This window comes from Actinomadura sp. NPDC023710 (genome assembly GCF_040639875.1).
GTDB lineage: Bacteria > Actinomycetota > Actinomycetes > Streptosporangiales > Streptosporangiaceae > Spirillospora > Spirillospora citrea.
This window is the reverse complement of the sequence record NZ_JBFAGB010000009.1, coordinates 1-57,671: the sequence shown is the minus strand read 5'-3', so window position 1 is coordinate 57,671 and position 57,671 is coordinate 1. Positions and strand designations below refer to the sequence as shown.

42 protein-coding genes (1 of these 42 running past the window's edge) are annotated in these 57,671 nt (G+C 71.2%); 25 read left to right on the top strand and 17 right to left on the bottom strand.

Annotated elements, in window-relative coordinates:
* Together AB0H37_RS12725 and AB0H37_RS12720 are read left to right on the top strand one after the other, a co-directional pair.
* Positions 1-251 carry the 3' portion of an ABC transporter ATP-binding protein gene (locus tag AB0H37_RS12725; RefSeq protein WP_179832812.1) on the top strand. It extends 514 nt beyond the left edge of the window, so 251 of the gene's 765 nt are visible here — the last part of the coding sequence; its start codon lies off the left edge, out of view; its stop codon occupies positions 249-251.
* 2 nt (positions 252-253) lie between these two features.
* On the top strand, positions 254-1,219 hold the full coding sequence (locus tag AB0H37_RS12720; protein ID WP_360612508.1) for an ABC transporter ATP-binding protein: 966 nt from the start codon (positions 254-256) through the stop codon (positions 1,217-1,219).
* A 190-nt stretch (positions 1,220-1,409) separates the two neighbouring features.
* Here the strand turns inward: AB0H37_RS12720 and AB0H37_RS12715 are convergent, their stop codons facing one another.
* On the bottom strand, positions 1,410-2,711 hold the full coding sequence (locus AB0H37_RS12715; RefSeq protein ID WP_179832810.1) for a hypothetical protein: 1,302 nt from the start codon (positions 2,709-2,711) through the stop codon (positions 1,410-1,412).
* A 635-nt stretch (positions 2,712-3,346) separates the two neighbouring features.
* Between AB0H37_RS12715 and AB0H37_RS12710 the strand changes: the two genes are divergently transcribed.
* Positions 3,347-5,125, top strand: coding sequence for a glycoside hydrolase family 15 protein (locus AB0H37_RS12710; protein WP_329094729.1), 1,779 nt, complete (start codon positions 3,347-3,349; stop codon positions 5,123-5,125).
* 706 nt (positions 5,126-5,831) lie between these two features.
* Here the strand turns inward: AB0H37_RS12710 and AB0H37_RS12705 are convergent.
* Positions 5,832-7,481: a hypothetical protein gene (locus AB0H37_RS12705; RefSeq protein ID WP_360612506.1), complete on the bottom strand. Its 1,650-nt coding sequence runs from the start codon at positions 7,479-7,481 to the stop codon at positions 5,832-5,834.
* Positions 7,482-8,760: 1,279 nt separating this feature from the next.
* Here AB0H37_RS12705 and AB0H37_RS12700 point away from each other — a divergent pair.
* The 6 genes from AB0H37_RS12700 (at position 8,761) to AB0H37_RS12675 (ending at position 16,576) form a co-directional block, all read left to right on the top strand.
* Positions 8,761-9,582, top strand: a complete 822-nt coding sequence (locus AB0H37_RS12700) for a trehalose-phosphatase (protein ID WP_360612504.1) — start codon at positions 8,761-8,763, stop codon at positions 9,580-9,582.
* Positions 9,583-9,768: 186 nt separating this feature from the next.
* A complete protein-coding gene (locus AB0H37_RS12695; RefSeq protein WP_360612503.1) occupies positions 9,769-11,202 on the top strand; it encodes a CAP domain-containing protein in 1,434 nt (477 codons plus the stop codon).
* 163 nt (positions 11,203-11,365) lie between these two features.
* Positions 11,366-12,706, top strand: a complete 1,341-nt coding sequence (locus AB0H37_RS12690) for a hypothetical protein (protein ID WP_360612501.1) — start codon at positions 11,366-11,368, stop codon at positions 12,704-12,706.
* A 198-nt stretch (positions 12,707-12,904) separates the two neighbouring features.
* Entirely contained in the window at positions 12,905-13,579 is a 675-nt protein-coding gene (locus tag AB0H37_RS12685; protein WP_360612499.1) for a hypothetical protein, read from the top strand.
* Positions 13,580-13,864: 285 nt separating this feature from the next.
* On the top strand, positions 13,865-14,932 hold the full coding sequence (locus AB0H37_RS12680; RefSeq protein ID WP_360612497.1) for a hypothetical protein: 1,068 nt from the start codon (positions 13,865-13,867) through the stop codon (positions 14,930-14,932).
* Between the two features lie 264 nt (positions 14,933-15,196).
* Positions 15,197-16,576 carry a hypothetical protein gene (locus AB0H37_RS12675; RefSeq protein WP_360612495.1) on the top strand — a complete coding sequence of 460 codons (1,380 nt, stop codon included), beginning with the start codon at positions 15,197-15,199 and terminating at the stop codon, positions 16,574-16,576.
* Positions 16,577-16,821: 245 nt separating this feature from the next.
* On the opposite strand, the gene AB0H37_RS12670 is transcribed toward AB0H37_RS12675, so the two are convergent.
* On the bottom strand, positions 16,822-17,349 hold the full coding sequence (locus AB0H37_RS12670) for a DUF4262 domain-containing protein (protein ID WP_360612494.1): 528 nt from the start codon (positions 17,347-17,349) through the stop codon (positions 16,822-16,824).
* Between the two features lie 181 nt (positions 17,350-17,530).
* Here AB0H37_RS12670 and AB0H37_RS12665 point away from each other — a divergent pair, with 181 nt between their 5' ends.
* Positions 17,531-18,859, top strand: a complete 1,329-nt coding sequence (locus AB0H37_RS12665; RefSeq protein WP_360612492.1) for a J domain-containing protein — start codon at positions 17,531-17,533, stop codon at positions 18,857-18,859.
* Between the two features lie 12 nt (positions 18,860-18,871).
* Here AB0H37_RS12665 and AB0H37_RS12660 read toward each other — a convergent pair whose 3' ends face one another.
* Positions 18,872-19,816: a S16 family serine protease gene (locus AB0H37_RS12660; protein ID WP_360612490.1), complete on the bottom strand. Its 945-nt coding sequence runs from the start codon at positions 19,814-19,816 to the stop codon at positions 18,872-18,874.
* A 62-nt stretch (positions 19,817-19,878) separates the two neighbouring features.
* Between AB0H37_RS12660 and AB0H37_RS12655 the strand changes: the two genes are divergently transcribed.
* Positions 19,879-20,589: a response regulator transcription factor gene (locus tag AB0H37_RS12655; protein ID WP_179832796.1), complete on the top strand. Its 711-nt coding sequence runs from the start codon at positions 19,879-19,881 to the stop codon at positions 20,587-20,589.
* Here AB0H37_RS12655 and AB0H37_RS12650 read toward each other — a convergent pair.
* Both AB0H37_RS12650 and AB0H37_RS12645 read right to left on the bottom strand, forming a co-directional pair.
* Positions 20,546-21,301 (bottom strand): hypothetical protein, encoded by a 756-nt coding sequence (locus AB0H37_RS12650; RefSeq protein WP_179832795.1) that lies wholly within the window; start codon positions 21,299-21,301, stop codon positions 20,546-20,548. The genes AB0H37_RS12655 and AB0H37_RS12650 overlap by 44 nt on opposite strands.
* Positions 21,302-21,313: 12 nt before the next feature.
* Positions 21,314-22,096 carry a hypothetical protein gene (locus tag AB0H37_RS12645; protein WP_329094751.1) on the bottom strand — a complete coding sequence of 261 codons (783 nt, stop codon included), beginning with the start codon at positions 22,094-22,096 and terminating at the stop codon, positions 21,314-21,316.
* Between the two features lie 461 nt (positions 22,097-22,557).
* Here AB0H37_RS12645 and AB0H37_RS12640 point away from each other — a divergent pair, with 461 nt between their 5' ends.
* Both AB0H37_RS12640 and AB0H37_RS12635 read left to right on the top strand, forming a co-directional pair.
* Positions 22,558-23,487, top strand: a complete 930-nt coding sequence (locus AB0H37_RS12640) for a sigma-70 family RNA polymerase sigma factor (protein ID WP_179832793.1) — start codon at positions 22,558-22,560, stop codon at positions 23,485-23,487.
* Positions 23,484-24,659, top strand: a complete 1,176-nt coding sequence (locus AB0H37_RS12635) for a hypothetical protein (RefSeq protein WP_360612487.1) — start codon at positions 23,484-23,486, stop codon at positions 24,657-24,659. The genes AB0H37_RS12640 and AB0H37_RS12635 overlap by 4 nt, the downstream gene beginning before the upstream one ends.
* Before the next feature lie 50 nt (positions 24,660-24,709).
* Here AB0H37_RS12635 and AB0H37_RS12630 read toward each other — a convergent pair whose 3' ends face one another.
* From AB0H37_RS12630 to AB0H37_RS12605, 6 genes are all read right to left on the bottom strand, one after another.
* Positions 24,710-25,423, bottom strand: a complete 714-nt coding sequence (locus AB0H37_RS12630) for a nuclease-related domain-containing protein (RefSeq protein WP_360612486.1) — start codon at positions 25,421-25,423, stop codon at positions 24,710-24,712.
* A gap of 35 nt (positions 25,424-25,458) precedes the next feature.
* A complete protein-coding gene (locus AB0H37_RS12625; RefSeq protein WP_360612484.1) occupies positions 25,459-26,193 on the bottom strand; it encodes a hypothetical protein in 735 nt (244 codons plus the stop codon).
* Positions 26,190-28,148, bottom strand: a complete 1,959-nt coding sequence (locus AB0H37_RS12620) for a helicase HerA-like domain-containing protein (RefSeq protein ID WP_360612482.1) — start codon at positions 28,146-28,148, stop codon at positions 26,190-26,192. The genes AB0H37_RS12625 and AB0H37_RS12620 overlap by 4 nt, the downstream gene beginning before the upstream one ends.
* Positions 28,149-28,176: 28 nt before the next feature.
* Complete coding sequence (locus AB0H37_RS12615) at positions 28,177-28,503, bottom strand: hypothetical protein (protein WP_179832788.1); 327 nt, start codon at positions 28,501-28,503, stop codon at positions 28,177-28,179.
* Positions 28,504-28,533: 30 nt separating this feature from the next.
* Positions 28,534-29,763, bottom strand: a complete 1,230-nt coding sequence (locus AB0H37_RS12610; protein ID WP_329094760.1) for a hypothetical protein — start codon at positions 29,761-29,763, stop codon at positions 28,534-28,536.
* A gap of 74 nt (positions 29,764-29,837) precedes the next feature.
* Positions 29,838-30,425 (bottom strand): hypothetical protein, encoded by a 588-nt coding sequence (locus AB0H37_RS12605; RefSeq protein ID WP_179832786.1) that lies wholly within the window; start codon positions 30,423-30,425, stop codon positions 29,838-29,840.
* Between the two features lie 101 nt (positions 30,426-30,526).
* Here AB0H37_RS12605 and AB0H37_RS12600 point away from each other — a divergent pair, with 101 nt between their 5' ends.
* From AB0H37_RS12600 to AB0H37_RS12590, 3 genes are all read left to right on the top strand, one after another.
* The gene (locus AB0H37_RS12600) at positions 30,527-31,177 is read left to right on the top strand and encodes a hypothetical protein (protein ID WP_360612480.1); all 651 of its coding nucleotides are present in this window, start codon (positions 30,527-30,529) and stop codon (positions 31,175-31,177) included.
* A 140-nt stretch (positions 31,178-31,317) separates the two neighbouring features.
* Positions 31,318-35,109: a hypothetical protein gene (locus AB0H37_RS12595; protein ID WP_360612478.1), complete on the top strand. Its 3,792-nt coding sequence runs from the start codon at positions 31,318-31,320 to the stop codon at positions 35,107-35,109.
* Between the two features lie 271 nt (positions 35,110-35,380).
* A complete protein-coding gene (locus AB0H37_RS12590) occupies positions 35,381-35,953 on the top strand; it encodes a hypothetical protein (RefSeq protein WP_360612476.1) in 573 nt (190 codons plus the stop codon).
* 337 nt (positions 35,954-36,290) lie between these two features.
* On the opposite strand, the gene AB0H37_RS12585 is transcribed toward AB0H37_RS12590, so the two are convergent.
* Positions 36,291-40,331, bottom strand: coding sequence for a hypothetical protein (locus AB0H37_RS12585; RefSeq protein ID WP_329094769.1), 4,041 nt, complete (start codon positions 40,329-40,331; stop codon positions 36,291-36,293).
* Positions 40,316-42,964: an ATP-binding protein gene (locus tag AB0H37_RS12580; RefSeq protein WP_360612474.1), complete on the bottom strand. Its 2,649-nt coding sequence runs from the start codon at positions 42,962-42,964 to the stop codon at positions 40,316-40,318. The genes AB0H37_RS12585 and AB0H37_RS12580 overlap by 16 nt, the downstream gene beginning before the upstream one ends.
* Positions 42,965-43,114: 150 nt before the next feature.
* Here AB0H37_RS12580 and AB0H37_RS12575 point away from each other — a divergent pair, with 150 nt between their 5' ends.
* Positions 43,115-44,830 carry an AAA family ATPase gene (locus AB0H37_RS12575; RefSeq protein ID WP_179832780.1) on the top strand — a complete coding sequence of 572 codons (1,716 nt, stop codon included), beginning with the start codon at positions 43,115-43,117 and terminating at the stop codon, positions 44,828-44,830.
* 42 nt (positions 44,831-44,872) lie between these two features.
* Positions 44,873-46,375, top strand: coding sequence for a hypothetical protein (locus AB0H37_RS12570; RefSeq protein WP_360612472.1), 1,503 nt, complete (start codon positions 44,873-44,875; stop codon positions 46,373-46,375).
* Positions 46,376-46,495: 120 nt separating this feature from the next.
* On the opposite strand, the gene AB0H37_RS12565 is transcribed toward AB0H37_RS12570, so the two are convergent.
* Both AB0H37_RS12565 and AB0H37_RS12560 read right to left on the bottom strand, forming a co-directional pair.
* Complete coding sequence (locus AB0H37_RS12565) at positions 46,496-47,005, bottom strand: hypothetical protein (RefSeq protein ID WP_179832778.1); 510 nt, start codon at positions 47,003-47,005, stop codon at positions 46,496-46,498.
* A 43-nt stretch (positions 47,006-47,048) separates the two neighbouring features.
* The gene (locus tag AB0H37_RS12560) at positions 47,049-48,056 is read right to left on the bottom strand and encodes a hypothetical protein (protein WP_179832777.1); all 1,008 of its coding nucleotides are present in this window, start codon (positions 48,054-48,056) and stop codon (positions 47,049-47,051) included.
* A 270-nt stretch (positions 48,057-48,326) separates the two neighbouring features.
* Between AB0H37_RS12560 and AB0H37_RS12555 the strand changes: the two genes are divergently transcribed.
* From AB0H37_RS12555 to AB0H37_RS12530, 6 genes are all read left to right on the top strand, one after another.
* Positions 48,327-49,478, top strand: coding sequence for a hypothetical protein (locus AB0H37_RS12555; protein WP_360612470.1), 1,152 nt, complete (start codon positions 48,327-48,329; stop codon positions 49,476-49,478).
* A 403-nt stretch (positions 49,479-49,881) separates the two neighbouring features.
* Positions 49,882-50,166, top strand: a complete 285-nt coding sequence (locus AB0H37_RS12550; RefSeq protein ID WP_329094776.1) for a DUF4282 domain-containing protein — start codon at positions 49,882-49,884, stop codon at positions 50,164-50,166.
* An 11-nt stretch (positions 50,167-50,177) separates the two neighbouring features.
* Positions 50,178-52,511: a serine/threonine-protein kinase gene (locus tag AB0H37_RS12545; RefSeq protein WP_360612468.1), complete on the top strand. Its 2,334-nt coding sequence runs from the start codon at positions 50,178-50,180 to the stop codon at positions 52,509-52,511.
* On the top strand, positions 52,508-53,632 hold the full coding sequence (locus tag AB0H37_RS12540; RefSeq protein ID WP_360612467.1) for a response regulator receiver protein: 1,125 nt from the start codon (positions 52,508-52,510) through the stop codon (positions 53,630-53,632). Before AB0H37_RS12545 ends, AB0H37_RS12540 begins: the two co-directional genes overlap by 4 nt.
* A gap of 38 nt (positions 53,633-53,670) precedes the next feature.
* Entirely contained in the window at positions 53,671-55,581 is a 1,911-nt protein-coding gene (locus AB0H37_RS12535) for an AAA family ATPase (RefSeq protein WP_360612465.1), read from the top strand.
* Positions 55,578-56,327, top strand: coding sequence for a 4Fe-4S single cluster domain-containing protein (locus AB0H37_RS12530; protein WP_360612464.1), 750 nt, complete (start codon positions 55,578-55,580; stop codon positions 56,325-56,327). Before AB0H37_RS12535 ends, AB0H37_RS12530 begins: the two co-directional genes overlap by 4 nt.
* On the opposite strand, the gene AB0H37_RS12525 is transcribed toward AB0H37_RS12530, so the two are convergent.
* Positions 56,231-57,178, bottom strand: a complete 948-nt coding sequence (locus AB0H37_RS12525; RefSeq protein WP_360612462.1) for a hypothetical protein — start codon at positions 57,176-57,178, stop codon at positions 56,231-56,233. The two genes, AB0H37_RS12530 and AB0H37_RS12525, sit on opposite strands and share 97 nt — an antisense overlap.
* A gap of 51 nt (positions 57,179-57,229) precedes the next feature.
* Between AB0H37_RS12525 and AB0H37_RS12520 the strand changes: the two genes are divergently transcribed.
* On the top strand, positions 57,230-57,622 hold the full coding sequence (locus AB0H37_RS12520) for an FHA domain-containing protein (protein WP_179832769.1): 393 nt from the start codon (positions 57,230-57,232) through the stop codon (positions 57,620-57,622).
* The last annotated feature ends 49 nt before the right edge of the window (positions 57,623-57,671 follow it).

The window sequence follows — 57,671 nt, the reverse complement described above, 5'->3', positions numbered from 1 at the left end:
CCACCAGCGCGCTGGACGTCACCGTGCAGGCCGCCGTCCTGGACCTGCTGGCCCGGTTGCGCGACGAGCACGGCATCGCGCTGGTCTTCGTCTCGCACGACCTGGCCGTCGTGTCCGGCATCGCCGACCACGTCGTCGTCATGCGGCAGGGCAGTGTGGTCGAGGCGGGACCGGCCTCCGACGTCCTGCACAGCCCCTCCGCCGCCTACACCCGGGAACTGCTCGACGCGGTCCCCGCGATCGGGGAGTGACCATGCTCAGCGCGGACAACCTCACCGTCAGCTATGACCGGACCCCGGTGGTCCGCGGCGTCTCCCTCACGGTGCCGGAGAACTCCGGCGGGGTCGCCGTCATCGGGGAGAGCGGATCGGGCAAGACCACCATCGCACGGGCGCTGCTCGGCCTGGTCAAACCCGAGCAGGGCCGGGTGCTGTTCCGCGACCGCGACATCGCCCGGCTCGACCGGGCGGGGCGGGCGGCTTACCGGTCGCAGGTCCAGCCGGTGTTCCAGGACGGCAGCGAGGCCCTCGACCCCCGGATGCGCATCGGCGCCTCGATCTCCGAGGCGCTGCGGATCCGGAGGCGCCGCGCCGGCGGCGAGCCCGCGGGGAAGGACGGGGACCTCCCGTCGGTGACGGAGCTGCTCACCGACGTCGGCCTCGATCCTGCCCTCGCCGGGCGCCGCCCGCACCAGCTGTCCGGCGGGCAGCGGCAGCGCGTGGTCATCGCCCGGGCGCTGGCGGTCGACCCGCGGCTGCTCGTCCTGGACGAGCCGACCAGCGCCCTGGACGTCACCGTGCAGGCCCACGTGCTGGACCTGCTGGCGGGGCTGCGGGACGAGCACGGGCTGAGCTACCTGCTGATCACCCACAACCTGGCCATCGTCGACCGGCTCTGCGACACGGTGCACGTCCTGTTCGCCGGGCGGATCGTGGAGTCCGGCCCGATCGGCACCGTGCTCGGCGCCCCGGCCCACCCGTACACCGTCGCGCTGCGCGACGCCGTCCCCCGGCTCGGCGCGGCGCACCGGACCGCCGGCGCCTCGGACGCGCTGGCCGCCGCCGAGGGCTGCCCGTTCCGGCACCGCTGCCCGATCGCGGTCGACCGGTGCGCCACCGAGGATCCGCGGCTGCTGCCGCTCGCCGACGAGCACAGCGTCGCCTGCCACCAGGCCGTCCCGGCCAAGACCGACGACACCCGGTCCGGCGCCGGGCTCTGAGAAAAGGGGACGGCGGGAGGATGCATCCTCCCGCCGTCATCTGGATACGTGGCGCTGGCCGGCGTCACGCTGTTGTCGATTCCACCGTTCGGGTGCGCGGGTTGGCCGGCCCGGCCCCGAACTGTGTTCAGATGCGCGGAGACGGTGGTCTCCGCACCCCTGCTCCGCCTCTGGGCGGTGTACGTCGCCGCTAGGACGACGTGGTCGGGGCCTTCTCCTGAGCGAGACGGACCCCCTCCTCGGCCGTCCTGACCGCGGCTTCGGCGGCGTTCTTCTGCGCCGCGGCGGTTTCCGCCTGGGCCGCGGCCTTCTCCGCCTCGGTCCGGGTCTTCACCGCCGTGGCCTCCGCCTTCCTCGCGTCGGCGCGAGCCTTCGCGAGCCTGGCCTCGGCGACCTTGCGTTCCGCCAGGGCGACGGCCTTCTCGCAGTCCCCGTACTCCTGGGTCAGCCGTTCGAGCGTCTCCAGGATCTTGCCGCGCTCGTCCAGAGCGTGCTGCAGGACGGCCTCGGGTGTGGCCGACGACAGCTCGATGAGCGGCGCGTGGCTCCGGTCCCGGAGGCTGAAGCTCATCTGGGCGACCGCTGCCGCGGCCACCGTGATGACGATGACCCCGGCCCACTGGATCGGGATCAGCCGCGTGTCCAGGAAGGCCAGCCCGACGAGCGTGGCGATCAGCGGACTCGCGGTGAGGAACACCGCGTACACGGCGTCGCCCGCGAGCTCCCTCGCCGGCATCTGGATGATGCGGGGCAGGGTGTTGTTCAGCAGCCCCACCAGCAACGCCCACAGGACGATCGGCCAGCTCAGGAAGGCGAACCCCCCGGTGAGCATGACGATGCCGCCGGCGATCACGCCGACGGACAGCGTCGACCAGGCGATCACCTTCTCGGTGTAGAACCGGCCCGCGCCCTGGATGAGGCGGTCGGTGACGGGAAGGTACAGGGTCCGCAGGACGCCCGCGCCGAGGGCGCAGGTCACGCCGAGCAGGTAGCCGCTTCCCGCAGCCGGCCCGTCCCGCTGGACGAGCAGGACCACACCGACGGCGGCGGCCGCCGCGAAGAGCGTGAGGAGGGCGGCTCGCCCCCTGCTCCCGCTCCTGAACCCCGCGATGACGGGGATGAGAAGCGGGACGGTGTAGTAGATCCCTCCGGTGACGCTGAAGGGGATGAAGGACAGGGCCGCGAACAGCAGCGCCTTGTCCATGCCGATCACCCCGAACGTCATCAGGGACCAGATCCGCCTGGACCGCGCCGGCATCCCGGCGGCCGGCCTGTCGTCCCCGCCCCTCCAGAAGACGAGGCGGAGCAGGAGCAGGAGACCGCCGAAGGTCGCCTCCAGCGCCGTCGCCTGCTGCACCTGCAGACCGTTCGCACCGATCAGCCGGTTGTCCAGGAGGGCCTTGCCGGACGCGGAACTGAGCCGGTCCGCGCCTCCGAGCGCCACCCCAAGCCAGGGGTACCGCCTGCGTTCAGAATTCTTGTTTGTCGTCATTTCCGGAACTCCTCGTGCGAGGTGCACACAAAGGGAACCGGTCGTGACCCGGCTCCCTTTGTCGCACCGATGAATGGGTACGACTCCGTGGAGCCGGGTCGTGCTCAACGATCTTCGTGCATGCCGACTCAGCTGCGGAGACCTGCGGGTGGCCGCCCGGTGAACAGGCTCTTACGAAACGCCCGTGTCGCCATTTCTGGATCTAGGCTGCGGGGGTGCATGCCCTCCCTTGAAAGCGGCGGCGTCGTGAACCGCCGGCGAGGGCGCACGGAAACGGCGGGACGGCTTCCGGAAGAACTCCCCGGAGGCTCCCGCCGTTTTCATCGTCACGTCCCGTGACCGAACCATCGCGCCCGGAGGGGGGACAACTCCCGTTCAGACGGTGTCCGGCGACAGACCGCACAGAGGCCGCCGAGAGGGCCATCCGCACCTGACACCACGATCAGGTGACACTTTCGTATTGGCTATTGACTGCACGGCAGATTGCCCACTCACACATTCAGCCCCTCCCGCAAGTCACCGCGCTTGCGTTTCCCGAATATTTCGGCACTGTTAAAGGTGTCCGGCAACGCCGGACCCGTCCGCGGCTCTAGGAGCCGCGGGTGGAACGTTCAAAGCACAAGGAGGAAGGACTCATGTTCAAGAGTCCGCAACACACTCGAAGCGGGTTCCCCCGCATCGAGGCCCTCGGATACGTGTCCGACGGCGAAACCTGCCTTCTCGCGGAGGGCGGCGACATCCACTGGATGTGCCTGCGCGAGATGGACGGCCCCTCGGTGTTCTCGGGTCTCCTCGGAGGCAAGGGGCACTTCTTCGTGGGCATCAACGACGGGGCCAGGCCGGCCGAAGAGCAGAACGTCCCCAGGTCCCTCGGGATCGAGACGACGTGGAGGACCCCGGAAGGGGGCTGCCTCGTCGTCACGGACGTCCTCGCGATGGTGCCGGGCGCCGGTGCCCGTCAGACCCTGGTGCGCCTCGTCCGGTGCACGCAGGGGAAGGTCCAGGTCACTGCCGACCTCGAAATGGTCTTCGACTACGGGCGCGAGCCCGCCGAGTGGAAGCAGTCCGTCGCGCGGTCGCGCGACGGTCTCGAGGTCCGGCTGGCCACCGACCTGCTGCGCCGCCGTTCGTTCGACGGCGACCGGCTCAAGGAGCGCCGTACCCTCCACGCGGGGGAGGGCGCCTTCATCTCCCTCGCCTGGGGTGACTACGCGCCTCCGCAGAACTACCTGGAGGCCAAGCTCCTGGTGAAGGAGACCGCCGAGTACTGGCGGGCCTGGCTGGACAGCGGCGAGATCCCCGAGGAGCACGAGTTCGGGAACCACCTCGTCCGCAGCGCACTGGTCCTCCGGGGCCTGTGCAACCCGAGCGGTGCGATCGCGGCCGCCGCCACGACCTCCCTCCCGGAGGACCCGGGAGGGGTGAGGAACTGGGACTACCGGTTCTTCTGGGGTCGTGACGGTGCCATGACCGCGATGGCGCTGTTCCGGCTCGGCTTCCGCGAGCCGGCGGACCGCCTCGTGAGGTTCCTCGCGGGCCTCCCCGAGGCGGACGTGCAGATCATGTACGGACTCCGCGGGCAGACCCGCCTGGTGGAGGAGACCCTCTCGCACCTGACCGGGTACGAGGGCGCTGCTCCGGTGCACATCGGCAACGGTGCGTACAACCAGGTCCAGAACGACATCTGGGGTCAGCTCCTGGAGCTGATCTGGCAGACGCAGCAGGACCGGCTGACCGCTCGAACCTGGCAGCTGGTCGTCCGCCTCGTCCAGGGTGCCATCAAGGCCTCCGGGGAGCCGGACCGCGGGATCTGGGAGGTCCGGGGCGTGCCCCGGCGCTTCACCAGCTCCGAGCTGTACCTGTGGGTCGCGCTGGACCGAGGCAGCAAGATCGCCAAGGCCCGGGGCGCCGACGAGCAGGCCCGCGACTGGGCCAAGGCCGCGCAGGAGATCTACAAGGAGATCCTGGCGGGAGTCGGCAGCGACGGTATCTTCACCGCCGCCCCCGGCGACCCGGAGCTCGACGCCTCGTGCCTCCTGATCCCTCTGCTCGGCTTCCTGCCGGGCAACGACTGGCGCGTGCGGGCGACCGTGCGCGCCATCGCGAGGAAGCTGGAGTTCAAGGGTCTGCTCCTGCGGTACGACGCCAAGAAGTTCGGCGATGGCCTGCCGGGCGAGGAGATGGCGTTCGTCATCACCGCGTTCTGGCTGGTCCGGACGTACGTCGCCATCGGCGACCACGAGTCCGCCGAGGCGCTGTACCGCAAGGTGACCGGTTACATCGGTCGCCTCGGCCTCCTGGCCGAGGAGATCGACCCCGACACGGGGAGGCACTGGGGGAACACGCCCCAGGCGTTCTCGCACCTCGGGCTGGTCGACGCCGCCCTGGACCTGATCGAGGCCGAAAGGTCGTGATCGGGCCCAAGCGGCCGTAACTCGGGATGGCGGCCGGTAACGGCCGTTCCCACCCCACGAGGGTGGCCGGCAACGGCCACCCTCACCCGGCCCGTGTCCTCTGGACGCGGGCCGGTCTCTCTTTTCGCCCCCTCACTTCCCGCCACCCCTCTCATGCCGGATGCATGGCCCGGTTCCGGAAAAGAAAACGGCCGGTCTGGCAAGGACCGGCCGTAAAGGTGATGGCCGTCCGGGGTTGCCCCCGGACGACCATCGAGAAGCGGAGAGGAGTGGCGCTCCCTTCCGCTCGGTGCTGAGGTCGGAGGCGGCCAGCCTCCGACCCTCGCATGAGGTTCCGTGCCGCACTCGGCTCGGACACTTACGGGTTCGTCGGATTCGACGGAGGGTTGGCCGACCCTCGTCTCATCCGACTGCACCGAAGTGCCCGCCAAGGCGGACGCCACAGTTTCGCCAGATGCGAAGGGAGGGTTGGCCGACCCTCACCTCGCACCCGACTACGCCGTGACGCCTGCCGAGGCCGACGCTGCGGTTCACCGAGATGCAGAGGAGGGTTTGGCCGGACCCTCGCTCCACACTCGGTTGAACCGCGGCATCTGCCGAGGCCGACACCACGTTTCGCCGAACGCGAAGGGAGGGTTGGCCGGCCCTCACCTCGCATCCGCCTACACGCGGTGCCGGTTAAGGCCGGAACTTTTGAACGACAGCTCTACTCGGCGCTCTGAGCGCCGGTCGAGCTCCCGTAGGACACCCGCTCGATGCGGTAGTTCCCGTCGGGGTCGGCCTGCACGGCCTCGCCGTCCCGGAACTGGAACTCGCGGCCGCCAGACGTGACGGTGCCGCGAGCCACCCGGTCGCCCCTGAAGCGCCCGTCCTTGTCGACGGTCGCTCCGTGGACGCCCTTGCCCTCGATCACGAGGCCGTCGCCGGTCTCGACGGTGAGCCCGCCGGCGAAGCCGAGACGGATCTCCCCGTCCGGCGTGCCGACCAGCCCGGTGGCCTCGATGTACGTGACCGACTTGGCGCCGTTGGCAGCGGAGGGCTGTGCCTCCGCCTTCAGGGCGTCGAGTTCGGCCTGGAGCCGCTCACGCTCGGCGGTCTCCTCGCGCAGCTTGGTTTCCACCTCGCCGTGCAGGCGGACCGCCGTGTCGCGCTCGGCGTTCGCCATGCGAACCTGGCCGAAGGCCTGGTCGCGCTTGGCGATCGCGTCGCCGCGCTCGGCGTTCGCCTGCTCGACCTCGCCCCACGCGAGCCTCAGCTCGGTGTTCTTCTGGCTGCGCTCGGCCTCCCACTTGGCACGGGTCGAGGCGTCGAGCCCCGCCCCGAGAGCGGCGAGGACGACCACTCCGATGCCGACCCACTGAGCGGAGTCGAGCGTCGGGGGGTTGACCCAGCCGAAGGAGGCCAGCATGAGCGCCGCGAGGGCACCCCACACGGGGGCCGTCGAGGTGAGCATCGCCTGACCGCCCTCGTCCAGCCGGTTGCGCGCCCAGTTCATCCCCAGGACGGGGAGGACCATGACCGTCGCCGGGATCGCCAGGTACAGGATCCACAGCGGCAGCGGCGCACCCTCGAACTTGTCGAAGGTGGGCAGTGCGCCCTCCCAGCTGGCGTAGGCCAGGATCAGGAAGAACGTGATGCCGTTGGCCAGCGTCATGCCGATGTCCCGGTAGCGCTGGCTCAGCTGCTTGTTCGTCTCGGCGTCGAAGGCCTTGGTGCCGAAGGCCGTCAGTGCCTTCTGCACCATGAACATGTGCAGACCGACGACCGCCGCCCACACGAGGCCGCCGAGTTCGATCTGCCCGTCGCTGCTGAACAGAGCGACGGCGAACACGACGCCACCGAGCAGAACGACCCTCATGACGAGCTGGTTCCAGTGGCGCTTGACCACGTAGACCGTGACACCCGCCAGGAGCGTGCCCAGCGTCATGATGGCGGTACGGGGTCCGGTGCCGATGCTGCGATCGGCCTCGGCGATCCCGATGTTGATGCCCAGGCTGGTGAGCCCGATCACGACGACGAAGCCCCATCGCAGGATCGCCGAGTCGACGGTGAAACCGCCGCCCAGCGACTGGAAGACCCTCGTCCTCTCCTCTCCGCGGGCTCCCATGCTGAACATGGAGAGCTTGTAGGAGCGGTACTTCCAGGCCGTGATGGCGCCCAGGGCGGGCGCTCCGACCAGGACGATGAGGGCGGCGCTCGCCAGCGGCACGGTGGCCGACGTGGTGAGGGCGCCCCCCACTCCCTGGGAGAACATGCTGCCGAGCAACACGAGGCTCGGGATCAGCACGGCGATCGCCCCCCACCAGCGGGAGGCACCGCGGTTGTTTCCAACCGCAGCAGTGTTGGTGATGGACACGAAGGTCCCTCCTTTTTGCGTCCCACCCGGCCCTAGACCGGAGTGGTTGTTGTGTCTCGCCTGCCCCTGAGGGGTCGAGGCGAGCCGACTGTCGAGTCGGCACCGTTAACCGTCCTGAAACACGGCGCGATGGCAACTCGGAAGTTCATCGCGAAACCGGCACAAGGCGGGTGGGCCCGGAGTACCGGGCAGGGGTGCGCCGGCACGCTCACCCGCCGGATCCGCTTCGACTTCGCCCGTCCGGGCGAGCGGGTTCCCAGGTGACCTGTCCGACCGGGCGGCCCGGCGACTGCGCGACACAAGAGTGCGCAGTCCATTGCGACGGTGCGTGAAGTCAGACCACTCTCCGACTTCTCAATCCGGCCATGGCCGGCCAAAAAAAAGTGCCGGTCGCCTCTGGGCAGAGGCGACCGGCGATTTAAGAAAAAAAACAAAAATAAAAAATTTGCGAGCCGACGAGGTCGACCGGCACATGCTCGACAGGGTCAGCTCTGCTTCACCGCCCCGCACGTACCGCAGAGCCACATGCTCCCGCCCTGGTTACCGGGCTTGAACATCTGGCCGCCGCACACCTTGCCGTTGACGACGTTGGTGCAGGTCATAGGGAATACACCCCTTTTGTTTTTGTGCGCGCCCGCGAAATCGGTGCCCGCGGACGATCACGCCCCTTGGTCGTGACACACAGAACCGTCCCTCCTCCTCACCATTCGCAACCACGTGTGAGGTTGATCACAGGAGAGATGGGATGATTGAAAAATACGCCGTATCACTTTGGAAAAGGCGTCACCCGTGTCGCCTGCTTTCGGCAACTCCTGATCACAGAGAGTGAGGAGCAGGCGGTCGTGGCCGTCGCGGAGAGACCCACGGCCCGCGGCGGCGACAGAGGCAGCACGCATTGGCCGCTACTGCGGCTGTCGGAGGACAAGCGTCAGCGGACAAAGCGATCGCTGTCGAAAGGTCGGTGTCGCACTCAGGCTCAGCGCCAGGTCGAACCCGCAGCAGGGCCGCGTCCCACCTGGTGATGCCGCGAGCGCCGGCCAGCGGTCCCGGCGGTCGGCCTGACCACCGCCCGTGGGCGCTTCGGCCCGGCCACGGTCCGTGGAGCCTGCTTCCGCCCGGCCGCTCGGCGGTACGGAGAGGCCCGGATCCCTCACTTGCGTCTCTCACCTGGTCAGGGACGGTCTCAGGCAAGAGGGTCCTGGCTTGACCGGGAACCCTCTCACAGGAGTGGCGAGCAGGACGAGGTCGCCACGCACCAAACAAAAGGAGCGAACAGCTCATGCACGCAGATAACAACCACGTGCTCACCTTCATCTCGGAGGCGGGCAAGAAGGCCTGGGAGGCCTTCGCGGAGAACCCCGAGCGGGCCGTCATCATGCTGGACGGGGACGGGACGATGTGGGACGTCGTCAAGTTCCCGACCATGCCGACCGTCGACGGCCGGTACCGCCCGGTGCTCGACAGGCTCGTCGCCCAGACCGGCGCCACGGGCATGCTCACCGGACGATCGGTCGGGCAGGTCCGGAGCTTCGGTCTCCTCGGTGAGGGGCTGCACGTGCTCGGCCAGTTCGGGTGCGAGTGGTACCACCACGGCCGGCTCACCCAGCCGGTCGATCGCCCGGCCACGCTGTCCGTGGTCGACGCGAAGCTGTCCGAAGTGCTGGCGGCGGCCGGTCTGGCCGACGCGAGCATCGAGGGCGTGAAGTCGCACTTCCGCGCCGTCCACTACGAGGCCGGCACGGACCCCGACACGGTCGCCGGGCTGGTCGCCGGCCTCACGCACCTGGCCGACGAAACCGGCCTGGTGTGCCTGCCCGGTCACAACGTGATCGAGCTCGGCCCGAAGGTCAACAAGAGGGACGCCCTCGCCTGGTTCGTCGCCGCCCTCCCGTGGGAGCCCTCCGTGGTCCTCTACGCGGGCGACAGCGAGCCGGACCTGGCGGCCTTCGACGTCCTCGACGCGCTGAGGGCCAAGGGCGTCCCCACCCTCAAGGTGGGCACGTCCGACAACGCCGCTGTGAAGGCGCGGTCCGACCTGCTCGTGGACGGCCCCCTGGGCACGCTCACGATGCTGATGAGGCTGTTCAACCTCACTCGGTGACAAGCGCGCCGTAGTCGCTGACTGCGGCGCGACCACCCCACCCGTGGCCCCTGGAGCGATCCAGGGGCCACACCTCGTGCGGGCCGTCGAGGCGCCCTCCCGGTTCCCTTGCCGTCGCGAGGCGCCCTCGTACGGTCCTTGACGAGCGCTTGTGTTCGGTCGGCGCGGTGAGGACGGGGGTAGGCGATGCGCGAGCTGGTTGCCGGTGGGAACCTTCCGCTGCCCGGCGGGGCCGTCTCGATCGAGGTGCCGGGGCCGTTCGACCTGTCCGCGTTGATCACCGGCGACGACCGGAAGGTGAGCGGCGACCAGGACTTCGTCTTCTACAACCAGCCCTCCGCTCCCGGGGCCCGGCTGGGGGCCGGAGCCGTCATGGTGGATCCGCCGCGGCTGCGGGCCGGCGCCAGCCGCGTCACGGTGGTCATCAGCGCGGCCGATGCCGGGACCCCGCTGAGCCGCCTGCCCGCCCCCGTGCTGCGGGCCGTCGGGAGCAACGGCGCGGTGGTGGCCCGGTTCAGCCCGCCGCGTCCGGCGACGGAGACCGTCCTGCTGCTCGTGGAGATCTACCGGCGCGGAGACCAGTGGAAGCTGCGCGCCATCGGCCAGGGGTACGCCGACGGCCTGGCCGGGCTCGCCCGCGACTTCGGCGTCGACGTCACCGACGACGGCTCCCAGGCCCCTCCCCCTCCCCCGGCCATGCCGCCCCTGCCTCCGGCCATGCCGCCCCTGCCTCCGGCCATGCCGCCCCTGCCTCCGGCCGCGCCGCCTCCGCCTCCGGCCGCGCCGCCTCCCCCGCCCGCCGTGTCCCGTCCGGCCCGGCCGCCGGTCTCCGTCCGGCATCTGAAGTCCTTCGCCCGCGAGGTCGGCTCCCGGCGGGCCCGGAACGGGCTGCCGCCCGTCAACCTGGACGGCCGGCTCACCGCGGCCGCGCAGGCGCACGCCGCCGTCATGGCCGCGCAGCGCCGGCTGGACGCCGACGGACCGGACGGCATGTCGGTCTTCGACCACGTCACCCTGCACGGTTACGTGTACCTGACCATCGACGAGCAGTTCGTGTCCGGCCCGCGCTCGCTGGAGGAGTTCACCCGGTACCACCTGGACGGCGGGCAGCCGGTGGACGCCCTGCGCAACGGGGAGCTCTGCGACGTCGGCATCGGCCACGCCGCCGGGAGGGGCCGCGACCGCGACCTCTACTGGACGGTCCTGTGGGCGACGCCGTTCTCCCCCGCCGGCCGGTCGCGCTTCGCCGACGAGGTCGTCTCGCTCACCAACGCCCACCGCGCCGCCCACGGCCTCCGGCCGCTCGCCGACGATGCGACCCTGACCGTCGCCGCCCAGGCGTACAGCGAGGACATGGTCGCCCGCCGCTTCTACTCCCACACCTCCCCCGAGGGAACGCAGCCCTGGGACCGCGCCCGCGCCGCAGGTTCCACGCATCTCGGCATCGGCGAGAACATCGCCTGCGGCCAGCGCTCCCCCGCCGAGGTCGTCCAGGGCTGGATGGACAGCCCCGGACACCGCGCCAACATCCTCAAGCCCGACTTCACCCACATTGGGGTCGGCTTCCAGGGAGGCGGCAAGGCGGGCACCTACTGGACGCAACTCTTCGGCTCCGTGTAAGCGGGACGCGCATCGCGTTCCCGCCCGGTGACGGTCTTACGGCCTGACGGCGTTGCCAGACGCCGCGAGCGCGACACGGTCACCCTTGCCCGGTCCTCGGACCGGGCCGTCCGCACGAAGCGTGCGGGCGGGCGACAACAATCGAAAGAGGGAGGGATGACGTATGTCATTCCCGATCAGGCGGCTCCTCGCGGAGTCCAACGGCCAGCGGGTACCGGAGGTCCCGCAGGTCCTCAAGCCGGTCGAATTGTCGGCGGGCGAAAGCCTCGCCGGCCTGCGGCGCGAGGTCGGCGGACCACGCCGGCCGCTGCGGGGCGCCTCGCGTGAGGCGTGCCGCCGGCTGGAGGCCGTCGTGGACGGGCTCGACCTGCACGGCATGTTCGCCAAGCAGGAGGCCGTCGTCGACACCACCGCCGGTCCCGACGATCTCGCCTACGCGGGGTACCGCAACGGCGAGGAGACGGACCACTGGTGGGTCGGAGGCGACCTGGAACACGCGTTCGGGGGCGCCGCACCCAAGGTCATCACGCTCCTCGTGGGCGCCGGCACCCTGCGTGGCAGGCGCCGTCCGGTCGCACGGACGGAGAAGCGCAAGTTCCCGCTGGAGCTGCTGACGTCCGAACGGTTCCTGCGGTCGATGAACGAGCCCATCACGTCCATCGGCTTCGGGTCCAACGGACACCAGCTCGGGACGCGGGAGTCGTTCTGGCTCCTCGCCGGCAGTGTGGCGAAGCTGGTTCGCGCCCTGCCCGGAGACGGGCCCAAGGTGCGAGTCGTGTTCCGCGTTCCCGCCGAGGAGTACTGGCTTCCGTTGCTCCCCGCGCTGCAGGAGGAGATCGCCTCCCCCGAGCTGTGCGGCAGGTGGTTCGCGAAGACGAGGCGAGACCGCGACCTCTTCGTGCGGGGGTTCACCGGAACCCTCGACAAGATGCTGGGCGAGTACCGGAACCGTGTGACGGTTCTCGCCTGCGACGCACTTGACCACCTCGGGGACCGGCTCGTAGGAGCCGTCGCCCGGGGTGAGCAGCCGATGGTGTCCGACCTCCACGGCGAGCTGCGCGAAACGGACGAGCTCTGGAAGTTCGTCCTGTCTCCGCACCACCAGGAGGCGGTCCGCCGCGAGCTCGTCGCCGAGCGGCGGTTCGCGCCGGAAGATCCTCCCCGTCTGGACGGCCTCACCGGGCTCGTCAACGCGACCGACGTCGTCGACCTGCTGAAGTACGGCAGCGGCGGCCCGGCCATCGTGGTCGACGAGGCGAACGCCGCGCGGCGCATGCTCGGCCTGGCCGAGCGCTTCGCGCAGCGCCACCCGGACGGGCCGGCCCGGATGGCGGGGATCGGTCCGCTGGGCAAGATCCTCGGCGGGTCGTGGGGACCGGGTGGTCCCTTCGCCCAGTTCCGGGGAGACTCCGGCCACCTGGTCGTCCTCGACCCCGTCGACTCCTCCAGGGGCCAGCGGGTGCCGACCGGCGACCTGTTCAGTGAGCTCTACTTCGTGCGGTGACCGCACCGGAGTGAGCCCGATCCCGGTGCCCCGGTGGGGGCGGCTTCGCGCCGTCCCCGCCGGGGCACTTTTGCGTGCGGCCACGCGGATCGCCTCGGCACCGCGGTTGCCGTTCCTTGTCCGCTTGGCACGGTCGTCACTGCCTACCGAGTCCTCGGGACCGGCAGATCCCGCCAAAAACGAAACAGGGAGACGAACGTGTCTACAACCCGATCCAGCAGGACTCCCAACGTTCGAGTCCTGTTCACCGCACTCGCGTGGCTCATCGTCATCGCGACCGTGTTCAGCGTCTCGGCGGCGCTGTCCAAGGGAAGCACGAACAACTTCACCGGAATGTTCACGGCCGCGATCGACGTCACCGCCGTGTTCTTCCTGATGGCACTGCGCTGCCCGTGGCTCCGCAAGCAGGCGGGTGCCCGGCGGGCCGGCGTCCCCGAACTCGCCGCGAGCTGGACGATGTACCGCAAGGAGATCCTCCGGATCGCGATCTACGCCGTCCTCGGCAACCTGATGCTGCTCTTCGCGATCGACCTGAGCCTGTACCTGATCGTGGCCAGGTCGGCGGAGAACCAGGGCTGGGACGCGCTGGGCGGCCTCTTCCTCTTCGGAACGGCCGCCGGCCTCTACGCCCTGGCCACCAAGGCGTTCAGGTCCATGCAGGACAAGACGAAGGCCGGCGCCCCCTACCACCCCGTACTGGGCATGGTGCTCGGGAGCCTGCTCACCGTCGTCATCAGCCTGCTGGCCCTGTTCCTCATGTCCCTGTTCACGGCCCTGGCCTGGCAGGTCGTCGTCCCCTGCCTCGTCGCGGGGGTCACCCTGTTCGTCGCCGCGCTGATCACCCTCGACGTGATCTCCACGGCGAAGAGCTGACCGAACGCGCTGCGAGGCGCACCCAACGAACCCAGGCGGGGAGGAGCCATCCTCCCCGCCATCTTCGTTTCTCCGGTCATCGGCGGCGGTTGCCGCCGATGACCGGCACCGCACGGTCTTCACTGCGTGGCTCAGCCACGCCGTTCCGAAAAGGCTCGGGACGTGTCACCGGTTCTCACGACCGGGTGCGCGTCCCGACCTTCCAGGTCAGGACGCGCATCGGGTTCACGGAACCACGAACGCGCCCCGGCTCGGTCCGGGACGCACACAAAGGAGAGATGGCCTATGGCCAGTTTCATCGGCCGCCTCGGCAAAGTGCCGGGAGTCGGGCTCGTGATCACGTTGGTCGTGTTCTACGCCCTCATCGGCGGAGACGCGGTCAACGGCCTCGTCATCGACGAGGCATCGCCCCTGGTGGCGGCCGTCATGGCGGCCTTCTTCGGCACCATCCCCCTGGTCCTGCTGGCGGAGCGCGCCGCGCTCCTCCGCCGGGGCAGGCGGGCGCTGCTGTGGGAGCTCAACGCGGGCAAGCTGATCAACCGCATGGCGTTCAGCAACACCTTCGTGATCCCGCTCACGCTGCTGTCCCTGCAGCGGCTGGAGGCACTCGGGACCGTCATCGCGCTCATGTGGCTCGGTCCGCTGGCGGTGGCGATCTGGAAGATGGTGACCGACCGTCCCCGCAGGCTGTCGAGTCTGCTGTGGCTGCCCCTGGCAACGCCTGGGATGCTTCTCCTGACCCGTCCGTGGGAGGGCAAGGCCGACGTCCTGGGTGTGCTGTTCGCACTCGGAGCCGCGGCGTGCTACGGCAACTTCCTCCTGACCTACGGCGGTCTCGGGAAGGCTCTCGGCGACCGCGTCAACGTGGCGATCGCCGAGTCCATGATGCGGTCGACGGCCGCGCTGGCCGCGCTGTCGGCGATCGTGATCGCCACGCTCGCCGCCTTCGGCCGGACGGTCCCGGGCATCACGCCCGGCCCCGACTGGCTGACCTGGCGGGTGGTCCTCCTCACCGCCCTGTCCGGTCTGCTGACGGGGTTCGTCGCCCAGGTCGGGCAGAACCTGATCTTCGGGCACGGCCTCATCAAGGAGGCCACGTTCGCGGTCCTGACCGCCGTCGAGCCGACGGTGGCCCTGACCCTGGACTGGGCGGTGCTGGGGCACATGCCGACCAGCCTGGACCTGATCGGCGCCGTCCTCGTCACCCTGGCGGGCGGCGGCTGCTACTACCAGCTCGAGGTCGGCGGCGAGAAGCTGACCCGGCTGGCAACCAGGTTGAGGCGTCGCGCGGCCGCCGTGATCGCGGCGGCACTGCGCCGTGATCGCGGCGGGAAGGGCGACCTCTCCGCCTGACGCGATCGGCGGCCGTCTGACGGCCGCCGACCCACCCCGGAGGCGGGAACGGAGCACTGCTCCGTTCCCGCCTCTTCCTGTCTGCGCTGGTCAGCCAATCCGCTTGTTACTTCGGTTACACCGGCGTCATATCAGATTCCACTTGCCGATCCGTGTTCGATCGACACAGTCAACTATGCGTGGCTCAACCACGTGAGTGGCTTCCGAGCCACGCCGTCCGGACTAGGTCCGGGCGCAGCACAACCCAAAAAGGAGGTGTGCCATATGGCACGCCCGGAAACCGGCGGTCTCATCCGCTGGGCAACCGAGTCGGACCCGGAAGGGCCCGACTCATCCCGCATCACCCCTGTCCGTCTCCTGGGGGAGGAGCCCGTCCGGATCACGCCGGACTGGTTGTGGACTCCCACGCCGATCAAGGGTGCCTTCGAGGGCCTGAACTTCGGCAAGGGCAGGACGGCGAACAAGGCGCGCCGAAAGGTCGAGGACCTCGCGAGGGGTCTCCGACTGTCGGCGGCTCCGGACGCCGTCGCAGACGAGAGCGCCATCTACGAGCTCCGGCTCGGAGGCGACGGCTCGCGGTACGTGCAGGGTGCCTACGCCGGCTTCAAGCTCGGCAGGGCCTTCGAGCACGTGCTCATCTCAGGTGAACCGGGCACGGTTCTGGCCGACAAGCCGGACACCGTGTCCATCGTCCTGGGTGGCTGCAACGGCTCCAACCGGGCCACGATCTCGACCAACCTCGAGGGCCGGCGGACTTCGTTCCAGCTCGGCTCGCACGGCGCGGAAGGGAACGCGGACGAGTTCATCAACTCGGCCGGATTCGTCCGGTGGCTCTCCTTCTACGAGGAGAACCTCGCGCGCCTGGCGGCGACGTTCGCCGGGAACGCGATGGTCCACTCCCCGGAGAGCGTCCGGTACTCGGTCGTGATCGATGTGCCGTGGAGGGCCTACTGGCTGTACATGCTCTCGGCAGTGCAGCAGGGGCAGACCTCCGCCCGCGCCTACAACCGGTGGCGCGAGGAAGTCACCCGGCGATGCCGTCTCGGAAGTGACCGTACCCTGGACATCCTTCGGGAGGTCCTCGGCGAACGGTTCGACCGGACGGACATCATCGACCAGGACGAACTCGCACCGCTCGGCGGGATCCTGGAGGACATGGAGCCGGGGCGTGCCCCGGACCTCCAGTTCCTCGTGGACACGATGCGGAACTCGGGGGACCCGCTCTGGAACATGATCCTGGACCCGGACCTCCGGGAAAAGGTGAAGTTCCTGAACAGGCCCCTCAGCCGGGAAGTCCTCACGGTCCAGGAGCTGTGTGGTGCCTCCTACGTGGTGGCGGTGCTCCGGCGGATGCTCGCCGGGGCCGTCATGTCGGTCAACGACTACGTCGAACAGACCATCGAGCACTTCGTGCGGGAGTGGACCAAGGTCCTCACCGAGCACGCGAAGGTCACGTTCGGCGGCACGTCGTTCGCCGTCTACCCCTTCTCGCATTTCGTTCCCCTCGAAGAGGGGGGCGTCCTGTACCGCAGGGACCCGGGACGTGTCGTGACGGTCAACGACCGCAACGGCATCTCGGGTTTCGACCACGGAGAGTGGGTCGACCCGGTGGTCGACCTGCTTCCGGGGAGCTACCTGTGGTAGCCGCCTAGCGGCCACCGAAGGGATCCACCGTCTCCGGTGGAGCGGCCACGGCCGTTCCACCGGTGACACCCACGCTTCCTCCTGCCGGGGGGAGTGAGCACACCGGTGCCCCGGTGGGGACGGCTCACGCCGTTCCTACCGGGGCATCTCTCTGTTCCGGACCGGCTGCCGGATTCCAGCAGAAAAGGCGCCCCACGTCGTCGACGTGAGGCGCCTTCTTGCTCGGCGCCCGGGGTCCTGCCGGTCTATGGCAGGGCCGTCCAGACGCATTCCGGATGATCCGGCCGTGGAATGGCCAGGTTGGGCTGGCGTTCGACGAGTTCCTCGTCGAAGCCTTCGTCGCCGGGGAAGCCCTCGGCGGCTTCGGCCCAGATGAGCTGGCGGTACTCGGGCAGCCGGCCGCAGTAGAACGTACGGGCGGTGCGCAGCGGCGGCCAGCCGTACCAGCTCTCGTGGACCCTGACGGTCTTGATCTTCAGGGACGTCAGCTCGGTGTCGACCTCGCCCAGTTTCGGCAGGTCGTATTCCATCGCGATGACGGCCCCCCGGAGTGCATCGCGGCCTTCCCGACGAGGGAGACCGCAGATCACGAATTCCGGAGAGGTGAAGTTGTGCCATTGGCCCACCGTGCAGAACCAGGCTTGCGGTTCGTTTCCGACGATCGTCCAGCAGCGCGAGAGCACCTGCCTGACGACGTCGTCGACTTCCGGATCGCCCGTCCGTTTCTCCCGGTGGATCAGACAGGCGCATGATGTCCGAACGAGATCGGTCATCGGTACCGCCCCCTTCTTGTTTGTAGTGACTCACTGGAAACCGTCCGGACGGCGCCGTCCCCGACCACGCGAGCCCGTCTGCGGGAGGCCGTCGGCCGGACGGCCCACAAGGCGGCGGGATGAACGAGCCGCGGGGCGCGAACCACGGACGGTCGGGATGGAGACCGATGAATGGGATGCCATGAGGAATGACGAGCCGGACTACTACGAGCTCCTCGGCGTGGAGCGGACCGCGGAACCGGAGGAGATCACCCGGGCGTACCGCAAGGCGATGCGCGCGGTGCATCCCGACGCCAGCGGCACCTCCGGGCTGTTCCGGCTGGTCAAGACGGCCTACGACACGTTGAAGGACCCGGCGTCCCGGGCCGCGTACGACGCTCGCGGTCGGACGGCCCCGCCCGAGCCTCCTCGCTCCTCCCGGCCGGAGCCCGAACCGGCCCCCGAGCCCGGCCCGACGCCGCGGACGGAGAGCGGGAGAGACCAGAGCGCGGGAGCGGGCCGCTCCTCCGGCACGCGACCACCCGGTCCCTCCTTCACGAAACCGCAGGCGGCCGCACCCGCATCCGCCCCGCGCGTCCGCCCCCGGTTCGGCTCCCACTGGATCCGGGTGGCGGCCGTCGGCGTCTGGACGGTGGTGTTCCTGGCCGCGGTGTACGTGCTGTGGCCCGCCGGGCTCCCGGTCGGGTTCCTCCTCCTGCTGGTCCTCCCGCTGGTCGCGATGCCGCTCGTCGCCCTGGAGCCCACGCTGCGGTCCCTGTCCTGGCTCTGGGCGGTGTGCGCGCTGATGTTCGTCGGCGGCGCCGCGCTCGCCGCGACGGAGGCCGACGGCGGCGGCTTCTGGACCCTCTGCGCCGCACTGGCGGGGCTCGCGGCCGGGGCCGCGGGTCTGGCCGCGGCGCCGCACCTCGTCCGGAAGGGCCGCCTGCTGGACCGGCTGATCGCCCCCGACTCTCTCGACTACCAGATCTTCAACGTGCCCGGGGCGGGGCTCGACGGCAACCTCGCGCGCCAGGTGGTGGCGCGGGAGAGCGCCACCGAGATGGAGAGGCTCGTGCGGCTCGACGGGGTCCGGATCGTGCACGCGCTCACGGCGCCGGAGCCGTCGGGGCAGGGCCTGCACTATGTCGAGCACGTCGTGCTGCGGGGCGACCGGCTCGCCGTCGTCATGGCCCGCCGCTGGCCCGCCGGGACCTACGCCTGGACGGGCAAGGGCGCGATCACGACCGTCGGACGTCCGTTCCCCGGCGGCGACACCGGCATCGGCGCCGCGGTGAAGGAGATCCGCAAGGTGGTGCCGCGCGGCGTGCGGGTCCGCGGGTTCGTCGCCGTGCTTCCGGACGATCCCGTGCGGTCGCCCCGGGCGAAGTTCCCGGAGCCCGAGTACGGCGACCTGCTCGCCGGTGACCTGGAACAGGTCCGCGAGCGGATCGCGGACTGGCTCGGCGAGGGCGACCCGGTCGTGGACCGGCGCGTGCTCGCCGCGCTGCTGCCCCATCTCCGCCGCCCCTGAGCGGGCCGGGCGTCAGCAGAGCGGAGCACGGCCTCCGTCCGCGCAGAGCCGGTCGACGGCCTCCGTCACCGTGCGGACCGGCACGATCCGCAGGCCGGTGCCCTCGGCCGCCTCGACCGCGGCGGACCGCTGCCAGACCGGCACGAAGAACACGTCCATGCGCGCCTTCACCGCCGCGCGCACCTTCTCGGGGACATCGCCGACGCCCGTCACGGCCCCGCCGAGTCCGATCGCGCCGGTCCCGGCGACGCGGTGCCCGCCGGTCAGGTCGCCCGGGGTGAGCGCGTCGAGGCGGGCCAGCGCCAGGATGAGCCCGGCCGAGGGCCCCTCGACGGGACCGAGCGGGTAGGCGGTGAGCGCGACGGTGGGGCCGGCCTCCGTCCCGGCGAGCCGGCCGACGGGCATCCGCCGGACCTCGGCGCTCCCCCACGCGTCGGCGGACGTGCGCGGGACGACGAGCACGTGCACGGTCGCGCGCCCGGCGGTCGCCGTCTCCAGGTCGGCGGGTGCACGCAGCGGGATCAGGCGGTCGGCCGTGCCCGCCGCGAGGAGGACGTCGCCGGGGCGCAGGCCGCCGTCCCGGGCCGGTCCGCCGACCGCGCCGACCTGGAGGCCGGCGGCGCTCACGGGCGCCCGGCGGGCGGCCAGCTGGGCGGCGACCAGCGCGGCGTGCGTCTGCGCGGTGCTCATCGCGTCGCCGCCCGGCGCCGGATCGCCGCCGCCGTGCCCGCGCCCGGCGTCCCGGATCACGTGTTCCCCGGTGAACTCGGCCTTTCCCCACTGGAGCCAGTTGCTGCGCTGGACGCGGGACGTCATGACCGACCAGGACCCGCCCTCCGGGCGGCCGACCTCGATCGCCGGGCCGGGACCGACGCGGTTGTACGGTGAGCCGCTCATCCCGAAGACGGCCAGGACGACGACGGCCGCGACCACGCCGTACAGCACACGGCGCCCCACCGGCACCCCAGCCTGCTCGCTGCCGCTCCGGATGGTCCTCGCACCCCCGATATCATGGCGCCATGGCGCGGATCCTGGTCGTAGATGATGATGCGCGTCTCGTCAAGCTCGTGTCCGGTCTGCTGCGCAAGCGCCACTACCAGGTGGAGTCGGTGGCCAACGGCGAACTGGCCCGGCTGGCGCTGCGCCGCGGGGACATCGACCTCGCACTGCTCGACATCAACCTCCCCGACATCGACGGGCTGTCCCTGATCGACCAGCTGCGCGACCAGGGGAACACCACGCCGATCATTCTGCTGACCGCCCGCTCCGAGCCGCACGAGCAGGCGCTCGGGCTGCGGCTGGGCGCGGACGACTACGTCGTCAAGCCCTTCCACCCGGAGGTGCTGATCGCCCGGATCCAGGCACTGCTGCGGCGCAGCGCGGGAAGCATCGCCCGGCACGCCGGCGAGACCCGCGGTGACCTGCTCGACATCCCGCCGGTCCGGGTCGACTTCACCGCCCGGCAGGTGTTCAGGGAGGGAGCGGAGGTGCGGCTGGCCCCCATGGAGTACGCCGTCCTGGAGTTCCTGGCGGTGAACCGCGGCCGGGCGGTCTCGAAGGAAGAGATCATGCTGCACGTGTGGGGCACCGACCGGGGGGTCTCCCGGACGCTGGCCGAGCACGTGTCCCGGCTGCGCCGCAAGCTCGGCGACGGCGTGATCGTGACCCGGACGGGCTTTGGGTACCTCATTCCGGCGGCTCCGGAGGATTCCGCAGCCACAGCTCGGTGACCAGGACGTTCTGCGCTTCGAGCCGGCACCACATCTGGTCGCCGTCGGACTGCATGGTGGCCCGCCACCGGGCCAGCCCCAGGTGATCGCCGACCCCGCTGGTCACGCGGGCCGGCCACGGCAGCCCGATCCGGGTCCGCATCGGTTCCAGATCCGAGCGGGTCAGGTGCCGGGCGACCGAACGCACGGTGTGGACGGTGAAGTCGTCCTGCTCCCGCGCCGAGACCTGCTGGTGGGCGAGCACGCCCAGCAGGGCGGAGTGGGTCCGGACGGTGTCGGCCACGATCCGGTCCGCCTTCTCGCCGGGCGACCGCGTCTCCTCCAGGTCGGTGAGCAGCCGGGCGAGCCCGTCGATCGCCGATCCGAGCAGTTTCGCGTCCTCGTCCCGGTTCCCGATGGCCGTCTCCCCGAGCAGCCCCGCGGTGACCGAGGCGATGGTGAGCTCGCCCGCCATCCGGTGCGCGAACCCCCGGGTGAACCTGTCGTGCCACAGTTCCGGCGGCGTCTCCGCGTCGTTACCGATGATCACCGCGGACGCGGCCGTCAGCGGGATCGCGGTGAGCGCGCCGCTGGTGAAGACCGATCGCCAGGTCAGCGCCTGGCCGGCCGCGACGAGCGTCTCCCGGTCCAGGGTTCCGCCGCCCGGACCGCTCAGATCCTCTACGCCGCAGGGCGGGACCCCCGCCGGGGCGTGCACGACCACCGGAACCACGGTGGCTCTCCCTCAGGCCTTCTCCGCGGCGGCCTTGTCGGCCACGAGCTGGTCGAGCGCCTCGCGCAGGTCGGTGCCGGTCTTGACGACGCGGACGTAGTGCCCGGTCAGCCGCCCGGCGAGCTGGGCGTTCAGGCCGCCCTCACCGATACCGCCGGAGAGCTGGTGCTCCTCGACGGCCACGATCGCGTTCCCGCGCTCGGCGAGCGCGTCGGTGACCTGCACCGGGTTCATGGCGTTGACCAGGAAGGCGGCCGGGTCCTTGGCGTACTCGATGATCTCCAGGCGCTCCCGGCCGTAGCCGTGGTTCAGCAGGCTCTGGGCGCCCTTCAGCCGGCTCGCGCCGCGGCCGATGCAGGCTCCCCGCGCGTCGACGCCCGTGACGGTGGGCGCCACGGCGATCTTCGTCTTCGTCCCGGCGACGCGGGCGATGGCCTTGATGACGACCTTGCCGTTGAGCAGTTCGTCGACGAACCCCGCCAGCAGGCGTTCGACCAGTTCGGGCGCCGTGACCGAGAGCATGAGCCGCTCGGAGCCCGGGTCCGGGCCGGCGGCCACGCCGACGACCAGCGCGATGACCTTGCTTCCCGGCGCCAGTTCGGGCGGGGCGGCCCCCTCCGGGAGGTCGAACGCGTCGGCGCGCGGCAGAAGGGCGTCGCGGGCCTCTCCGGTCGCGACGTCATAGACGGCGCAGCGGAAACCGTCCGGCCCGCTCGACTTGATGTGGGCGGTCACCGTCGTCCCGACGAGCGGGGACTCCAGACCGAGATCGCTGAGGATCGTTTGCACCGTCACTCTTCCTTTCGTTGGCAGACGAGGCCCGTGGCATCGCCTGTTCCTACCGCAGCCTAAGCGCGCACCCCCTGACCTCTAGAGTCCGTCGGTTCCGCGATCCGCAACCCGACGCGGCGAACTGGTTCTGCGTTCCCTCATCCGACACACCGCGTCTACACCAAACAGCCATCAGCGTGGCAACAGCAGATCCATAGAAGGTCAATTTTTCGTCAACGAACTTGTCGCGGCGTTCCCTTCCCGGACAGTTGCGCCGCTCCCCGCGAAGCGCTCAACTGCGATCTTCCGCCGCGACCCGTCCACCTGCCCCCCGTGACCGGCCGACCAGGAGCCTCGCGACCGTCCGAACGGCCTGCGAACGTATCAACGATCTGTTTCAGTTCCGACCGTTCCCGGTCCGTTCGGCATCGAACGTGCATAGCTACAACTCCAGCCTCGCATTCCCGACTAGCCGAGGGAGACGGATGGACATCGAGCAGCCAGCGCGTGGCGAGCGCCCCACCGCCGACGAGTTCCGTACCCGCAACGACGAACTCTTCGCCAGGCGCCACGAGCTCCAGGATCGGCTCAGCGCGCTCCGCGCGCGGGCCGACACCGGGGAGCTCGACATGCTCTCGGAACTGGTGCTGCGGCGGGTCGAGCGCGAGTTCGACGACCTCACGCTCGAGATCATGATCGCGAACTTCGGTCTCGTGCGCAGGTACGTCACCATGTTCACCTCGAAGTCGAGCGAGCACATCGAGGACTTCGAGAGCGCCGGCAAGGTCGGCCTGCTGTGGGCGATCGCCTCCTACGACCCGAACCGCGGCCCCTTCGCCAGCTGGGCGTTCAAGCCGATCCAGCGGGAGGTGCTGCGCGCGGTGCGGGACGCCGACCACCCGAACCTCAATCCCGGGGACTTCGAGAAGCGCCCGGCCATCCTGGCCGCCGAGCGGGCGTTCCTCGAGGAGGCCGGGCCGGACGCCCCGGTCGACCACGCCGACATCGCCCGCCGCGCCGGGGTGACCGAGGCCCAGGTGCGCCGCGTGCTCGACGCCCCCCGGCTCGACAGCCTGCACACGGTCGCGGGCGGCTCGGGCGAGGACGACGTCGCGTGGGAGGACCGGCTGCCCGACGCGTCCCCGAGCATCGAGGACGAGGTGCTGCTCCGCTTCGACCTGCGCGCCCTCAGCAGCCGCGGCTTGCCGTTGCTCGACCCCCGCGAACGGTACGTACTGACGCGCCGGTTCGGACTGGACGGCGAGCCGGAGCAGGCGTTGCGCGTCATCGGCGAACGACTCGGGCTGTCCCGCGAAGGGGTGCGGCAGATCCAGCAGAAGGCGCTGGCCAAGCTGCTCCAGCCCGTCGTCGAGACACCCGAGGGCGCCCGGAGAATCGAGGGACGGGCAGGATGAACGACGGACGGGAGCACGCGGGCGGCCCCGGCGCGGGACCGGCCGGGGGTGCCGGAGAGACGTCTGCGTGGATCATCATCGATGACACCGCGGACGCCGCCGCCGAGGAGCCGGCCGCCGCACCGCCCGCGGCCGGCGGAGAGCCCGCCGCCCCCGAGTCCGAGCAGCCGCCGCAGAGTCCGAAGCCCGCGCAGGGCGACCCCTGGGCCTCGCTCGGCACCTGGGACTCCTGGAGCGCCGCCCCGGGGGCGCCTTCCGAAGCCACCGGCGACACCTGGAGCGCTCCCGGCTCCGCGCCCGGCGGCACCCGCACGCCCACCGCCGGCACCAGCGCTCCCTCCGGGCAACGGAACACCCGCCCCGCCCCGCCGACGAACCCGCCGGCCCCCCCGCAGAACGTCCCGCCGCCCCCTCGGCACAACGCTCCGCCTGCCTCCCAGCGCAACGCCCCGCCGGCCCCCAAGCACAACGCCCCGCCGACTCCCCGGCAGAGCACCCCGCCTGCCTCCCGGCACAACGCCCCGCCTGCCTTCCAGCGCAACGCCCCGCCGGCCCCCCGGCAGAACGTCCCGCCGAGCGCCCAGCACAACGCTCCGCCAAGCCCGCCGCAGAACATCCCGCCGAACACGCAGCACGGCGCTCCCTCGAACTACGGCGTTCCGCCGAACACGCAGCACAGTGTTCAGCCCAACCACAGTGTTCCGCCCAACCACGGCGTTCCGCCGAACCACGGGGCGCCGCCGAACCACGGGGTGCCGCCGGGTACGCCGCCCGGCACGCCCTACGGCGCTCCGGCGAGCACGCCGCATGCCGCCGCACCCGGTGTCGGCTACGCGCCCGTGAACGCGCCCGGTGCGGCGCCCCAGGGCTTCCCGGAAGCCGGTGGCCCGTTCCAACCGGAGCCGGCCGCGGGCTGGGCGCAGGCCGCCGACCAGAGCGGCACCGCCGGTCCCGCGCAGAACGCCTGGTTCTTCGACGAGGGCAACGACGACGTCCACGCGGACGCGATGGAGGACGCCGGAGCCGGAGGCACGGTCCGCCGCATGCTGCCCGGCCGGCTGCCGCGGCCCAGCGCCTTCGACCTCATGCCCACGATCATCACTTTCTGCATCACGTGCATGAGCGTCCTGCTGGTCGTCGCATCGCTCATGTGGCGCCCGGACGTGCCCTAGTCGCCCTCCGGCACACCCAGTGAGCCTGGCCGACGCCCCGAACCGGCCGGTCAGGCCGGGGTCGCGTTCCAGAGGCTCCGCATCTTCTCCCGTGCCTCCTCCGCCGCGCCGAAGACGCGTGGCGCACGGTCCAGGACCGCCGTCAGGTCCTTCGCGGAGCACACCCACACGCCGGCGGCCGTGGTGAACGGCCGGTTCCGCATCCCCGGCACGCACACGACCGCCAGGACCGTCCTGCCGCCCAGCTTGCGCGACAGCCTCCGCGCCTGGTTCGCCGCCTGCCGGACCGGGTCGCCGTGCAGCACGCGCTTGCCGACCCGCATGGCCCCGTCCTCGGTGGAGACCCGGCCGTGCCCCGTCTTCACCTCGATGGCCGCGGCCCCGCAGCCTCTGGTGAAGACGACCGTGTCGCAGTCGCCGCCTCGGGCGCCGAGCACGAGCCCGTAGGCCGCCGCGACCGACTCCGTGCGCCGGACGGCCGCGCGCACCTCACGCTCGGACCGCGCGCCCACGGCCGACCGGCGGGCCTGCCCCAGCGCACGCGTCGCGCGGATCCACGCGTACCCGCACCCCGCCGCCGCGGCCACCCCGGCGACCGCAGAGGTCGCCCTCAGCGCACTCGCGTCCAGGAGCAGCGTCCCCAGTAGGGCTCCCGCGGCCGTGACGGCCAGCGTGGCGGCCCCGGCGGCGTAGAGCGACCCCCGGGTCCGGTGACGCCACATCTGCCGGGAGACGAAGTCTCCGGCCCGCCCGACCTCGTACATGGATCTCCCTTGGACGCTTGCCTGCGGGCCGCGGATCAGGCCCGGGCGCGGAGCCGTTTGCGGCGGGCCTGCTCGGCGTCCGCGCGGCGCGGCGTGGGCCGGCCCTTCGCGTCCTGCGCGCCGCGCGCAGCGTCGCCCGCCTCGCGCGCGCCGGCCCGGCGCCGCCGGATGTTCTTCAGCGCCCTGAACCAGATGACGCCCTGCTCCGACCCGTCGCGGATCACGTCCCGGACCTCGCGGGCGAGCCACCCGACGGAGCGCCAGGCGAGCCGCCAGATCGTCAGCGCCATGCCGGCGATCATGAAGTTCAGCACCGAGGCCAGCCCGGCCACCTGCCCCCAGGCGGCCGCCTCGCGCACCCCGCACCGGCCCGTGCTGAAGAGCCCGCCGGGGCACTCGCCCGGCACCAGCACCACGAGCGCTCCCGCGGCCGCGGCGAGGGTGCACAGCGCGGCGGCGGCGGTGATCCTGCCGATGGTCTTCTTCCAGCGGCGGTGGAGCCGCACGTTCAGCCGGACGACCGCGGCGGCGGCGACGCCCGCCGCGCCGGCGGTGACGACGTCCCCGAGGTCGAACGTGACCACGTCCCCGTACTGGAGGATCAGCAGCCCGATCGAGACGCCCGCGAGGACGAAGCCGAGCAGCACGACGATCGAGGCTTCCAGGGCGATCGGCAGAAGGTCGATCCGCCGTGTCCGAGCCTCGTCCTCCGGCCGCGCCTCGTCCTTCGGGGGCGCCTCGTCCTTCGGCCGGCGTCGCGGCGGCCTCACACCGGCCCCCTCGTCCCCTGCGGGGCTCCCAGCGGGAGCGTCGCGGGCGCGGTGAACGGGTCGGGCGGCTGGTAGCGGGCCAGTTCCTGCTTCCGCATCGGAATGATCACGTACTCGACCCGGCTGGCCGGCTTGTTGACCCGCAGGTACCCCTCACCGGTGCCGAGGGCCCGCAGTTCCTTCGGGAAGACGATGAACTGCTCCTCCCCCATGGCCTGCAGGTTCTGGACGTGGCCGTCCTGGCCGACCCGCTCGCTGAACTTGTTGTTGTCGCGCATGCCGAGGAACTCCGCGCACTTCTCCGCGGCCTCGGGGGACGACTGGGCCATGGCGACCAGCCAGTTGATGTTCTGGGTGAGCCGCGACCAGTCGTCGCCGTCCTTGTCGATCCAGTCCGTCGGGCCCTGGGTGCAGAGGATCATGTTGAACATCGCGGACCGGACCCTGGACAGCATGTTCATCGCGATCTCGCGGTCGATGAAGTTCGCCTCGTCCACCACGATGAGCCGCGGCCGGTCCTTGGGGGCGCGGCCCTGGATCCGCTGCGCGGCGTACACCGACAGCCGCTGCAGTGCGGAGGAGGACAGGATCTTCGCCATGTCGGGCTGGCCGAGGGAGTTGAGCCCGATGTAGGTCAGCCCCTCCCGCCGGACGTCGATCATCTGCCGGTCGGCGGCGGGGACCAGGATGCGGCGGCCCGCGCCGGAGTCGTACAGCCCGGTCAGCTTCGTGCCGAAGCTGGCCGCGGAGGCCGCCTCGTCGCGGGACGGCCGGAGCACGTTGGTGTAGCGCTCGGTGCAGTACCCGAAGCCGCGGACCCCGTCGATCGCGAGCACCTGCTCCTTGACGGCGCCCTTCATGCTCTCGCCCTGCTCCATGATCTTGCCGATCTCGAGCATGTTGGGCGGGGAGAACCTGTCCGGTGCGATCTCGGCGGCCTCGTGGAACATCTGGACGACCTGCTGGAGGACCTTGCGGTTCAGGGCCTGCCAGTACGCGTCGTCGAACTCGACCATCGTCATGATGGTGTCGAACGCCTCGTCGGCGGACATGCCCGCGAGGGCGTTGAACCAGAAGGCCGGCTGCTCGTCGCCCAGGGCGATCTCCTGCATCGGCATGCGGTGCGCCTGCGCGTAGGCGCGCAGGAAGTCGCGCAGGCCGCCCGGCTCGGTGTCCTCCTTCATGTCGAGGACGGTGACGTCGAAGCCCATGTCGAGTGCCGCCCCGATGATCCACATCAGCGTGACGGTCTTGCCGCTGCCGGTGGAGCCGACGACGGCGCCGTGCATGCCCATCTCCTGGGTGCTCAGGAAGACCGGACGGTCGTTGGCGCCGAGCCCGAGGGGGATGGTCTTGGCCTTGATCGGCGTCTTCCTGGCCTTCTCCGTGGCGTACGGGCCGTGCACCGCCGGGATGTCGGCCACGGTCACCCGGTTGGCGACCCGCTTCTTCAGCATCTCGCGCCGGCCGTCCCTGGGAGTGATCGGATCGTCGACCAGCTCCTTCTGCCGGAACCAGGTGCCGTCGAACAGGTCGACGAACTTCTTCTTCTTGCGCAGGAAGGACGAGAGCGTCATGATCGCCGATCCCCGGGCCCTCCCGACGATCAGTCCGAAGAGGCCCGCGAGCACCGCGGTCAGCGACAGCAGGACGGTGACGGGCACCTTCCCGGGCTGCCCCGGGCCGAAGTCGGCGAAGCTCGCCAGCCAGTAGCCGTAGGCGTACGCGTTGTCCTTGGCCCGCAGGGCGAACCCCACCACGCCGGCCAGCGAGACGATGATCCAGTCGCGCCGGGCCAGGAAACGGCGCAGCGCGATGAGCAGCGCCCAGGCGCAGAGGGCCGGGATGAGCACGGCCAGGATGACCGCGAACACCAGCAGGACCACGGTGGGGAAGACATAGCCGCCACCGGCCAGGTCCGCGGGCCTGCTCTCCGGCCCTCTCGGGTCCGCCACGTTCACTCCTTACGCTGAGGTTCCCGCATCAGCCGCCGCTGTTGCCGACCTGGTCGACGCTGGTGAAGATCTTTCCGACGAGGTTGCTCATCATTTTGACCCCCTGGACGGTGAGGCCGAGGTTGAACAGCATCCCGCCGATGAGCAGAGCGAAGATGAGCGACTTGAAGGCCTCGCCCGGACGCCCGCGGCCGATGCCGTTGATCATCCGGAAGACGCCGAACACGACGATGACGACCGCGATCGCGCCGCAGATCGCGACCAGCGCCTTGCCCGCGGGCGAGGTGAAGAAACTGTCGGCGCCGGTCTGGCCGAGCTCCGGTCCCGCGAGTATGTGAAAACCAGGAACTGACATCCTTTTTCCCTCCATGGTTTGAGGTCCCGGTCAGTTGTTCAGTGCGTTGCTGTAGGGGTTCAGTTCCGCCGCGGAACCGGCAGGTCCCCACGCGAGCACCGGGGGCTGCGCCCCGCTGGCTCCCACCAGCAGGTCGAAGTCAGCAAAATTAGTGAATGGCTGGACGTTTCCCTTCTTTCCAGGGACCGTCCCGGTTTGTTCGGCTCTGGCAAGCATGATCCGCACCCGGACGACGAGCTGGTCGTCGAGCGTCTTGATCGCCGAAAGGATCTGCACGGCCTGCGACGAGTCCGCCAGGCGGAACCCCGAAAGGCCTTCGTAGCGGTGCTTGGCGTCCTGGTCACCGGTGACGGCGAGCAGTGCCGTCGAATCACCCGTGGCGTAGGCGGCCGCCCATCGCAGAATCTGGTTTTTGGACTCGGTGCTGACTTCCGTGGTCAGTTGCCGGTAATTGGTGTAGTCGCCGGTCCCCTTGGGCTTGCCGGCACCGTTCTTCCAGACCGAGAAGGCGGGAGAGGCGGCCAGGCGGGGTCCTGAGGGGTCGAGCAGCACCGTCACGTCCAGTTGGAGCACGTGCGAGCTCACCGCCGGCGATTCGCTGCTCCCGGCCGGCGGGCCGGCCGTGGGGCTGCCCTGCGGGTCGGCGGTCGTGCCCGGAGTCGGCGTGCCGGTCGCTCCCGCCTGGGGGGCTCCGCCGGACGGCGACGCGGCCGCCCCGCCGGTCGGCGACGCGGATGCCCCTCCGGTCGGAGACGCGGACGCCCCGCCGGTCGGAGTGGCGGCCGGCCTGCCGGTGGCCGCCGGGGACGGAACCTGCGTGGTCCCCTCCCCCTGATCGGGCAGCACGACGAGGTAGTGGTGGATCTCGAAGTCGGTGAAGCCGAGCTTCTCCGTACCGAAATGCCGAGGGGTGAATCCGACCCAGTTCAGCGCCCGGTAGTCGAGCGGGGTCGAGCGCCCGTCAGGGCCCTCCGCGGACGCCCCTTCCGGGTCGAAGGACTCGGCGCGGGGCACGTCCTGCATCCTGCCGGCCAGGAAGTTGACGGCGGCCGTGTACGAAAGGTCGCGCCCCTGCGGGGTGACCGAGGACAGGTCGGGCTTCTCGCTCCCGCTCGAGAGTGCGACGAACACCGCGACGATGCTCAGCCCCGCGGCCACGAAGAGCGCGATCAGGATCCTCCTGGCCCGCCTGCGCGCGGTCGGCTCACTGGAACGCCGGGCGGGCACCATGGTGAAACGAGTGGGTGACTGTTCCGGCATCGTCCCTCCTCTATTTGTCATGTTGCAGCCAGGACCGTGCGGCCCTCACGCGGATGCGCAAGTGCCGGCCGCACTCACCCGCGGCGGCGATCGTTCCGGCCGCGGCGGCGGCCGCTGGACAGCTGGGTGGACGCCGTCAGCCGGCGTCCCTTGCGGCGGGGGGCCCGCAGCCGGTTCGCCCCCGGCATCTCCTGCTGGGGGTAACCGCGCGAGTCCCAGCGGACGGCGTCCACCGGGACGCCGCCGGGCAGCATGCGCACGGTGCCCGAGGCGGTGCGGCGCAGCGGCGAGATGCCGATGTACAGCCGGACCGGCCGGCCGTCCACGTAGAGCCTGCGGTTGCGCGTCCCGTTGATCTGCAGCCCCAGCCACGTCGCCAGCGACTCCCCGTTCAGCGGGGACAGGCTGACGGACGCCCAGCCGGCCGCCCCGCCGAGCACCGGGCCGTACATCAGCGCGTTCAGCCCCGGACCGAAAACGAGGAAGGCGATCAGGAACCCGAGCGCCGCCCCGACGATCACGGCGATGAGCGTGGTCAGCCTGACCGTGCGGGGCAGCGTGATGTCCTTGTTCAAGCTGCCGATCACCGCGGGCGGCGGCTTCAGCATGTTGGTGGCGGCCAGCATCGCCGGCCCCCTGACGCGGTCGTCCTCCTCGCTCATGCCTGGAACCGTGCGGGGTTGCACCCCGGACGCCATAACGATTCGCGACACGTCGCCGCCCTCCGGTTGCCCGGACGCCCTCGCCCGCGACGGTCAAAGGCATGCCGAAGTTGACCGACTACGCCCGCCAGGGCTTCCGGCGGCGGCGTCTCTTCCAGGAGACCGAGCTGCCCGAGTGGTGGAACATCGCGGTGTGGGCCGGTGTCGGCGGCATCATCCTGATGCTGGTGGTCAGCGCGGTGTTCGACCGCGATGAGTCCTCCGGTGCCGCCCCTTCCGCGAGCCAGGCACCGCGCTACCAGGTCCAGACACTCGACCCCCGCGGTCTCACCGCCTCTCCGAGCCCGGGGGAGGCGACGCCCACAGCGTCCGGGAGCCCTTCGCAGGTGCTTCCGACGGGAGCCGCCGCCAGCAACTTCACCGCCACCGCCGCGACCAGGGTCCCGATGACGGACGGCGGCGCGACGGTCGTCCCGGCCGGCGCCCTCAACGTGGCCGTGGCCTCCGCCAGGGCCATCGTGACCGGGAACTGGAAGGGCGTCCCCGTCATCGGCACGGCGCGGCCGTCTCCGGCCAAGGCCATGCCCCAGGGATCGGCGGTGCAGGGGATCACCGTCGCGGATCCCACCAAGACCGGCAACAGCCAGTACCGGTTCAGCGCGACGATCACGCATGCGGGCGGGGCGAGGCCGGATGTCGTCGACCTCCTGGTGGAGCCGGACGGGCACGGATACGCGGTCCGGGCGGGATAGCACACTCTGCGACTCGATCAGGCATCTCCTTGCCCTGAAAGCGAATCGGCGGACGGTCAAGGTCGATCGTCTCCCGCGCCCGGGGGGTGAGTGCAGAGCCGAGCAAGGTACCGGAACCGAGGTAGCGGCTAATGCCCTGGATGGACGAGGACAGCAGCCCCTGGAAGGGCTCCGAGGTCTCACCGCGCCCTCTGGACGGTGATGAGCTGCAGGACGGCCCGTCCTCGGCTCCGCCCGAGCCGACGGCGCTGCAGCCTGTGGCGGAGGGCGAGTTCCCGGACGACCTGGCCGAGCTCACGCCGGAACAGGTCGCCACGCTGGGTTCGGACCCCCGGATCGCCGCCGCGGCCCAGCAGCCGCAGAACGTCTCCGACATCCTCGCGGAGCAGTCGGCCATCGACCGCGGCGTGGACGGGCAGGGGAAGAACCCGTACGGCGACGCGGCGCTGCGGGGCGGGCCCGTCAAGCTCAACAAGGACAACCCGCTCGGGATGCAGCGGGCGCTGGAGGCCGCCGCGAAGGCCGCGCAGCTGGCCAAGGACCTCAAGGCCCCGCCCACCGGCACGCCGTCGGAGCAGACGCCCCAGAGCAACCCCAAGGAGGGGCTCAAGAAGGCGGCCGGCGAACTCGCCGAGGGCAAGCTGCGCGAGGCGGCCGCGAAGAAGGGCCTCCCGGCGAACTACGTCCCGTCGATGCCGGAAGGCGACAACCTCGGAGAGAAGGGCCTCAACCTTCTCGGGCAGGCCGCCGACATCGGCGCTCGCGCCCTGGCCGACCGGTACGCGCCCAAGGTGTACGACGGCGTCAAGGACTCCGGTGCCGGCGGCAAGGCGCTCGACAAGTTCGAGCAGTCCAACATCGGCCAGAAGATACCCAAGTCGTTCTGGGACGGTTTCCGGCGCCGGAAGGGCGGCGCGCAGAACACGGCCGGCGCCGGCCAGCAGAGCAAGGACAGGGCCGACGGCAAGAAGTCGGAGAAGGACAAGAAGCGCGGCAAGCTCAAGGTGATGCTGGCCGCCAGCGTTTCGATCCTCGTCCCGTTCCTCTGCATCATCCTCATCGCCGGGATGCTCCTGGGCGTCAACGTCGACGACGACGTCCCGGAGTCCCAGCCCGAGCAGACCTCGGACACCAAGGTCGCCGAGTACTTCCCCGGCAACTGGCAGCGGATCCTCAAGCAGGCGTCGGAGCAGACCTCGGGCAGTGCGCAGGACTACTCCGAGGTCCCCTGGACGATCCTGGCGGGTCTCGCCAAGGCGCAGACCGACTTCGCCCGCTACAGCCCCTACGACAACGTCGACCGCGACCCCGGGCGCAAGTCGAAGGAGGTCCCCGGCGGGAACGGCTCCGGCGACGGCACCGGCGGCGTGGACGTGAACGTCAGCAACACCGTGGGCGCGGGGCCGGGGCCGGTCCAGGGGGTGACCGGCGCGGGCTCGGCCGCCACCGTGCCCGGCACCGGGAGCGACCACGTCGCGCCGCCGGACGGCGATCTCAGCCATCAGCTCGGCTGGTTCCTCTGGGCTCTGCGGATGCAGGAGTCGAACGGCGTCTACGACCGCAATGCCGGGACGAACAAGAGCACCGCCTGTGGTGCCTACCAGTACATCACCAGCACCTGGAACAACTACGGGGGCTACGCGAGGGCGTGCGAGGCCCCGCCGAGCGTGCAGGACCGCCGGGCCAAAGAGGACATCCTCAAGAAGTGGAACAAGTACCACAAGTGGCAGCCGGTCGCCGTCGACCACTTCACCGGAAGTTGGGGACCCTACCCGGAGAAGTGGGACCAGTGCCCGGGGGCCTGTGACTTCAACCCGACGGCCTGGAAGTACGTCGACGGCGTCATGACGAAGATGCGGGCCGCGGCACAGGCGCACCCGGCCGGCTCCGGCGGCACGCAGCCCGCCTCGTACAATGTCGAGCCCGCCGGGCCCTGGGCGCAGACCGCCGCGCTCCGCGTGGACAAGGGAACGTCCGAGGCGGGGAGCCCCGGCCTCCGCGCCTGGGGCTGCGACGTCGACAACCCGGACCCCGACATCGGCGGCAAGGACAACCAGGGCAGCGGGCCGTACCTGCTCACTCCCGCCGCTGCGGGCCAGATGCGGTCGCACGGCCTCGATCCGCAGAATCCGTGCCTGTCCTCGTACTTCGTGGCCTTCGAGCTCGTCAAGGCGGCGGAGAAGGTGCACCGCGACCCGAAGAGCCCCAAGTGGAAGCCCGACGGTAACGAAAAGGACCAGGAGAACGCCCGCAAGTACTGGAGCAAGGTCATCGCGACCTCCGGCATCTTCGTGGAGCGCACCGCGAACCCCGAGGGGCCCTGCGCCGTCCCCCCGCCGGACGATCCCGAGAAGCCGTGGTCGGTCAGCTTCAAGATCATTTCGATCTGGCGCTGCGAGACCAACCGCCTCCAGAACCTCTACCTGGTCACCGGCGGAAAGTACCAGGAGGGCGGGTTCAAGTACTCCGTACAGGACAACCGTCCCGCCGCCGTCGAGAGCCTCGTCAACGAGGCGATGTCGGTCAGCTACGGAGCCGGCAAATGGAAGACCGAGGGGTGCGACAACGGCAAGGACTCGCGCCAGGGCATCTTCCCGATGACCAAGAAGGAGGCGGAGGAGGCCGGCGTCGAGGACCGGTGCGATGTCGACAAGAACATCGCCGGCGCCGCCAAGCTGGTGCTGTCCGTCGAGAAGGTCCCGCCGGAGGAGCGCCCGCACGACCTCGGGGTCTTCCAGCCGATGGTCGGTGGCTGGCAGAAGCTCAGCATCGCCATGGGCACCGACCTCAAGCTGTTCTCTGTGATCGGCCCCGGACAGAACAGCTTCGAAGCGTCGGACGAGTGCCTCACGGTGATGAGGAAGTTCCTCACCGACATCGCCCCGTTCGCGACCGAGTTCGCGTCGCTGAAGAAGCCTCCGGGCTCCGACAAGGTGTACAGCGAGTGGCAGCCGAAGCTGGACAAGGTGGAGGAGGCCCACGGGATCACCGACCCCGGCAGCGATCGCGCCTGCATGATCGGGTCCTGGGCGCCCGGCTTCAACAACACGCTCGCCCAGATCGCCACCGACCTGGCGGGGAGCGGAGCGAACGGCACCAACCTCAACGGCCTGGGCAACTACTACCAGGGCAGGGAGGACGCCAACAAGGAGACCCCGCCGGTCGTCGGCGAGGACACCCTGGTCATCCCGCGGCTGGCACTGCGTCCGCTGAAGCCGGTCGGCGCGCCGGTCGCCCCGGACGCGACCGAGGCGTGGTCCCGCCTCGGCAACACCGAGGGCGTGCTGCTCCCGCTGGAGCAGGTCGCGGTCGAGTACGCCTGGTTCTTCGGCGGCGTCATCCCCCCGTTCAACAGCGCGGGCAAGCTGATCGGCTCGCTCGCCACCGGCGGCGGCGGCGCGGTGGACAACGGCACCGTGCAGGTGACGGTCGGGCCGGACGGCTGCCCCGAGAACGCCCCGAACAACACCCTGCGTGAGGGGGCCAAGGAGATCGGCATCCGCAAGCTGTGCGTGGACTCGGTGGCCCAGGCCCGCACGCCTCAGGCCGCGATGGCCATCAAGTGGGCGCTCACCCACCTCGGCTGGCCCTACGCCCCGCTCGACTCGGGAAAGCGGAACGACCCCGGCTGGGCCGACTGCTCCAGCTTCGTCTCCAGGGCCTACCGCGACAGCGGTGCCATTCCGAACCTGTACCCGAAGGGCAGCAACGCCCCCGTCACCACCACGTTCGTGGGGGCCCGCTGGACGCACAAGATCTCGCTCAGCCAGGCGAAGCCCGGAGATCTCGTGGAGCCCCACTCCGGCCACGTGGCCATGCAACTGGCCGACGGCTACAAGGTGCACACCAACCAGACCGGGGACGTCTCCAAGGTAGAGCGCGCCTATTCCGGTGCTTACTGGGTCGGCTGGATCGACCCCAGCAAGGTGTGAGACCTCGCCCATGACGGCCGCCGATTCCGCGTGATCTTGATCACGCGGAATCGGCGCAACGGCCGTTTTCTTTTCTGTCGTCGATCCGCCTACAAGACTTGCCAAAAGCAGACACAGTGCACCTTCCACTTGCGAGTGAGGTGTGCTGTGCGCGACAATTGATGAGCACATTGCAAACAGAGCCGACCCGGCCCCGTTTGCGTCTCATCAGACGCGCACAGAAGCCGGGTCCATCACCCGGCTTCTCGCGCCTTCACCGAAAGGAACAACCGTGAACAGCGCGAAGCCGAACAACCGACGCATCCAGCTCATCGTCCTGGCCGTCGCGGCCGCACTGGCCGCCGCCGGCCTGACGTTCGGTCTCATCAAGATGACCGGCTCGGACAGCGACGGCGACCACGCCGACCCCAAGCCCACCGCGACGGCCCCGGCGACCGAGAACCAGCCCCGTCCGGTCATCGCGATGGTCGAGCAGGGCGAGCAGCACGCCCTGCTGACCTTCAAGGTCTACCCCCAGGGCGGTCAGGTGACCGGGACCTACACGCTGGTGCACTTCGACGGCAACGGCCGCAAGGTCGAGGACCCGAAGGCGAAGGCATTCAACGGCGTGGGCACGGGCAACACGTTCGAGCTCAACGGCCTGGGCGACTACGGGCCGGTCAAGGGCACCCTCTCCACGGACGGGACCCGCCTCACGTTCGACCAGACCTTCGGTGTGGAAGAGACCGAGTGGCAGGTCATCGGCTCCGAGAGCGTGTTCGACGGCAAGGTCAACGACTACGCCAAGAAGTTCGAGTCGTGCTCCAAGAAGCACGACTACAACCCCTGCGAGGGCGTCAGCTGAACGCCCGCGCAGGCGCAGGTTCCCCGAACCTGCGGGAACACGACCCGAACCCCGACGACGACCGGCCTCCACCCCAGCGGGGTGGAGGCCGGCTCTTCTTTCGGCTCCCGGCGCCTTCCGGCTAGGTCCTGTCCGCGGAGGCCCCGGCCACGCGCGCGAACGCGTGAACTGGCCGGTGGAGCGAAGCCGGAGGCGAGCGGAACCGGGCAGATCGCGAAGCGATGCCGCGTTCGCCCCAGGCCCGGTCACGCAGCGAGCCGCCAGGCGAGCTAAGTGGGCCGGGACTGTGAAACACAGCCGCCAGGCGAGCGAAGTGGGCCGGGACTGTGGAACACGGCTACGTCCTTGACATCTCGTCCCGGTACATGTCCCGCAGCACCCTCCGGATGTCGACCGGAGTGTTCGCGTTCGCCGCCAGCCGGGGGTCGACCTGGGTCATCCGCCTGCTGTCCTGGAGAGACCGCTCCAGATCGCTCAGCCGGTCGAGCACCGCCTGGTTCTCCGAGCGTTCGCCACGGCCCTCCCTCTCGAACACGTCCCGCAGGTCGTCGAGGTTGCGGATGATCGCCGCCGCGGCCCCGGAGTCGGTCGGCCGCTGGGAGATGGCACCGACCAGCCTGTCGATCTCCTGATGCACCTGCTGCTGCGCCTGCTGGTTGCTCTTGGTGATCTGGTCGGCGAGCCGCGTCAGCTCGCCGGCGTCGATCATGCTGCTCGGATCGGCCATCTGCACCCGCAGTTCACAGACGCCGCGCGCCGAGCGGGACGCGTCGACCGCGTCCCGGAACATGGCGCTCAGCCGGTCGACCTGCTGGGCGGACTCCCGCTGCATCTGGGTGAGCCGGGCGTACTCCTCTCCGAAGAACTCCCCGGTGATCGCTCCCGTGTTCATCGTGTCGTGCAGGTTCTTGGTCTCCATGGCGATGCTCGCCATGGAGCGGATCTCCCCTTCGAGCTGGCGCTGGAGGTTGCCGGCCGACGCGAAGGTGCCGTCCGGCATCTCGATGCGGATCGTGTTGAAGTCTCCGATCTCTCTCCGCGCAGCGGTCATCACACCGCTCACCGCCTCCAGATCGCGGTGCTGGCGAATGTCGCGGCTCGGCATGTCGACGTCGTTGGCCCAGTCCCGGGCCGCCTCCACGGCGGCGACCTCCCCCCGGCGGGGGGCGATGGTGATGCGTGAGATCTCCTCGTCCTTGCCCCCCTCGAGCCAGCGCTCCACCCGCACCTTCACCTCGGGAAGGCGCGTGTCGAGCCCGTGGGCTTCGAGGACGTTGACGATCTCGCCTTCATCGGTGATGTAGCCGCGCTCCCTGAGCTGCGCCGTCATCCGGGCGATCTGCTGATCCTGGTTCTCCATGACCCCGTCGGAGGTCATCTGGGCCCGCCGGTCGCGCGCGGGGAGGAACAGGTGCGGGAGCATGCCCAACTGCTCGGCGGTGATGCCCTGGGGCCGGCCGCCCGCGAACTCCACGTTGGGGGCGAGCAGTCCCTGGTTGCTGACCGCGAGCTGACTGGCGTTCAGCCCCATCGCGCTCGCCGCGTCGGCGAGCGCCCGCATCTTCTCCTCGTCGTTGACGAACCCGGTGAACTCCGGGTTGAGCCCGCCGGGCTGCCCTTCGCCCCACTGCCGGGCCCGCAGCATGTTCAGGCCCTCCTCGGCGTGCTGGCCCATCAGCCGCCGCTGCTCCTCGGAGTCGCTGACGCGGATGATGTTGCGATGCCAGTCGTCGGCCTGCCGCAGACCCGACCGGGCGCTCCCGGCCGTGGGCATGCCCGCCGCGGAGATCGCCTCCATGCCCGTCCCGTCGCCGCCGGCGCCGGAGCGCACGCCTCTGACGCCGTTGACCCCGGCCTGGATGCCGCGCCCGGCCGCGGCGGAGCCGGTGAAGGCCATCAGCGGCAGCGTCGCCAGCACCGCCGGCGGCGCCACCATCGTCAGGCCTGCCAGGCCGGCGGTCAGCCCGGCGTACGCGGCCGCACGCTGCGCGGGCGACCCGGACGCGGCCTTGCGCTGCAGGGCGTTGACACCCTGCTGGAGCTTCGCGCGGCTGCCGTCGTACTTGTCCTTCGCCCAGTCGGTGATCGGGCGGGTGGCTCGCTGCGCCCCCCGCTTCGCCACACCGGCGACCGCCCTCGTCGCACGGTTGTTGAGCATGCGCCGCTGCAGCGACCGCTCGTCCAGGGCTGCCAGCCGCGCCTTGCCCACGCCGAGGCGGCCGAGGCGCTGGGACACCTGCTGGCCGGCGTTGCGCGACAGCCTCCGGTCACCACTGCTCCGCAACACGATGGCCGAGGCGAACCCCGTGGCCCCTGTGGTGGAGGAGATGTCCCCCAGGCTCAGGATCTTGCTGATCTTTCTGAACAGGAACAGCGCCACCAGGGGGGCCGCGCCTTGCGCGACCTGCTGGAAGAAGTTCGGGGTGGCATCGTTGGTGGTCGCCTCGATGGCCTGGTACGTGGTATCGGTGAGCATGGTCAGGAACGTCAGCCCGAGGGTGAAGAGAGCATCACCCGCCGCCGCCGCTCCGGTGAGTTTGAGCAGTCTCATGCCTTGCGGCAGGCCTGCTCCTATCAGCAGAAGTGTCAATGGCAAGATCATGACTAGTCCTGCCAAACCCACACTGGACACCGTCATACCGATCGCCATCGGTCCCATGACGAAGAGGAAGACGAAGGCGACGATCATCGACATCAGGCCCTGGGTGAGCCGCTGGGCCTGGTTCTTGCCCAGCCAGGCGCTGACGAAGTTCCAGTCGGCCTGGCAGGCCGGCTCGCTCGCGTAGCAGTTCCCCAGCTTGTCCTTGAGCTCGTCGTCGCCGTTGAAGTAGAACGTGCCCATCGTGCCGTTGTCGCAGAGGAAGCAGAGCACGTCGATGCCGGCGACGCTGAACTGGTGCCCGCTCTTGTCATCCTCGTAGGTGACGTCGCTGTAGAGCTTCTCGCAGGCCTTCGCCTTGTCCTTGGTGTCGGTGGCCTTGTCCCACTGCGGGATCGTGTGGGCGCTGCCGAGCCCGTCGTCGTTGGCCTTGCAGGCGCCCCAGGCGATCATGATCATCTGCTCGTCCGCGGCGGGGTCGATGAAGTACCCGCGGGCCGAGTTCGCCGTGGTCTTGCCCTTGCCGTGGCCGGTGGCCAGGTCGTAGGCCTCCAGCTTGCTCTCGGTGCTCACATCGGCGTTGGCTTCGAGCCAGCGACAGGACGCATGGGCCGGCGAGGGGAACTGCTTCGTCCCTTCGCCGAACTGCGCGGCCTGCCAGGAACGGACGAGCGAGATCTCCCACATCTTGCTCACCTGCACCATCGCCTGTTTGCCATCGGCGAGCGAGGTCTTCTCGTTCCGGCTCATGTACTCGTCGTTGAGTTTTTCGTCGAGTTGCGCGCAGGTGACCTTGCCCGCTCCGCCGTCCGGATGGCCGTCGTAGAACACGGGATTCGTCGCCACGCCGTCGTTGACTCTGCCGATTTTCTGCAGGTCGTAAAGCGAGTCCGACATGGTGCCGAACCAGCCCTGGACGGTCTTGGCCATCCACGGCGCGGTGTACGCCGCCGTCGGGTTGTCCTGGTGCTTGTCGGCCTGGTCGCCGATGAAGAAGATCAACCCGTTCGCGGCCAGGAACACCATGATCAGGCGCATCGCGGCCGCGGGCCCCCGGCGGTGGCCGCTGCTGGACCAGCGCCGGAACACCGCCGCCATGACGAAGATCCACGAAGGGATCAGGAACCACGCCGCGTACAGGGAGAAGGTGCGCACGACGGAGTTGATCGGATCCGCCGCCCGGCAGATCATGTCGAACGAGTAGCCGAACCCCATGAGCGCGCCGATGATCCGCCAGCAGAGCGCCGCCGCCATGAACATCAGGCTGGCGATCATCGAGACGAACCGCTGGGTCTTGAAGATCCGGGCGTTGTCCACCACGAAGAGCTCGAAGGACGTCCACCGGTGCAGCGGCAGGAAGGTCCTCGCCTCGTTGTAGACGTCGCAGTCGTCCTGCTTGATGTCGTAGGTGGGGACGTCGTCGTCCGGCGCCGCCGCGAGCAGGCGCCCGCCGGAGCCCGCCCCGGGCTGCGCCACGGGGGCGTAGGAAGCGGAGGGCGCCGACGGCGCGGAGGGCGCCGGCGCTGCGGCAGGCGCCGACGGCGCGGCGGGCGCGGCCGCGTGCGACGACCGGCCGCCGGACCCGAACCCCTCGGTCTGCCCGGAGAGCAGGGCCAGACCGCCGAAGACGGTCAGCGCGAGCACCCACACCAGGAGCTGGACTCCACGGCGCGGGCTCTGGCGCGCAGGCTTCGCACCGCCCGGCTCCGCCCGGTCGGGGCGGCTCTGCTTCCGCGGGTCGCCGCGGCGGGCCGGGCCGGGCCTCAGCCGACGAGCCATGGGTTCTGCTCCTCCCCCGCCCGCGGCGGCGCGGCGGTGACGTCGTGCCCCGTGTGCGGCGCGGCGTTGATGTCCGGCCCCGCCGGGGCCTGGACCGCGCCGTTCTGCCCCGGCGGCGCGGCGGCGCCGGGCTGTTCCATCCGCGCGGCCGCGGCGACGGCCGCCTCGTACTCGGCCCGCTCGGCCTCCTCGCGCTTGCGGCGGTCCTCCTCGCGCTTGCGGCGGTCCTCCGGGTTCGTGCTGTACGCCTGCGCCGCCTCCGGCGGCGTGGGTCCGAGGACGACCTGGGCGTGCCGCCCGAACAGGTCACGGAAGATGCCCCGCGCCCAGCGCGCCGGTTTGCCGTCCTCCGCCGGCAGCGGGCCGAACTCGCGGATCTGCGCGAGCCGTTCGGCGGTCGGCTGCAGGCCGCACAGCCTCAGCGCCGTCTCCGCCTCGCGCTTCTCGTTCAGCTTCAGCACCAGCACCCGGCTCAGGTAGGACTCCAGGTCCTTGGTGACCACGTCCGCGATCCGCTGGGTGAGGAACACCGGCATGATGTTCAGCGACCGGCCCTCGCGGGAGATGCGCTGCAGCGAGGCCAGGCCCTCGGCCTGCGAGAGGAAGGTCCACGCCTCGTCCACGATCAGCACGCCCGAGCGGTTGGCGATGAGGATCTCCAGCGAGGCGCGGATGACCAGGCGCACCGCCGCGAGCGCGATGCGCTCCGACACCGAGTACTCGCTCGGCGTCTTCCCCTCCGGCAGGCCGAGCTCGCGGTCGAAGTCGACCAGCGTGAGCCGCTGCGACATGTCCAGGCGGGGCAGCGGCTGGAGGGCGATGCCGAGGGAGAACATGGAGGACGCCTCCATCTGCTGCTCCACCAGGCCGCGCACCCTCTCGGCGTCGTCGCCGGGGACGTACTTCAGGGCGTCCCAGACGCAGCGCGCGCCGTTGAGCGCGCCCCGCTTCAGCCCGGAGCCGAGTGCGAGCCGCTCCGACAGCGAGAGCCCGTCGCGGGAGTCGTCCAGCGCGGACAGGATGTGCACGTTCGCGATCTCGGCCGCGATCGTCGGCGGCGCGTACCGGAACGGGTCGAAGGCCCCGGGCGACTCCTCCAGTGCCGACATCGACACCCGGCCGGCGGGGATCCCCAGCCGCTGGACGTAGTCCACCATCCCGTAGAGGGAGTCGCCGCCCTTCGGGTTCACGAAGATCACCGGTAGCCCGTTCAGCGCGGCCTGGGTGGCGACGGACTGCGCGAAGAAGGTCTTGCCGCTGCCCGGGTCCCCGAAGATCCCGAAGACCGGCGGCAGGTTCTTGCGGGGGGCGCCGAGGGGGTCGACGAAGAACGGCGTGCCGTCCGGGTCGATGAGCCCGCCGTAGACGCCGAGGTCGTCACCGAGGTCGGAGAACGCCTGGAGCCCCGCGTGCGAGACCATCGGCACGTTGACGTCCTGCAGGAACGGGTTCACCCGGACGGACGAGCAGGGGAGGGTCTCCTCCAGGGCCTGGATCTGGCGGTGCTCCAGCGCCTTCATCTGGATCCCGTAGTACTGGGCGAGGAACTCCATGTAGGTCTCGGTGGCGTCGGTCATCTCCCGGGCCATGATGAAGCTGCACCTGGCCAGCATGGGCTGGTTGGAGTTCGCGAGGTAGTCCTCGACCTCCTTGGCCTGCTGGAAGGTCTGGGACAGCTCGACCTTCTCCAGGTCCTGGGTCTTGCGCTCCTCCTCCATGTTGGACATGATCCGGCGCTGCGCCCGGCGGGCCCTCGACCGCGTCAGGTTCGCCGGTTCGAGCTCGGCCCTGATCGAGATGACGTGCGGGGCGTCGCCGGGGTGGCTGATCACATCCAGGGCCCACTGGGCCTCCGGGGACGGCATGACCGGCTGGTCGAACCGCATGACGGCGGCCATCTCCAGCTCGCCGATGCCGGTGACGCCGAGCCGGGTCGGCATCTCCTCGATCACCGCGTCCGGGCCCCGCCCGAGGTTGTACCAGGACTCCAGCTGGTCGAGCTCCTGGCGGGTCGGCTCCTGCGCGTCCGCCCGCTTGAAGATCGAGGCGATGTGCTCCATGTCCTTCTGGTAGTCGGACAGGTCGGGGACGTCGTCGGCCATGGAGTCCTTGACCAGGTCGGTCAGGGCCCTGATCGTCCCCATGCCGCCCTGCGAGCCCTTGCCCGCGCGGGACGTCTTGTCCATGAGCGACGACCGGAGCTGCACACCGACGAACAGGACGCGCTTCGGGGCCAGGAAGCCGAAGGCCTCGGCCTGGTAGGCGCGCAGTTCGTCGGTGTTCTCCTTCGGCGGGGTGACGAGGTCGTCCCAAGTGATCGAGACCAGATGGACGTTGCGGTTGTTGGACAGGGTCGCCAGCCCGCCCACGGGCTGCCGCGACGTCCGGCCCAGGTCGCCCAGGAGCCTGGCCAGCGGCGCCGCCATGGACAGCTGCTCCGCCGGGTCCTCCCACTTCATCGGCGACAGGCGCACGGTGCGGTAGATCCACACCTCGCCGTTGTAGCCGACGTAGACGCCGTCGGCGGTACGCCAGGCGTACGGAGTGGTCCACATGGTGGCGGTGTCGGCCTCGGAACGGCCTGCGCGGCTGGTCCCGGTGACACGTCCGAGCGCCGCCCTCAGGTTGACCATGTGCTGTCATCTCCCTGGTCGTGTTGGCTCTCAGGGAGACAGTCCGGCAACCGGGGCTGGCGGCATCCATCATTGTCCGCACAGTCGCTAATAGAGATTCCGGCCGCTTCGCCGACCGGGTGACAACCAGAGCGCTGAGGACACTGAGTGATGGCAACTGCGCCGAACCTCGTCGTCGCGGGGGATCCGGGCGTCGCCCGGAGTTTGCGGGAGACCGGCCGGTTCTCCGCGGTGTACGACGCCGCCTCCGCGGCGGAACTTCGCGACCTGTCCAAGAGCGGGCGGGTCGGCTCCCCTGCCGCCTTCATGTTCGCCCCGGGGTTCGTCGAGGACCTCCCGGGCGCCGGCGTGTCCGTCCTTGCGAACGGGCTCGCCGGCCGCGGATTCACCGTGCTCGTGCACGGATACTTCGCGGAACGCGGCGACACCTTCGCACCGGGCGTCCACGTCATCGGCGGGCAGCTCAAGATGTCGGACCTGCTGGCGCTGTTCGGCATCGGGGGTCCGCCGCCGGCCCAGCCCGCCGCCCCGCCACCGGCCGCGTCCCGGCCGCCGGCCGCGTCCCAGACGCAGGCCGCCGGGCAGCAGCAACCGGTGGCCCAACCTTTCGCGGCCGCCCCGCCGCCCGCGGAGCAACCGCCCGCGCAGGCACCCGCAGAACAACCGCCTGCCACCGGTCAGCCTTCTGCCGGGGGTTGGAACCCGAACCCGGCGCAGCCTCCGTCCTTCGCGCAGGGGCCCGGTGCCGCGCCGCCGCAGGCGGCCGAACCGCCCGCGCCCTCCGCCCCGGCGCCGAACCACCAGCCGTGGGGCGCTGCCGCGCCCGGGCAGCAGGGGTTCGCGGGGCAGCAGCCCGTCCCGGGAGGCCATGCGGAGCCGGCGCCGGACCAGGGGTCGGTAACGAGGCAGGACCACAACGCGATGCCGGCCCAGCCGTCCTCGAACGGGTGGCCGGGCCCCCAGCAGACCGCGGCGGCAGCCCCGCAGGTCCCCGCGCCCCCCGTGCCTCTGGGGCGGGTCATCGCGATCGCCTCGGCCAAGGGCGGCGTGGGCAAGACCACGACGGCCGTGAACCTGTCGGTCTACGCGGCCAGGCATCTGCACGCGGCCGGCCGGCCCGGGAGGGTGGCGCTGGTCGACACCAACTTCCAGCAGGCCGACGTCGCGCGGTACCTGAACGTGGAGTCGCCGACGGTCCTCGACATGCTCCGGGTGAACGGATCACTCAGGGTGGAGAACGTGCGCACCCATCTCGCGCACATCCCGGACGCCGACCTGTTCACCCTGCTCGGGCCGCAGGACGTCACCATGGCCGACCCGGCGCTGATCAACGCGATGCTGTACCGGCGGATCATCACGGTGCTGCGGCAGGCGTTCGACTACGTGTTCGTCGACACGCCCGTCGCCGAGCTCTTCCACATGACGTTCACCGACCTGATCCTGCCCGAGGCCGACGCGATCCTGGTCCCGGTCGAGCCCAACCGGGTGACGCTGGAGGCCGCCCGCGCCTGGCTCAGCGCGATCACCATGGCGCGGCACTCCCGGAGCGGCGGCGTCGACCCCGAGAAGCTGTCGCTGATCCTCAACCGGGCCCGCGCGGACGTGGACTGCAGCCCGGAGGACGTCATGGACCTGATGCCCGGATGGCGGTTCGTCGGCATGATCCCGGAGGACCTGGAGTGGACGCAGGCCGCCAACAACCGCCGGCTGAACGCGCTGCAGATCGGCCCGGACCTGGAGGCGACCTTCCGCGAGATCCTCCAGTTCGTCACCGGGGACCCGGTGTTCGGCCAGCCCATGGCCGCGCATTCGGGGGGCGGCCGGGGCGGCATCTGGAAGAGGCTCCTCGGCATGGACCCCAAGTGATCATCCTCGAACCGGCCCTGTCACAAGAAAGGAAGCGGCCATATGGCAGCGCAAAATGAGCCCGTCACCGGAATGGACTTCTGGGCGGCCATCGGCGTCGGCCAGGAGGAGGACGATGGGCCGGAAGAGCAACCCTCGCAGGACAAGCTCCTGGTGACCGGCGCCCCTGCCTCCGCGCCGGCGGACACGGGCACCTCCGCGCCGGCGGACACGGGCGCCGCCACAGGTACCGCCAACGGTTCTGGCCCGGGTTCCGAGACGGGAGCCGACCAGCGGGGTCCGCAGGACGACTGGGCATCACTGTTCTCCGCCTGGGACGACTCCGCCAACGGCGCCGCTCCCGCACCGGGGCGACCGGCCGCCGGATCCCCGTCCGACCAGGCGGTGGCCGGGGCGGGCGCCGGGGCGGGCGGGGCGCAGGCTCCGGCTCCGTCGGCCGCCGCGAAGCCGAAGGCGCAGGAGAGGCCCCGGAAGCAGGAGCCGAGGGAGCCCGCGGACACGCCGCCGGAGCAGCCTCCCGAGACCCCCGAGGACGCGCAGAGCGCCGAAGCCCCGTCCGCGCCGAAGGCGGGCGGGACGGCGGAGGCCTCCGCGTCCGCGCAGGATCACCGGACCACGCGCAGCACGCCGTTCGGAACGGCCGGGCATGCCACCGAGACCGCGGCACCCGCCCAGGCTCCGCAGGTCGAGAAGGCCCCGCAGGTCGAGCAGGTCGAGCAGGCCGCGCAGGTCGAGCAGACCCCGCAGGAGCCCGAGGATGCCGCCACGCCCCAGCCGCCGCCCGCGGCCGACCCGGCGTGGGCCATCGCGGAGCGCATCGCCACCACGCTCCGCCCCCGGGTGGCCGAACTCTGGCTGGAGGTCCTCACCCGGCACACGGGCGGGGATCCGGCCATGGCCAGCAGGGTCTACCACGTACTGAACGGCACCCACCTGCTCGGCGAGCTGATGCGCGACGAGACGATCGACGAGGTGCACGTCCACGGGACCCAGGTGACCGTCTGCGGAGCGCGCGGCATCCGCCAGATCCCGGGGTTCCCCAACCTCGCCGCGTCCCGCCGGGCCGTCAAGACGATCACGGCCTCCCGGGAGAAGCGGGGCCTGGTCGTCTCGAAGGTCAACGACTCCGTCGTGATCAGCCGGCGGAGCGGCACGGTCCCGAACACCAACGCCCTCGTCGCCAGCGGCGTCGTCGGCGGGGACCAGCTCGCCCGGATCCGGCAGGCGCTGCAGCAGATGCAGACGGTGACCGTGACCGGCCCGGCCGCGCGGATCGTCATCCGCGCGCTCGCCTCGCTGATCCCGGAGGGAAGCCGCGTCTTCCTCGGGGCGTACGCGACGCTCCCCGCCGGGTGCGTCACCGCGGTGAGCCCGATGGAGGCCGACTACGTGCTCGGCGTGCGCCCGGGCGCGGTGGCCGAGGAGATGGCGGGCGCGGGGCAGGTCGGCGCCCTCATCGCCAACCCGGAGACGCAGTTCCCGGCGGCGCTGCGGTTCGCCGTCACGGGGCCGTCCGCCGCGCCGGAGCGGCTCGTCGACCGCTGACCGCCCACCGGAGCCGCGGCGCCGCCCACGGCCCGCACCCGGTTCCCCAGGAACGACGAAGGGGCGCCGCTCGCCACGTCCAGCGAGCGGCGCCCCTTCGCGTGTCGGCTCAGTCGCGTGTCAGCTCAGGTGAACGGCGCGCTCGTGCTTCCCCTCGCCTATCTCCAGCACTCTCGCACGCGCCGCAGCATCGGCCAGCGGCGCGATGAGACGGGCCAGGGGGGCGCGCTGCGGGGTGCCCGGTATCGCGGCCAGTTCGGTGACCCGGCGCACCCCCGTCGCCCCGTGGAGTTCGAAGCCGCGGACGGGGTGGGCCCAGAGCCTGCCCTGCGCCGTGTCCATCACCGGCACCGCCCGATCGCCGGGGGCGACGGCGATATCGCCTAAAACCCAGCCGGTCCGCTGCGCCGCGTCGGCGTAGGCGATGACCTGCTCAAGGTCACGCCGCAGCCGCGACACGCAGGAGCCGCCGAACGTGACCGGCGGACCGGCCAGCGCGACGGCGTCGCGGCATCCCAGCCGGCCCGCGATCTCGGCGACCCGTTCGAGGACACTGCGGTGAACGTGGCCCACCTGCTCTCCATCCACGGTCAGCAGCACCACGTTCGCGCGGCCCTGCGAATCGGCCATCGGTTCCCCCTGCCCGGGCGGCCCCCCGGCCGCCAGGGACGGTTCAGGCAGTACGCATGTCCACGACACGGTCGGAGTCGAGGATGAAGCTCGCGGCCTCGTCCGGAGTGACCCCCAGGACGTCGATGACCAGCCGGATCGGACCGACCTTCTCGGCGTCGCAGCGGTGGCACCTGGTCCGGTTGTCCCCGTACACCTTCATCGAGGGGTTCTGGTCGCCGTTGCTGTGCCTGCTCGGACGCGGGCAGTGCCACAGGTTCCCGTCGTCGGAGGAGGAGCCGAGCCGCGTCAGCACCGTCCGGACGTCCACCGACTTGGCCTCGGCGATCCGCTTGTTGTGCGGCGAGACGGGGACGGGCGGCACCATGTCGGCGCCGCGGCGCCCGGCCCGCAGCTCCTGCCGGTACTTGGCCGCCTCGCGCCGCAGCTTCTCCAGGTCGACGCCCTGGGTCGGGTCGTCCTTGGTGACCGGGGCGGGCTCGTTGCCGGTGGACAGGTAGGGGAACCGGTCGTCGGCCCGCCGCCGCAGCGCCGCGACGAGCACGAAGGTGGCCAGCGCGTCCCGGGCCGAGTCCGGCGGGACCATGCGCAGCCGCGCCGCGTACCGGATCACGGTCGCGGCCTCCGGGGTGACCAACTGCTGCGCGCCGGAGCCGACCTGCACGGTCGGGACGCCTTCGGCGTCCTGGCCGCCGACCTGGCCCCACTCCAGGTACCCGGGGGGCCGGCCCGCGTCGGTGAAGGCCTCCCCCTGCGGGTCCAGCCGCGAGAACTCGAGGACGGTCCCGCCGGCGTAGGCGTCGACGCGGCGGCCGGCGAAGCCGCACAGTGCCGCGTACGGGACGAGGCAGTTCGGGTCCTCGGGCGCGAGGTAGATCACGCGCGATCGGAAGTCGGCCGCGGTCAGGCCGCTCGCCCGCAGGCCGGCGATGGTCGCGGCGATCACGTCCTCGTCGTCGCCCGGAACCAGGTCGACCGACTTGACCCCTTCGATCGCCGGAGGTGAACCGGTGGTGCGAACGGCCAGCACGTAATCGGTCAACTGGTGCATCTGGTCTCCTTTGTAGTGTGCCGCCCCCGTGTGTCACGCATGACTGTCCACGCGACGGGGCGAGCCGCATGCTTTATTTGTCAACCGGTTCGTCGGCGCTCGTCGTCCGGTCCTCTGGTACTTGCCGATCCGACCTGGCCCGAAACGGTTATGACTGAAGAGTGGACACCGGCCGGGGCGACCGGTGCCGCACCTGGCCGGAATCGGCCGGGTGCCGACGTTACCGCCGGCCGTCCGCGGCCGGCGGCTGGACACGGAGAAGGGTGCACAGTGCCAACGCAAACCAAGGAAGAATTCTACGTCCGGCGCCTCTTCGACGACGACGTTCCCGTGTTCGTGGACGCGACCAAGTACGTCCGGCAGGACCTGCCGTACCCGCTCAGCGCCAAGAAGGCGCTGAAGGCGACCTGCGGGGTGCGGACGGACAACGAGGTCCTGGCGTTCAGCCTGCGCAACTACACCGGCAAGCAGGCCGAGCGGGAGGTCGAGCACGTCGAGAGCACCGTCGCCGGGCGGGTGACGGCGCAGAACCAGCTGCGGCTGCGCATGCCGCGCAGGACCCTGCACGGCCTGAACGAGACGGCGCGGGCCCTGTCGGTCGTCCTCGGCGACGAAGTGATCACCGAGCTGGACGGCGACCTCTACGTCCTGACCCTCGCCCGCGCCGGCAACGAGGGGACGCTGACCCTGGCCGGCAAGCTGACCAGGTCGGAGGGCGGCTTCGTCCGGTCCGACGTCAGCGACGCCGACACCGAGTTCGAACTCCCCGTCGCGGGGGTGCGGCTGCGCATCTTCCTGCGCTCCCCCGTCCGGGACCGCATCATCGCCTACGGGTTCAGCGGCTACCTCACCCGCAAGCCCGGCGAGATGGAGACGGTCACCCGGGCGACCGCGCTGGCCATCAACAGCATCCTCGGCCTGGCGACGTTCCGGATGCTGTCGCAGCTGGACCACGTCGACGTCCCGGCAGTGCCGCGCGGCAACGCCGTCCGGCAGCGCAAGCCCGCCGAGCAGGTGACCTTCACGATCCCGGCGCTGCTGTTCGCCGACGACGGAACGCCGGCGGCCCGCGGCCGCGTCGCCGCCGAGATCGACCTGGACCAGGTGGACCCGGTGACCGGCGGCCTGCAGCTGCACGTCACGGCGGGCGACCAGCTGGAGTGGAACCCGGCGGTGGCCGAGACGCTGAAGTTCGAGGCCTACGAGCGGGTGCTCACCGAGACCATCGCCGCCATGCTGCACTCGGCCGTCGGCGTCGACACGGTGCGCGACCTGGCCTACGACATCATGCTGGGCGACCTCGGGGCCGAGGGCATCGCCCGCCTGCGCGCCGCGACCACCGACCTGCCGGGCCTGGCCGCCAAGCCCAACCAGGCCGAGGTGCGGTCCGCGCAGCCGGCCACCGGCGTGCCGGCCGCCTGACGCCCGGCGCGGACCGGCGCCTCGCCTCGCACCGTTCGTCCGGACCGGTGGTGCCAGAACCCTGGCGCCACCGGTCCGGACGTCCGCACCGGCCCTCGCGCGATACGGGATCGTCGCGCGGCGGGTTCCGGCGGGGGACGGAGCCAGGCTTTAGAGTCTCCGTGTAGCGGCCCCCACACTGGAGACGACGGTGATGACGAACCCACCGGACCCTGGTCACCCTCCGCGTTCGCAGGCGCCCGGCGGGCCTGGCGGGCCCTATGGTCCGCCGCCCGGCGGGCCCGCCGGTCCCTTTCCGGGCCCCGGCCCCGTCCCCGGGCCCCGCCCTCCCGGCCCGGCCTCCGGGTTCCAGGACCCGCGGCAGGGGTGGGCGCCCCCGCCCGGCGAGCCGAGGGGCGGGAACGTGCTCGGGGGGCTGTTCGACCTGAACTTCGACAACATGATCACCACGCGGGTGGTGAAGATCCTCTACGTGCTCGCGCTGATCCCGATCTCCCTGTTCTCGCTGCTGATGGCGGTGTACGGGCTGGCGTGGATCGACGACAGCGCGGCGTTCGGCTACCTCCTCCTGCTCGCGTCCCCGTTCGTGTGGCTCTTCCAGGTGTTCGCGACCCGGATCGTCCTGGAGTTCGTCATCAACCAGTTCAAGATCAGCGAGTATCTTCGGGCCATCAAGGACAAGGGCTAGACGGGACTGCTGTGGGCGAGTTCGATGGCACCCCGCCGCGGGACACCCGGCGGGATGCCGGGACGACGCGGCGGGACGCGGGGGTGCCCGGGCCGCGCCCGGCGTCGTCGACCCGGCGGGAGGGGCACGGTCCGGGAGATCCGCTGATGCGGCTGCCGGCCGTGCTCGGCGAGCGGTACGCGGTGGTCGCCGAACTGCCCGTGCAGGGCGCCGAGTCCGACCTGCTCCTGGTGCGCGACGGCGACGGCGCCGAGTTCGTGGTGAAGATCTTCCGCCGCGGGTACCGCGCCGACCGGGAGGTGTGGGCGAAGCTGCCCGCGCTGGAGGCGCCGAACGTCCTGCGCATCCTGGAGACCGGACACGCCGACGGCCGCGACTACGAGGTCGCCGCGTACGCGCCGGACGGCAACCTGCGGACGCTGATGGACGAGGGGCCGCTCCCCGGGGAGACGGCCGGCGAGGTCGCCGCCCAGCTCGCCACCGGTCTGCGGGCGCTGCACCGCGCCGGCATCGTCCACCGGGACCTCAAGCCCGAGAACGTGCTGGTGCTGGGCAGGGAGCCGCTGCGCCTCGCGATCGCCGACTTCGGGCTGAGCCGGGTCCTCGACCAGAGCGTGGTGTTCGCCTCGTCGTCGCGGACGCTGGCCTACGCGGCGCCGGAGTCGCTGTCCGGCCAGGTGTCGCCGGCGCGCGACTGGTGGTCGCTCGGCATGATCGTCCGGGAGCTGGCCACGGGTCGGCCGCCCTTCCAGGGGTTGAGCGAGACCGTCGTGGTCGACCATCTCGCGACGCGGCCGGTCAGCGCGGACGACGTCCCCGACCCGCGGCTGCGGCTGCTGTGCCAGGGCCTGCTGACCCGCGACCCGCGCGGAAGATGGACGGGCGAGCAGGTCCGGGAGTGGCTGGACGGCGGTTCACCGCAGGTCGCGGAGGAGAGCGTCCAGGCGGGCGTCGGGCTGCCGTTCAAGGGGCGGCGCTACACCGGCAGGAGTGAACTGGCGCGCGCGCTCGTCGAGAACTGGGACCACGCCGCCCAGTACTTCTTCGGACGGGGCGAGACCGGCGAGGCGTGGCGGAGCCTGCGGGAATGGCTCGCGGAGATTCCCGACGACAGCCGCATCGCGCTCGTCGACGGCCACCTCATGACGACGCTGCCTCCCGACGTCAAGCTCCTCCACTTCGTCCGGTGGCTGGATCCGGCGATGCCCCCGCACTACCTCGGCCGCCGGATCACCGCCGCCGACCTGCCCGGACTGGCGGGCCTGGCCGCCGACCGGAGCCATCCCGACCACCGCACGGCCTGCCTCATCGGGCGGGCGCTGTGGGAGCACCGCCTGCTGCCCGTGCTCGCCGGCTTCGCGGGCGGCGAAGAACTGGCCCGGGTCGACGACCAGTGGCGCGCGCACGTGTCGGCATGGAACGACCTGGCGCGCTGGCTGCGCGAGCAGGGCTCCGCGCCGCCGGGTCTCGCCGGCCGGCTGCCCGACGCCGGCGCGGAGGAGCCGCCCGCCGTGCTGCTCGCCCTGCTCGCGCTGGCGGCGCGTCCGGACGAGACGCGACGGCTGATCGCCAAGGGCGCGGAGCGGGCGCGCGTGCCCGTCTCCGAACCGGTGCCGTGGTTCTCCTGGATGGTGGACGGGGCCGGCGACGATCCGCTGCGGCTGCTCGCCGTGGCGCGTGCCGCCCCCGAGGCCGTGGCCGAGAGCGAGTCGCGAACGCGCGAGCGGCACGCCGCCGAGCAGCGCGACGAGGCGCTGCGCACGCACTGGGCCGACCGCGAACGGCGGCGGCTCGCCGGGCGCAACTCGGCCATGGTGAAGGCCGTCGCGCTGACGTCGCCGCTGCTGTTCTTCTGGCTCCTGGTGAGCTGGGTCATCGGATCGCTGTTCGGCGGAGGCGACGACGACGGCACGACCTCGGTCGGCCTGCACAGTTCGTCTTCGGGCATTTCCTTCGGCGTTCTGGCCGTCGCGTCCGTGCTCGCCTGGGCGGTGCAATGCGGCGGCGAGGTCATCGTGGCGCGCGCGCAGGGCGCGGACTACCTCCCCCACGGTCCATGGGCGATGCTCTCGGGCATCCTCGGCGCGGGCGGCCGCGGACTGTCGACGGCGTCCCAGACGATGTCGGGCGCCGCGCAGCGGACCGGGCGGCGCGGCTGCGGGTGCGTGCTCGTCGCCGCGACGGTGCCGCTGCTGCTCTTCCTTCTCCTGCTCGCGGCGGTGACGTCCATCGCGAGCCTGCTGTGGGTCCTCGTCCTCATCGCCGTCCCCGCCGCGCACGCCGTCGCGGCCGGGGTGCGGCTGCACCACTGGCGGCAGGCACGGGCGATCGGAGGGACCCCATGAGCAGCGGGATCGACGCGGACATCGCGCTGGACGCGGCGGTGGTGCTCAGCCTCGGCATGAACCGCCTGCTCGGGCACGGCGCGGGCCTGGCCGGACGGGGCGCGGAAGCGCTGGCGGCGCTCGCCGCCGGGCGCGCGGAGGCGCGGGCGGCGGCGCTCGCCGAGGTCCGGACGCACGAGAGGGCGCTGCGCGAGACGGTGGAGCGCAACGCGCGCATCGCCGCGCTCGCCGAGACCCGCGCGAAGATCGGGGCGGACGTGCCGCTGCCCGGCCGGCTCGACCCGGCCGGACGGTCCGCCGCGGAGCTGACCGCCTGGTGCGCCGCGACCGACCCCGTCCTGGACGAGGCCGAACGACGCCTCTCCGAGCACCTCGCCGCCCAGGTCGGCACGCAGATCTTCGACGTCCCCGCCGAGGGCCTGGAGTCCGCCGCCGGAGGCGCCGCGCCGCCGCCGCGGGCCGGCGACCTGCGCGAGCACCTTGAGCGGATCATGGTGCGGCTGCTGCCCGACGCCGGGGAGGCGGAGCGGCGGGCGGTCGCGGAGGCGGCGGGGCTGCTGGCCGGCGTCGCGACGCCGGCCGACGCGGAGGGCGTCCTTCAGGAGGTGCGGCTGCGGATCCAGGAGGCCAACCGCCGCACCCGGGAGCGGCGGGACGAGGAACGGCGGCGGGCGGCCGAGCGCGACGCCGCCGAGCAGGCCGAGGCCGAGCGCCGGTACGTCCTCGACTCGGTCACGGCCGCGTTCGAGGACATGGGGTACGAGGTCCAGGCCGGGTTCGAGACGCTGACGGCCGAGGACGGCACCGTGACGCTGACCAAGGGCGCCTGGCCCGACCACAGCGTCCGGATGCGCGTGGACGACGCCGCGCACGTGCGCGCCTCGATGGTGCGCGAGCGGCCCGCCGAGAGCGAGGACGACCGCCGGGTGGACATCGAGCGGGAACAGGAGTGGTGCGAGGCGTTCGAGGCGGCACGGGAGCGCCTGGCGGGGGCGGGGATCCGCTCGGACGTGGCGTGGCGGCTGGAGCCCGGGGTGCGTGAGCTGCCCGTTTCGGCGGAGGCACGGCAGACTAGGGGTCGTGCCGCCCAACGCGAACGCTCCCGCGAGCGTCACAAGTGAGGTGTGCAGGGGGCGCGCGGACGGAGTGGAGTGACTAGATGAGCATTGATTCGCCGACCCTCGGGGGACGGTTGCAGGGTTGGCCGCCGTTCATCCGGGAGCTGGACGCGACCCTCTCGGTGCACTCCCAGTACGTCCTGTCGGGGAACCTGCACGACAGTTTCCTCGCCCCGTCGGACGGCGGCCCGGCGAGGCTGCTGCCGTTGCGGGCCCTGCTGTGGGAGACGCTGCACTCCAGCGGCGCGTCCTTCATGGCCGTCTACGACCCGGTGGACGGGCTGCAGATCGTTCCCGACCCGGGCGAGGCGTCCGGGGGCGAGGCGGCGTCGGCGGCGGAGTCGCTGCTCGGCAAGATCAAGGCGGACGAGAAGCCGTCGCTGGAGGGGCTGACGCGGCATCTGGCCGCGATCGCCCGGCCGCAGGAGAACGTCCGCGCCGCGTTCCTGATCGACTCGGCGTCGCGCATCGCCCGGACCCCGACGGACCTGGAGCCGGCCGAGCGCGACTTCTTCCGGTTCTGCGCGAAGCTGTCGCGCAGCGCGCGTCCCGTCCGGGTGACGGGGGCGCGGCCGAAGCCGCTCTACAACCCGGTCATCTGGCTGGTGGAGCGGCCGGGCGACCTGCCGCCGTGGCTGACGGCCGACAACGAGAACATCCGCGAGATCACGATCCCGCGCCCGCATCTCGGCGACCGGCAGGAGACGGCGCGGCTGCTGGCCCGCGCGTTCGGGGTGAGCGACGTCGGGTCGGACGAGGTGGCGGCCGCGGCGTGCGATGCGTTCGCCGAGCAGGCCGACGGGCTGACCCTCCAGTCGATGATCGAGGTGACCCGGCTGGCGAAGGAGCGCAACGTCGACCTCGCCGACCTGCCGGACGCGGTCCGCACCTACAAGCTGGGCGTGCTCGACAACCCGTGGAGCCGCGGGCACCTGCGGCGCCGGGTGCTGGAGGGCGAGAAGCGCGTCCCCGAGCGGGTGATCGGGCAGCCGCAAGCGGTCACGAAGACCCTGGACATCCTCAAACGGGCGGTTCTCGGGCTGTCGGGCGCGCAGGCGACCAGGTCCGGCAGCCGCCCGCGCGGGGTGCTGTTCTTCGCGGGCCCGACCGGCACCGGCAAGACGGAGCTGGCCAAGGCGATCACCGAGCTGGTCTTCGGCGACGAGTCGGCCTACCTGCGCTTCGACATGAGCGAGTTCTCCGGGGAGGGCTCCGGCGACCGGCTGATCGGGTCGCCGCCCGGGTACGTGGGCCACGAGGCCGGCGGCGAGCTCACCAACGCCGTCCGCGAGGACCCGTTCCGGGTGATCCTCTTCGACGAGATCGAGAAGGCGCACCCGCGGATCCTGGACAAGTTCCTGCAGATCCTGGAGGACGGCCGGCTCACCGACGGGCGCGGCAACACCGTGCACTTCTCCGAGTCGATCCTCATCTTCACCTCCAACCTCGGGATGTTCGTGCCGGGGCGGGACCTCACGGCCGGTGACGGGTCCGCGTACGGGGCGCCGGACCGTGTGCAGAACATCACACCCGGGATGTCCTACGAACAGGTCGAGCAGCGCATCAAGGGCGCCGTCGCCGACCACTTCACGGCGGTGCTGAACCGGCCGGAGCTGCTCAACCGGTTCGGCGACAACATCGTCGTGTTCGACTTCATCTCCGGCGAGGCCGCGCACAAGATCTTCGACCTGCAGTTCGCGAACATCTGCCGGCGGGTCACCGAGGAGCACCGGCTCGTCCTCGCCGTGAAGGGGGACGCGCTGCAGACGCTCCGCGAGTGGTGCACGGAGGAGCTCGCCAAGGGCGGGCGCGGCATCGGCATGGCGCTGGAGTCGCACTTCGTCAACCCGCTGGCGCGCGCGCTGTTCGACCGGGAGCTCGTCCCGGACGAGAAGGTGACCGTGACGGGGATCCGGCGCGAGGGCAGCATCGTGCACCTGGACCTCCAGTGAGCGCGGGCCGTCCCCCCGCTGCCGGAGACGGCGCCGGTGAGACGCTCCTGCTCGCCAAGGCGCACTATCCGGTGACCACACTCGGCCCCGGGACGCGGGCGGGCATCTGGACGCAGGGCTGCACGCTGCACTGCAACGGCTGCCTCTCCCGGGACACATGGGACGCCGACCAGGGAAGGGCCATCCCCGTCGAAGCGGTCCTAGGATGGCTCGCGTCCCTTCCCGAACCGGTCGACGGGGTGACCATCTCGGGCGGCGAACCCTTCCAGCAGCCGGCCGCGCTGGCGGCCCTGGTGCGGGGGATCCGCGCGTGGCGGGAGACCCGCGACCGTGAGACGATTGCGTTGGACATATTGGTTTACAGCGGATATGTCTACTCTCGGCTCTCGCGCGCCGCTGTGACGCGCGAGATCGTGGACATGTGTGACGCCGTGGTCACGGGGCCGTACGTCGACCGGCTCAACCCTGGGGGGCGACACCCCGGGGACGGCTCCCTACTCTGGAGGGGGTCGGCCAACCAGCGTGTCGTGCCGGTGTCCCCCCTGGGACGCGAGCGGTACGGGGCAGTGGCCGGCGTCGGCGACACTGGAGGAAGAGGGCCCCGAGTACAGGTGTCCGTGGACGAAGGGCCGGAGGGAAAGCGGGTGTACTACATAGGGATCCCGCGAAGAGGTGACATGGAGCGCCTCACGTCGAGGCTCGACCGCGCCGGGGTGCGCTCGGGGGATGTGTCATGGCGACCTTGAACTGTCCGGTCTGTGACGAACCGTTCCAGCCGGGTGATCTGCTCTGCATGAGCTGCGGGGCCAATCTGGCACGCGCCGGTGGCGGCGCTCACCAGCAGGGCCCGGGCGGGTACGAACCGCAGCGGATACCCCCGCCGCCGGGGCCGCAGCAGGGGGGCCAGCAGTACGGCGCCCCGCAGGACCAGTACGGCCAGCCGCAGCACGGGCAGCCCCAGCCGGGGCAGCCTCAGCAGGGGCAGCAGTACGGTCAGCCCCAGCACGGGCAGCAGCAGTACGGCCAGCCGCAGCAGCAGCCGCCCGCGGACCCGTGGGGCGCGCCGCAGCAGCAGCCGCCCCAGGACCAGTGGGGCCCGCCGCAGCAACAGCAGCAACAGCCGGACGCGTGGGGTCCGCCCATGCCTCCGCAGCAGTCCCATGACCAGCACGGGCAAGGTCAGCACGGGCAGGGTCAGCACGGACAGGCCCCGTACGGGCAGCAGCCGCAGCAGGGCCAGCAGCAGTACGGCCAGCCGCAGCAGCAGCCGCCCGCGGACCCGTGGGGCGCGCCGCAGCAGCAGCCGCCCCAGGACCAGTGGGGCGCACCGCAGCAGCAGCAGGCGCCCGACCCCTACCAGCAGCAGCCGCAGGACCAGTACCAGCAGCCGCAGCAGTACGGCGCCCCGCAGGACCAGTACGGTGCCCCGCAGCCCGGTCCGGCCGACCACCAGTACGGGCAGCCGCAGCCCGGGCAGCCGCAGCATGGGCAGCCCCAGTACGGGCAGCCGCAGCACGGAGGCCAGCCTCAGCATGGGGGCCAGCCGCAGCACGGGGGGCAGCCGCTGCACGGCCGCGAGGCGACGCTGCTGCCGCACGAGCACAACCAGGGCCAGCAGCGGTCGCCCGCGCCCGACAGCACGGCGTTCATGTGCCCGTACTGCGAGGCGGTGCTGTCCAACCCGGGCGCCGCACAGTGCGACTCGTGCCTGCGCCCGCTGCCGCAGAAGGGCACGCCCGTCCTGCGCGTCCAGTTCCCCACGGGAGAGCTCAAGGTCTCGGTCGGCCAGCACCTGGTGCTCGGCCGGGACGCCGGCCAGTCGCCGGTGGCGACCACGTTCACGCAGTACGACAACGTCTCGCGGCGCCACTCGACGGTGTGGCTCGACCCGTCCGGGACGGCGTGGGTGCGCGACGAGGGCTCGACCAACGGGACGTTCGTCAACGGCGAGCGGCTTCCCCGCGGCGTGGACGCCCCGCTCCGCGACGGCGACCAGCTCCGCCTGGCCGCCGATGTCACGGGCACCGTCCAGCTGAGCTGAGCAGCACGCGTCAAAGGGGCGGCCCCGCGGTTCCGAGCCCCCCGGGGCC

Coding starts and splice junctions, on each gene's coding strand:
- AB0H37_RS12665 (WP_360612492.1), top strand. CDS start 17,531: ATGAGGAATGACGAGCCGGACTACTACGAGCTCCTCGGCGTGGAGCGG.
- AB0H37_RS12640 (WP_179832793.1), top strand. CDS start 22,558: ATGGACATCGAGCAGCCAGCGCGTGGCGAGCGCCCCACCGCCGACGAG.
- AB0H37_RS12715 (WP_179832810.1), bottom strand. CDS start 2,711: ATGACGACAAACAAGAATTCTGAACGCAGGCGGTACCCCTGGCTTGGG.
- AB0H37_RS12570 (WP_360612472.1), top strand. CDS start 44,873: ATGGCAGCGCAAAATGAGCCCGTCACCGGAATGGACTTCTGGGCGGCC.
- AB0H37_RS12540 (WP_360612467.1), top strand. CDS start 52,508: ATGAGCAGCGGGATCGACGCGGACATCGCGCTGGACGCGGCGGTGGTG.
- AB0H37_RS12595 (WP_360612478.1), top strand. CDS start 31,318: ATGGACGAGGACAGCAGCCCCTGGAAGGGCTCCGAGGTCTCACCGCGC.
- AB0H37_RS12615 (WP_179832788.1), bottom strand. CDS start 28,503: ATGTCAGTTCCTGGTTTTCACATACTCGCGGGACCGGAGCTCGGCCAG.
- AB0H37_RS12565 (WP_179832778.1), bottom strand. CDS start 47,005: ATGGCCGATTCGCAGGGCCGCGCGAACGTGGTGCTGCTGACCGTGGAT.
- AB0H37_RS12600 (WP_360612480.1), top strand. CDS start 30,527: ATGCCGAAGTTGACCGACTACGCCCGCCAGGGCTTCCGGCGGCGGCGT.
- AB0H37_RS12575 (WP_179832780.1), top strand. CDS start 43,115: ATGGCAACTGCGCCGAACCTCGTCGTCGCGGGGGATCCGGGCGTCGCC.
- AB0H37_RS12585 (WP_329094769.1), bottom strand. CDS start 40,331: ATGGCTCGTCGGCTGAGGCCCGGCCCGGCCCGCCGCGGCGACCCGCGG.
- AB0H37_RS12520 (WP_179832769.1), top strand. CDS start 57,230: ATGTGCCCGTACTGCGAGGCGGTGCTGTCCAACCCGGGCGCCGCACAG.
- AB0H37_RS12700 (WP_360612504.1), top strand. CDS start 8,761: ATGCACGCAGATAACAACCACGTGCTCACCTTCATCTCGGAGGCGGGC.
- AB0H37_RS12710 (WP_329094729.1), top strand. CDS start 3,347: ATGTTCAAGAGTCCGCAACACACTCGAAGCGGGTTCCCCCGCATCGAG.
- AB0H37_RS12635 (WP_360612487.1), top strand. CDS start 23,484: ATGAACGACGGACGGGAGCACGCGGGCGGCCCCGGCGCGGGACCGGCC.
- AB0H37_RS12610 (WP_329094760.1), bottom strand. CDS start 29,763: ATGCCGGAACAGTCACCCACTCGTTTCACCATGGTGCCCGCCCGGCGT.
- AB0H37_RS12560 (WP_179832777.1), bottom strand. CDS start 48,056: ATGCACCAGTTGACCGATTACGTGCTGGCCGTTCGCACCACCGGTTCA.
- AB0H37_RS12690 (WP_360612501.1), top strand. CDS start 11,366: ATGTCATTCCCGATCAGGCGGCTCCTCGCGGAGTCCAACGGCCAGCGG.
- AB0H37_RS12630 (WP_360612486.1), bottom strand. CDS start 25,423: ATGTACGAGGTCGGGCGGGCCGGAGACTTCGTCTCCCGGCAGATGTGG.
- AB0H37_RS12695 (WP_360612503.1), top strand. CDS start 9,769: ATGCGCGAGCTGGTTGCCGGTGGGAACCTTCCGCTGCCCGGCGGGGCC.
- AB0H37_RS12535 (WP_360612465.1), top strand. CDS start 53,671: ATGAGCATTGATTCGCCGACCCTCGGGGGACGGTTGCAGGGTTGGCCG.
- AB0H37_RS12580 (WP_360612474.1), bottom strand. CDS start 42,964: ATGGTCAACCTGAGGGCGGCGCTCGGACGTGTCACCGGGACCAGCCGC.
- AB0H37_RS12680 (WP_360612497.1), top strand. CDS start 13,865: ATGGCCAGTTTCATCGGCCGCCTCGGCAAAGTGCCGGGAGTCGGGCTC.
- AB0H37_RS12670 (WP_360612494.1), bottom strand. CDS start 17,349: ATGACCGATCTCGTTCGGACATCATGCGCCTGTCTGATCCACCGGGAG.
- AB0H37_RS12720 (WP_360612508.1), top strand. CDS start 254: ATGCTCAGCGCGGACAACCTCACCGTCAGCTATGACCGGACCCCGGTG.
- AB0H37_RS12655 (WP_179832796.1), top strand. CDS start 19,879: ATGGCGCGGATCCTGGTCGTAGATGATGATGCGCGTCTCGTCAAGCTC.
- AB0H37_RS12675 (WP_360612495.1), top strand. CDS start 15,197: ATGGCACGCCCGGAAACCGGCGGTCTCATCCGCTGGGCAACCGAGTCG.
- AB0H37_RS12605 (WP_179832786.1), bottom strand. CDS start 30,425: ATGAGCGAGGAGGACGACCGCGTCAGGGGGCCGGCGATGCTGGCCGCC.